The sequence below is a fragment of the Spiroplasma endosymbiont of Anurida maritima genome, from assembly GCF_042465095.1.
Taxonomy (GTDB): domain Bacteria; phylum Bacillota_I; class Bacilli_A; order Mycoplasmatales; family Mycoplasmataceae.
On sequence record NZ_CP102059.1, the window covers coordinates 120344 to 178014 of the forward strand.

Annotated in this window: 51 protein-coding genes and 6 tRNA genes (2 of these 57 running past the window's edge); 7 read left to right on the plus strand and 50 right to left on the minus strand. The window is 26.9% G+C overall.

Features of this window, described 5'->3' with window-relative positions:
* The 8 genes from infB to NPX79_RS00710 form a co-directional block, all read right to left on the minus strand.
* Positions 1-864: the 5' end (the start) of a translation initiation factor IF-2 gene (infB, locus tag NPX79_RS00675; RefSeq protein ID WP_381415212.1), read on the minus strand. It extends 1008 nt beyond the left edge of the window; 864 of the gene's 1872 nt are visible here — the first part of the coding sequence; the start codon lies at positions 862-864; the stop codon falls past the left edge of the window.
* Positions 854-1186: a L7Ae/L30e/S12e/Gadd45 family ribosomal protein gene (locus NPX79_RS00680; protein WP_381415213.1), complete on the minus strand. Its 333-nt coding sequence runs from the start codon at positions 1184-1186 to the stop codon at positions 854-856. The genes infB and NPX79_RS00680 overlap by 11 nt, the downstream gene beginning before the upstream one ends.
* Positions 1170-1382 carry a DUF448 domain-containing protein gene (locus NPX79_RS00685; RefSeq protein ID WP_381415214.1) on the minus strand — a complete coding sequence of 71 codons (213 nt, stop codon included), beginning with the start codon at positions 1380-1382 and terminating at the stop codon, positions 1170-1172. The genes NPX79_RS00680 and NPX79_RS00685 overlap by 17 nt, the downstream gene beginning before the upstream one ends.
* Positions 1383-1385: 3 nt before the next feature.
* The gene (gene nusA / locus NPX79_RS00690; protein WP_381415215.1) at positions 1386-2540 is read right to left on the minus strand and encodes a transcription termination factor NusA; all 1155 of its coding nucleotides are present in this window, start codon (positions 2538-2540) and stop codon (positions 1386-1388) included.
* A 10-nt stretch (positions 2541-2550) separates the two neighbouring features.
* Entirely contained in the window at positions 2551-3042 is a 492-nt protein-coding gene (gene rimP, locus NPX79_RS00695) for a ribosome maturation factor RimP (RefSeq protein WP_381415216.1), read from the minus strand.
* A 94-nt stretch (positions 3043-3136) separates the two neighbouring features.
* Positions 3137-3940 (minus strand): NAD(+)/NADH kinase, encoded by an 804-nt coding sequence (locus tag NPX79_RS00700; protein ID WP_381415217.1) that lies wholly within the window; start codon positions 3938-3940, stop codon positions 3137-3139.
* A 15-nt stretch (positions 3941-3955) separates the two neighbouring features.
* Positions 3956-5359, minus strand: coding sequence for a glycoside hydrolase family 1 protein (locus NPX79_RS00705; RefSeq protein ID WP_381415218.1), 1404 nt, complete (start codon positions 5357-5359; stop codon positions 3956-3958).
* 11 nt (positions 5360-5370) lie between these two features.
* Positions 5371-6879 (minus strand): glycoside hydrolase family 1 protein, encoded by a 1509-nt coding sequence (locus tag NPX79_RS00710; protein WP_381415219.1) that lies wholly within the window; start codon positions 6877-6879, stop codon positions 5371-5373.
* A 73-nt stretch (positions 6880-6952) separates the two neighbouring features.
* Between NPX79_RS00710 and NPX79_RS00715 the strand changes: the two genes are divergently transcribed.
* Positions 6953-7156: a hypothetical protein gene (locus tag NPX79_RS00715; RefSeq protein ID WP_381415220.1), complete on the plus strand. Its 204-nt coding sequence runs from the start codon at positions 6953-6955 to the stop codon at positions 7154-7156.
* Between the two features lie 82 nt (positions 7157-7238).
* On the opposite strand, the gene NPX79_RS00720 is transcribed toward NPX79_RS00715, so the two are convergent.
* The 20 genes from NPX79_RS00720 to NPX79_RS00815 form a co-directional block, all read right to left on the minus strand.
* On the minus strand, positions 7239-9278 hold the full coding sequence (locus NPX79_RS00720) for a PTS sugar transporter subunit IIC (RefSeq protein ID WP_381415221.1): 2040 nt from the start codon (positions 9276-9278) through the stop codon (positions 7239-7241).
* A 96-nt stretch (positions 9279-9374) separates the two neighbouring features.
* Positions 9375-9686: a PTS sugar transporter subunit IIB gene (locus NPX79_RS00725; RefSeq protein ID WP_381415222.1), complete on the minus strand. Its 312-nt coding sequence runs from the start codon at positions 9684-9686 to the stop codon at positions 9375-9377.
* Between the two features lie 394 nt (positions 9687-10080).
* On the minus strand, positions 10081-11139 hold the full coding sequence (locus NPX79_RS00730; protein ID WP_381415223.1) for an alanine/ornithine racemase family PLP-dependent enzyme: 1059 nt from the start codon (positions 11137-11139) through the stop codon (positions 10081-10083).
* 62 nt (positions 11140-11201) lie between these two features.
* Complete coding sequence (locus NPX79_RS00735; protein ID WP_381415224.1) at positions 11202-11840, minus strand: DUF3284 domain-containing protein; 639 nt, start codon at positions 11838-11840, stop codon at positions 11202-11204.
* 31 nt (positions 11841-11871) lie between these two features.
* Positions 11872-12987, minus strand: a complete 1116-nt coding sequence (locus NPX79_RS00740) for a MupG family TIM beta-alpha barrel fold protein (protein ID WP_381415225.1) — start codon at positions 12985-12987, stop codon at positions 11872-11874.
* Entirely contained in the window at positions 12977-13330 is a 354-nt protein-coding gene (locus tag NPX79_RS00745) for a PTS lactose/cellobiose transporter subunit IIA (protein WP_381415226.1), read from the minus strand. Before NPX79_RS00745 ends, NPX79_RS00740 begins: the two co-directional genes overlap by 11 nt.
* A 38-nt stretch (positions 13331-13368) precedes the next feature.
* Positions 13369-14319, minus strand: a complete 951-nt coding sequence (locus NPX79_RS00750; RefSeq protein WP_381415227.1) for an ROK family protein — start codon at positions 14317-14319, stop codon at positions 13369-13371.
* A gap of 8 nt (positions 14320-14327) precedes the next feature.
* The gene (gene leuS, locus NPX79_RS00755) at positions 14328-16742 is read right to left on the minus strand and encodes a leucine--tRNA ligase (protein WP_381415228.1); all 2415 of its coding nucleotides are present in this window, start codon (positions 16740-16742) and stop codon (positions 14328-14330) included.
* 119 nt (positions 16743-16861) lie between these two features.
* Complete coding sequence (trxA, locus tag NPX79_RS00760; RefSeq protein WP_381415229.1) at positions 16862-17194, minus strand: thioredoxin; 333 nt, start codon at positions 17192-17194, stop codon at positions 16862-16864.
* Between the two features lie 81 nt (positions 17195-17275).
* Complete coding sequence (locus tag NPX79_RS00765; protein WP_381415230.1) at positions 17276-18088, minus strand: HAD family hydrolase; 813 nt, start codon at positions 18086-18088, stop codon at positions 17276-17278.
* A 100-nt stretch (positions 18089-18188) separates the two neighbouring features.
* Positions 18189-18274, minus strand: a tRNA-Leu gene (locus NPX79_RS00770).
* A 4-nt stretch (positions 18275-18278) separates the two neighbouring features.
* Positions 18279-18354 (minus strand) — tRNA-Lys (locus NPX79_RS00775).
* A 3-nt stretch (positions 18355-18357) separates the two neighbouring features.
* Positions 18358-18433, minus strand: a tRNA-Thr gene (locus NPX79_RS00780).
* 18 nt (positions 18434-18451) lie between these two features.
* Positions 18452-18527 (minus strand) — tRNA-Val (locus tag NPX79_RS00785).
* A gap of 12 nt (positions 18528-18539) precedes the next feature.
* Positions 18540-18615, minus strand: a tRNA-Glu gene (locus NPX79_RS00790).
* A 24-nt stretch (positions 18616-18639) separates the two neighbouring features.
* Positions 18640-18717, minus strand: a tRNA-Asn gene (locus NPX79_RS00795).
* 69 nt (positions 18718-18786) lie between these two features.
* Positions 18787-19434 carry a hypothetical protein gene (locus NPX79_RS00800; RefSeq protein ID WP_381415231.1) on the minus strand — a complete coding sequence of 216 codons (648 nt, stop codon included), beginning with the start codon at positions 19432-19434 and terminating at the stop codon, positions 18787-18789.
* 12 nt (positions 19435-19446) lie between these two features.
* On the minus strand, positions 19447-20181 hold the full coding sequence (rnc, locus tag NPX79_RS00805) for a ribonuclease III (RefSeq protein ID WP_381415232.1): 735 nt from the start codon (positions 20179-20181) through the stop codon (positions 19447-19449).
* Entirely contained in the window at positions 20174-21172 is a 999-nt protein-coding gene (plsX, locus tag NPX79_RS00810; protein ID WP_381415233.1) for a phosphate acyltransferase PlsX, read from the minus strand. The genes rnc and plsX overlap by 8 nt, the downstream gene beginning before the upstream one ends.
* A gap of 8 nt (positions 21173-21180) precedes the next feature.
* A complete protein-coding gene (locus NPX79_RS00815) occupies positions 21181-23253 on the minus strand; it encodes a polyribonucleotide nucleotidyltransferase (protein ID WP_381415234.1) in 2073 nt (690 codons plus the stop codon).
* 108 nt (positions 23254-23361) lie between these two features.
* Between NPX79_RS00815 and NPX79_RS00820 the strand changes: the two genes are divergently transcribed.
* Entirely contained in the window at positions 23362-23670 is a 309-nt protein-coding gene (locus NPX79_RS00820) for a rhodanese-like domain-containing protein (RefSeq protein ID WP_381415235.1), read from the plus strand.
* 49 nt (positions 23671-23719) lie between these two features.
* Here the strand turns inward: NPX79_RS00820 and dnaJ are convergent, their stop codons facing one another.
* From dnaJ to NPX79_RS00845, 5 genes are all read right to left on the minus strand, one after another.
* Complete coding sequence (gene dnaJ, locus NPX79_RS00825) at positions 23720-24853, minus strand: molecular chaperone DnaJ (RefSeq protein WP_381415236.1); 1134 nt, start codon at positions 24851-24853, stop codon at positions 23720-23722.
* A gap of 47 nt (positions 24854-24900) precedes the next feature.
* Positions 24901-26727 carry a molecular chaperone DnaK gene (dnaK, locus tag NPX79_RS00830; RefSeq protein ID WP_381415237.1) on the minus strand — a complete coding sequence of 609 codons (1827 nt, stop codon included), beginning with the start codon at positions 26725-26727 and terminating at the stop codon, positions 24901-24903.
* 24 nt (positions 26728-26751) lie between these two features.
* Positions 26752-27333, minus strand: a complete 582-nt coding sequence (locus NPX79_RS00835; protein WP_381415238.1) for a nucleotide exchange factor GrpE — start codon at positions 27331-27333, stop codon at positions 26752-26754.
* Complete coding sequence (hrcA, locus tag NPX79_RS00840; protein WP_381415239.1) at positions 27326-28369, minus strand: heat-inducible transcriptional repressor HrcA; 1044 nt, start codon at positions 28367-28369, stop codon at positions 27326-27328. Before hrcA ends, NPX79_RS00835 begins: the two co-directional genes overlap by 8 nt.
* A 74-nt stretch (positions 28370-28443) precedes the next feature.
* Positions 28444-30585 carry an ATP-dependent Clp protease ATP-binding subunit gene (locus NPX79_RS00845; protein WP_381415240.1) on the minus strand — a complete coding sequence of 714 codons (2142 nt, stop codon included), beginning with the start codon at positions 30583-30585 and terminating at the stop codon, positions 28444-28446.
* A gap of 178 nt (positions 30586-30763) precedes the next feature.
* Between NPX79_RS00845 and NPX79_RS00850 the strand changes: the two genes are divergently transcribed.
* The gene (locus tag NPX79_RS00850; protein WP_381415241.1) at positions 30764-31639 is read left to right on the plus strand and encodes a Cof-type HAD-IIB family hydrolase; all 876 of its coding nucleotides are present in this window, start codon (positions 30764-30766) and stop codon (positions 31637-31639) included.
* A 289-nt stretch (positions 31640-31928) separates the two neighbouring features.
* Here NPX79_RS00850 and NPX79_RS00855 read toward each other — a convergent pair whose 3' ends face one another.
* The 3 genes from NPX79_RS00855 to pepF form a co-directional block, all read right to left on the minus strand.
* Entirely contained in the window at positions 31929-32768 is an 840-nt protein-coding gene (locus tag NPX79_RS00855) for a hypothetical protein (RefSeq protein ID WP_381415242.1), read from the minus strand.
* Between the two features lie 82 nt (positions 32769-32850).
* Positions 32851-33534: a copper homeostasis protein CutC gene (locus tag NPX79_RS00860; protein ID WP_381415243.1), complete on the minus strand. Its 684-nt coding sequence runs from the start codon at positions 33532-33534 to the stop codon at positions 32851-32853.
* 1 nt (position 33535) lies between these two features.
* Entirely contained in the window at positions 33536-35335 is a 1800-nt protein-coding gene (pepF, locus tag NPX79_RS00865; RefSeq protein ID WP_381415244.1) for an oligoendopeptidase F, read from the minus strand.
* Between the two features lie 89 nt (positions 35336-35424).
* Between pepF and NPX79_RS00870 the strand changes: the two genes are divergently transcribed.
* Positions 35425-36783: a M17 family metallopeptidase gene (locus tag NPX79_RS00870; protein WP_381415245.1), complete on the plus strand. Its 1359-nt coding sequence runs from the start codon at positions 35425-35427 to the stop codon at positions 36781-36783.
* A gap of 46 nt (positions 36784-36829) precedes the next feature.
* Here the strand turns inward: NPX79_RS00870 and NPX79_RS00875 are convergent, their stop codons facing one another.
* The 9 genes from NPX79_RS00875 to NPX79_RS00915 form a co-directional block, all read right to left on the minus strand.
* Positions 36830-37495, minus strand: coding sequence for a hypothetical protein (locus NPX79_RS00875; protein WP_381415246.1), 666 nt, complete (start codon positions 37493-37495; stop codon positions 36830-36832).
* A gap of 59 nt (positions 37496-37554) precedes the next feature.
* Positions 37555-38157, minus strand: coding sequence for a hypothetical protein (locus tag NPX79_RS00880; protein WP_381415247.1), 603 nt, complete (start codon positions 38155-38157; stop codon positions 37555-37557).
* Between the two features lie 62 nt (positions 38158-38219).
* A complete protein-coding gene (atpE, locus tag NPX79_RS00885; RefSeq protein ID WP_381415469.1) occupies positions 38220-38480 on the minus strand; it encodes an ATP synthase F0 subunit C in 261 nt (86 codons plus the stop codon).
* Positions 38481-39490: 1010 nt separating this feature from the next.
* Positions 39491-40846 carry a signal recognition particle protein gene (gene ffh, locus NPX79_RS00890; RefSeq protein ID WP_381415248.1) on the minus strand — a complete coding sequence of 452 codons (1356 nt, stop codon included), beginning with the start codon at positions 40844-40846 and terminating at the stop codon, positions 39491-39493.
* Between the two features lie 41 nt (positions 40847-40887).
* A complete protein-coding gene (locus NPX79_RS00895; protein ID WP_381415249.1) occupies positions 40888-42099 on the minus strand; it encodes a replication-associated recombination protein A in 1212 nt (403 codons plus the stop codon).
* Positions 42100-42456, minus strand: a complete 357-nt coding sequence (locus NPX79_RS00900; protein WP_381415250.1) for a hypothetical protein — start codon at positions 42454-42456, stop codon at positions 42100-42102.
* Between the two features lie 240 nt (positions 42457-42696).
* Entirely contained in the window at positions 42697-43569 is an 873-nt protein-coding gene (locus NPX79_RS00905) for a prolipoprotein diacylglyceryl transferase family protein (protein WP_381415251.1), read from the minus strand.
* Between the two features lie 97 nt (positions 43570-43666).
* Positions 43667-47722, minus strand: a complete 4056-nt coding sequence (locus NPX79_RS00910; protein WP_381415252.1) for an ABC transporter permease — start codon at positions 47720-47722, stop codon at positions 43667-43669.
* Positions 47723-47848: 126 nt separating this feature from the next.
* Positions 47849-48598: a hypothetical protein gene (locus NPX79_RS00915; RefSeq protein ID WP_381415253.1), complete on the minus strand. Its 750-nt coding sequence runs from the start codon at positions 48596-48598 to the stop codon at positions 47849-47851.
* Between the two features lie 110 nt (positions 48599-48708).
* Between NPX79_RS00915 and NPX79_RS00920 the strand changes: the two genes are divergently transcribed.
* The 3 genes from NPX79_RS00920 to yihA are packed head-to-tail and all read left to right on the plus strand — an operon-like array spanning position 48709 to position 50783.
* Positions 48709-49407: a hypothetical protein gene (locus NPX79_RS00920; protein ID WP_381415254.1), complete on the plus strand. Its 699-nt coding sequence runs from the start codon at positions 48709-48711 to the stop codon at positions 49405-49407.
* Positions 49400-50194: a TrmH family RNA methyltransferase gene (locus NPX79_RS00925; protein WP_381415255.1), complete on the plus strand. Its 795-nt coding sequence runs from the start codon at positions 49400-49402 to the stop codon at positions 50192-50194. The genes NPX79_RS00920 and NPX79_RS00925 overlap by 8 nt, the downstream gene beginning before the upstream one ends.
* Positions 50187-50783 (plus strand): ribosome biogenesis GTP-binding protein YihA/YsxC, encoded by a 597-nt coding sequence (yihA, locus tag NPX79_RS00930; protein WP_381415256.1) that lies wholly within the window; start codon positions 50187-50189, stop codon positions 50781-50783. The genes NPX79_RS00925 and yihA overlap by 8 nt, the downstream gene beginning before the upstream one ends.
* Here yihA and hemW read toward each other — a convergent pair.
* From hemW to rsmB, 5 genes are all read right to left on the minus strand, one after another.
* Positions 50770-51873 (minus strand): radical SAM family heme chaperone HemW, encoded by a 1104-nt coding sequence (gene hemW, locus NPX79_RS00935; RefSeq protein WP_381415257.1) that lies wholly within the window; start codon positions 51871-51873, stop codon positions 50770-50772. The two genes, yihA and hemW, sit on opposite strands and share 14 nt — an antisense overlap.
* Positions 51874-51908: 35 nt before the next feature.
* A complete protein-coding gene (locus tag NPX79_RS00940) occupies positions 51909-53534 on the minus strand; it encodes an MSC_0882 family membrane protein (protein ID WP_381415258.1) in 1626 nt (541 codons plus the stop codon).
* 21 nt (positions 53535-53555) lie between these two features.
* Positions 53556-53798 (minus strand): TIGR04561 family membrane protein, encoded by a 243-nt coding sequence (locus tag NPX79_RS00945; protein WP_381415259.1) that lies wholly within the window; start codon positions 53796-53798, stop codon positions 53556-53558.
* Positions 53799-55393: 1595 nt separating this feature from the next.
* Positions 55394-57070: an arginine--tRNA ligase gene (gene argS / locus NPX79_RS00950; RefSeq protein ID WP_381415260.1), complete on the minus strand. Its 1677-nt coding sequence runs from the start codon at positions 57068-57070 to the stop codon at positions 55394-55396.
* A 114-nt stretch (positions 57071-57184) separates the two neighbouring features.
* Positions 57185-57671: the final stretch of a 16S rRNA (cytosine(967)-C(5))-methyltransferase RsmB gene (gene rsmB, locus NPX79_RS00955; protein WP_381415261.1), read on the minus strand. Its footprint extends 800 nt past the window's final position; 487 of the gene's 1287 nt are visible here — the last part of the coding sequence; the start codon falls outside the window, past its right edge; it ends in the stop codon at positions 57185-57187.

The window sequence follows — 57671 nt, forward strand, 5'->3', positions numbered from 1 at the left end:
AGCTAGTAATAAAATAGTTTCAAGTAGCGTATCTATTCCCTTGTTATCTTTTGCACTTCCCTTAACGTAAGGAACAGTTCCACCCCATTCTTCTGGAGGTAACTCATGTGTAGCCATTTGCGCCATAACATTATCAGGGTTTGCTCCAACTTTGTCCATTTTGTTAACAAAAACAATTATTGGCACATTTGCAGCCTTAGCATGATCAATTGCTTCGATTGTTTGTGGCATAACACCATCATCTGCAGCCACAACAATAATAACTATATCTGTAACAGCACTTCCACGAGCACGCATTTGAGTAAATGCTTCATGGCCTGGAGTATCCACAAATGTTATTTTTTCTTTATCTTTTGTTACTACTTGATAAGCTCCGATATGTTGAGTAATTCCACCATGTTCTCCACCAACAACATTAGCATTTCTAATAGTATCTAATAGTGTTGTTTTACCATGATCAACATGTCCCATAATTGTTACAATTGGCGGTCTTTTTGATAATGATTTTTCTTCATCTTTAATAATAATATCTTCAATAATATTTTCGTGAGTAATTGATTTTTCTTTTTTAAAATCTAATCCAAATTCTAAACAAAGTTCTCCTAAACGTTCTTCATCAAGAATAACATTTAGGTTAATCATCATACCTTTATCAAAAAAATATTTTACAATTTCAGCAGGTTTTTTATTGATTTTTTCAGCAAAATCTCCTACAGACAGTGGTTCTGAGTAAATAAAAACACCATTATCAACATGCGCTGTAACAGTTTTTAATTGTGATTTTATTGTTTTATTTTGATTATTGTTACGTTTTTTAGTATTTGCTTTTGCATTCTTATTGCTTTTTACATTTTTATTGTTCATATAGACCCACCTCTTGTAATATTTCTAATATTTTTTTTGATAATTGATTTTTTTTAAATCCTAATGCATTAACATTAAACATTCCAGTTGCTTTGTCCAAATCAATGTTTTCATCAACTGAATATAAAGGAATATTGTAGTGAAAACATTTTTGTGAAATCATTTTGAAAAAATTAGCTGACGCACTTTTTTTTATTATAACAAAAAACACTCTTTCTTCTCTAATCATTTTGATTAAACTTTCACCAAAATAAATGTTATTTGCTTTTTTGGAAATCCCAGTTAAGTTTTGTAGTTTTTGATAATTATCTATTTTTACCATCCGTAACCTTTAGATTCCTTTTTGCAATTTTTAATGTTTTTTCATCAATTTTATGATTTGGACAATAATAAATTCCTCGACATTTTGTTAAGCGATTATCTTCAATAACTTCATTTTTATTTTTATCAAAAATTAATCGTGTTAACTTACTTCGATCATTTTTTTGGCGACAAATAAAACACTTTCTTATTGTCATAAATTATTCCTTATTTATATGATTTTTATATGTAGTCTTTTTGTGTAATTCTTCAATAAAACTGTCATATTCATTTTCTTTAATAGCACCATTTCAATGTATCGGAATATTTCTTTCCTCAGCTTCTGTTTTATTTATAATATTCATTCTTCAACCAGTTAAAAATACAACAAGTTTAGCTGTCATTCCTCTTTTACCAATTGATAATGAAAGTTGTTCATCAGGAACAACTACGTCCACTTCTTTATCTTCTTCGTTTACAATATTAACACTCAATACTTTTACTGGGGAAAATGAATTTACAATAAACTTGATTGGATCTTCATCGTATAATGAAATATCAATTTTTTCTCCATTTAATTTTTCACTTACACTAGCAATTCTTTGCCCATTTTTCCCAACACATGCTCCAATTGGATCAATGTTTTCATCATTTGAAGAAATAGCAATTTTACTTCTTTTTCCAGGATCTCTAGAAATAGCGTGAACTGTAACGATTTTTTCAAAAATTTCTGGAATTTCTGTTTGTAGAACATGTAATAAAAAGTCATTACTTGCCCTAGAACCAGTGATTTGTCCAGCATTTTTATCGTTACTAATATCTTCGGCAATAAATTGAATTTGATCACCTTCTTGAAACTTATCTCCATACATTAAGTTTGAAGATGGTATATATGCAAAAGTTCTTTCAAACTCTACTAATAAATATTTTTGTTCAGCGTGAGTAACAATTCCGTGCATCATTGATTCTTTACGATCTTTTAACTCTTCATAAATAGATTCTTTTTCTGCTTGTTTAATTTGTTGTTTAATAATTTGACCAACTTGAATAATTGCTAATCTAGAAAAATTACTTTCATCAATTCTTTCTAAAATAACATCATCAACTTCTTTATCAACTCCATATTTTTCCTTTGCTTCTTCAACAGTTACTTCCAGTAGATCATCTTCAACTTCATCTACAACATATATTTCTTTATGACAAGTAATTGTTCCAGCTTCTTCATTTACATCTACATGGATAATAGCTTCTGGGTCAAAGTGTTTTTCATAAGCTTTTTTAAAACCATCTTCAATAGCTGTAATAATAACTTCTCTTTCAATTTGTTTTTCTTTAACAATATCGTTAATTGCTTCTAATAATTGTTTTGTGTTCATTTTTTACCTCTTAAAACTTTATTGCTTTACGCATAAATTTAATATTACTTTTGTTAAATGATATACTTTTTTTAATATTTTTAATTAAGTAAGACATATTAATGTTTCCATCATCATCAATACTTAATAATGTTCCTTGAACTTTTTTTAAAGACCCTACTTTATTTTTAAAATCAACATAGATTTCTTTTTCCACATTTTCAGATAATTCTTTAATGTTTCTAATTTCTCTTTCAGCTCCCGGAGTTGTTACCTCTAAATAATAGTTTTCAGAAATTAAATGTTCTTTTTCTATTTTTTCATCAATAATTGGGTTAATAACATTTGAAATTTTGGTAATTATATCTAAATCTAAAGGTTCATTGTTATCATCAATGTTAACCTGTAGTATATTAATCCCATCTTCTTTAAAATAGATTATATTATAGATTTTTAAATTAAAATCTGAAATTGCTTTATTTAAATCTTCAATTAATAAATCTTCATATTTGTTTTCGCGCATAAAATTCCTCTTTACAACAAATAAAGAGCACGTCGTGCTCTTTATACATATTTATAATAACATATTTGAATAATATATAAAGTTTTAATATTGTCTATTTAAAACTATTATTATTATTTAATACTTTTTGATTTACTATTTGCACAAAAGAATTTTTAGAACAATGTTTATTTGTTACTAATCGAAGCTTGCTAGTACTTGGAGCAATTGTTAATGATGATTGATCCAATGAATAAGTTTGTGCATCAATAACTAAGTTCACATTATTGTGATTAATATTTTTTAATTCTAATTTGTGCTGGTAACTAAATATTAAAGGCGAGTTTAATGTTGAAAAAAGCTTATTATTTATTGGAGCCATTTCTACAATTTGTCATAAATTATTAATTTCATCCAAAATAATGGCCCCACCCAATGACTTGTTAACACCTGTACTTCCTCAACTAGTTGAAACAGAAATTCCTGTTCCACGGAAATTTTGTAAAAATTGTCCATTAATATTCATTGAAAAACTAATTGGTCTTTCATTATTAATAACTTTAATTTCATTTAAGCAATATAATGTTTCTTTATGTGGGACATTCACTTCCAATAAAGAGATTTTTTTTGTTTCATAATTTCCAGCAAGCACATCATCAACAGCTGTAATATAATTATCATCGTTAAATAATGAAAAAATTCCTAAGTTACCACCGTTAATTGTAATAACTTTTACTTTATCTATAATATCTCTTAAAGATTGGATTGCTTTTAGTAATGTACCATCACCGCCAACAATAAATAAATAATCCGGTTCTATTTCATCGTGTATTCATCCAGCATCAGATAATCTTTCAAAAATATCGTTTGCAATTTCGATTGAAATATTGTTTTCATTATTAAATACAGAAAATAACATATTTTACTCCTTTAATTATTTTTTAAACTCAAAATCAAATTCTCCAGATTTAGCAACTTTAGCTATAAATTCTCCAGATTTTTTAATTTTTCTTTCTTGTGTAGGTAGATCTAATTCAATATACCCATATCTATTTTTATAGGCGTTAAGTCAACTTCAGTTATCTACTAATGTTCATAGGTGATAACCCTTACAATTTGCACCTTCATCAATTGCTTTTGCTAAATAATAAAGATGTTCTTTTATAAAATCAATTCGATAATCATCTTCGATGAAACCTTGTTCATTTCTAAAGCGAGCTTCATTTTCAACACCCATTCCATTTTCTGAAATAAATCATTCAATGTTTCCATAATTATCTTTTAAGTTTAATGCAATATCATAAATTGCATCCGGGAATATTTCTCATCCACGATATATATTCATTCTAGCATTTGGCATTTGGTAACTTTCAAATCAGAAACTTAAATCAGTTGGTTTATCCATTTTTTTGCTAGGAGCTTTAGCTCTTGATGGCGCATAGTAGTTTACACCAACAATAGTAATTTTATTCTCTTTAATTAACGCTAAGTCTTCTTTAGTATATTCTGGTAATAAATTATATTTTGTTAATTCATCAACCAAAAGTTTTGGGAAAGTCCCTTTTATTGTTGAATCTAATCAAAATTTATTGAAGATTGCATCACAAAACTTACTTGCTTCAATATCTTCTTTTGAATCAGATGCTGGATATGTTGGTGTTAAGTTTAAAATAATTCCAATTTGTTTATTTTTATCCTTTTTAAATACTTTTTTAAACTCAGCTACAGCTCTTGTGTGAGCCACAATAGTATTGAATCCTACTGTTATTGCTCTTTTTAAATCATTTACTTGAGGCAAATGATAATCAGCTAAATAACCCGCATGAACTGTAACAACTGGCTCGTTAAATGTAAATCATTTATCTGCATATTCTCCAAATTGCTCAAAACAAATTTTAGCAAATTTTGCATATAAATCTATTACTTTTTTATTTTCAAATCCACCTATTTTTTGTAATTCATATGGCATATCAAAATGAAATAAATTTATAAATAACTCTATGTTGTTGTCTTTTAATTCTTGAAAGTATCTTTTATAAAAGTTGATTCCTTCTTGATTAATAGATGATGTTTCTAAATCATCAATAATTCTTGTTCATTGAATAGATGTACGTATACTATTTAAGTTTAATTTTTTCATTAAAGCAATATCAGTTGGGTACTTTTCATAAACATTGCTAGTTAACTCTGGTCCGACTTGATTAAAAAATCTTTCTGGCTCTTCTTTAAATCAGTGATCTCAATTGCTATCATTTGGTTTATTATAAAATCCTTCTGATTGTGGTCCAGATGTTGCTGTTCCTCAATAGAACTTTTTATTAAATTTTACTTTTTTCATACTTCTCCTTTTTATTGATATCAAATATCTCAAGTTTTAATAATTTGTTTTAAATCTTTTTCAGATTCATCAAGATTATTATAATCTAAAAACTCTCCTCTGGTTGAAATAACTTTTTTGTATCATGCATATGATAATTTTGGCCAACGACTTCTATTTGGATTATTAAAATCTACACTTACAAGTCCATAGTCTTTTCGATATCCTCCACTTGGTGAATATATGTCACAATATGTTCATAAAGAATAACCTATAAAGTTAACTCCTAAGTCAATCGCTTTNNTCTTTACTTCTGCTATATGGCTTCCTAAATATTTTATACGGTCAATATCTTTAATAATTAANNTGTTACTTTTATCATCAAAGTCACCCATACCATTTTCTATAATCATTAAAGGAACATTATATTTTTCTTGTAAAACTTGTGAACCAGTGACCAACATTGAAGGGTCAATTAACCAATTTCATTTTGTATAGTTTGCAGATTTAGGTCAAATTTGTTTAAAATCCGCATTAAGAAATCTTTCAGGTTTTCTTTGGTGTTCAATTTTACTTTCATCAAAATCTTTTTCTACAATGTATGTTGGGCGATAATAATTTCAACCTATAAGATCAAATTTATATTTTTTTAAGTAATCTTCTTGTTCTTTTGTAATATTAAATTTTAAATTATGACTTTCAATAAATTTGTAAAAACTTTTAGGGAATTTACCTGTAAAGTTTGGGTCTAAGTATAAATCTAAAAATCATTCATTATAATNTTTCAATAGCTTTTTTTCTTTATCTGTTTTTTCAAATGGTATTGGTGGATTTCAATCATGCACAATACCTAGTAAAGCATCTTTAGCCACAGTATTATTTTTTTTAGCAATCTCAAACTCTTCTTTTGCAACAGCAAAAGAGAGAGAAAGATTTTTTAAGGCAGTAACAAAACATTGCTTACATTTTTTTTGAGGAGGTAAATAATCATCTAAATATCCAGCTAATGAAAAAGTTGAGTTTTCATCGTTGACATATCAAATGTTTGTATATTTTCCTAAATATTTAAAAACAACTTTACAATAACTTCTAAATCAATCAATAAATTTATCAGAAGTTAATCCCCCTTTAATTTCTGCTCATAATGGTGTATCTCAGTGATATAAAATAGGAATAATTTTTACGTTGTTTTCTTGCATTGTTTTAAACATATCATCATAAAATTTAATACCTTCAGGATTTATATAGTCTTCATTTTTAGGAAAAATTCTATTTCAATCCATGTTATAAACAAAACCATTTAAACCTAATTTTTTCATAATTCTAGCATCTGTTTTATACTTTGTATAAAAATCAGATGCTTTTTCAATCGAATTAATTTCTCTTTCGGCTGCACCTTGTTTTGGAATGTGATAATTTCTTTTAGTAAATTCATCTCAAATTGAATCTGTTCTACCCCCAAGGTTTCTTCCACCTTCAACTTGAAAAGCACAAGTTGAAGCACAAAATAGAAAGTCTTTTGGGAATGTTTTATTTTTCATAATTTGCTCCTTTTTCCTTTGTAGTTGTATAATATAATTATAAATTATTTATAGAGTTGGAGTTATACAATATATGGATATATCAACATTACAGTTAACGTTAATAATTATTGCTGTTGTTTTATTTTGTTTACCGTTCTTTTTATGAGCTATTTCAAAATTCATGATAGCAGTGTTAAGAATTTCTAAACCATTATTAAGTTTTTTAGTTAAACTATTAATGCCTATTTTAATTATTGCAGCATTAATATTAATAGTGGTTGCAATATTTGTTTAAATATTTAAAACTTAAATAAAAACACGACAAGAGTATTTATAGCTCTAATGTCGTGTTTTTTTATGTTAATAAATAATATTTATTATGCAGCTCTAGCTTCTTTAGCTGCTTTTTTTGCTTCTTTTTCTTGAAGTCTTTTAGCTTTTTCTTTTTCTGCTCTTTCTTTTGCTTTTTCTTTAGCTACTCTATTTTCTTCTTTTAATGTAGCTTTAACACCATTACGATATTCTTTATCGTTTCTGTATTTCATTTCCTCAGCATATGCTTCTGGATCAGTTTTTTTCAAGTTTTTGTAATACAATACGTTGTCCAAAATAATGAAAGGAACTCATACAGCCGTCGCCATTCCGAATGCAATTAATGCAACCAAGATAGCTAGTGGTGATGATGTTGCTAAGAATGCTGATAAGAAGAATGGTGTAGTTCATGGTACAGCAATATATGGAACATTAATTATGGCTAATGGTCCAGTAGCAATATACCCTACTAACATACCAGCAACTGGTGCAAGTAAGAATGGTATAAAGAATTTACCATTTAAGATAATTGGGTACCCAAATAAACAAGGTTCGTTTACGTTAAATACTCCTGATGGTAAAGCAAATTTAGCAACTTCTCTTAACTCTCTTCTTCGAGAAATAATTAAAGTCATGATTAATAATCCTAAAGTTGCTCCTGTACCTCCGATATACATGTAGATATCGAAGAATGGTCTAGAGAATACCCCTAAGTCTGGGTTATCCCCAACGTTTGCTGGTAATCCAGCTGTAATTAATGTAGCGTTAATTCCTAATAACATTAATCAAATTGGTTCAAAGATAGCTGCCATAACATTTGATCCGTGAATCCCGAAGAATCAGAATATTGAAACAAATAATGTATAAACGATAGCTAATCCTAATCCACCACTACCAGTAGCGAATCCAATAAATCATGATGTAAAGAACTTAAAGATAGCAGCTGAGAACCCAAATTGTTGAGACCCAATTGTTACTTCTTCTCATCTTTGAATTAAGATAACAAGAACTTGTCCATTTTCATCAATTGATACGTTGTGTCTAAATCATGTTTGACCAATATCAGTTAAGTTACTAAAGACATCTCCTTCAGCTCCTGTTAAACTGTTAAAAGCAAATTGACCAAATAAATTGTATGCTCTTTCGTCTTTAAAGATGTTTTGTAATGATTCAAAGAATTCATTAACACCTTGAACTGTTGTAGCATCTCCTCATGTATCAAATAATGCTTTTGCTTCAGCTTCTGTTCCATTAATAACATCTGCTAAGTTTAAACCATTAGCTGTTAAGTATGCTTTAAATGCATCAAAATCTAATGTTTTAGTTCAAAGATCACTTTGTGATGATACATTTGATTTAAATGTGTTAACACTTCAATTTGTTGAAGCGATAGCTGGTGCTAAAAATATTAAGTTTAGCATTGCAACTGATCCTAAAGTAAATAACATCGGTAAAAATACTGAGAAAGATTTACTTACAGCTGGTGGAACACTTGCTGGTAATTTGATTGTTAATCTTTTCATTTTACTAAAGTATACAAATATTTCGGAACATAATATCCCAATAATAAGTGCTGAAATTAATCCTTTAGCATCCATGAAAAATGTGATTTGTCCCATTGAAGCTACGATAACACCAGCAAGTGATGCTAATCCCGCCATTAATGGAAAGTCGAATCCCCTTGAACTAGCAAGAAAATACCCTAATAGGAATGTGAAATATAATGACATTGTTCCTATTGTTGCGACACTTATGTACCCGAAGGCAAGTCCCGCGATTGTTGATGCATCTGCTCATTCCGCTGTCGGTCAAGCAAATGTAGTTGCATCTCAGTCCCATGCTGGGTTAGCTAGTTTTGCAATTAGCGCTAATAAAGAAATTTTATTAGAACCAGCTCCCCCAAATATGATTGTTTGAATTAACAAACCAATTGAACCAGAAATAATTAAAGGCAACATTGTTGCAAAAGCATCCCTAATAGATGATAGGTGTCGTTGGTTACCAACTTTTCCCATAAACGGAACTGCTTTTGTATTTCAAAAGGCTTTTAATTTTTCTTTTCCGGACTGTTGTTTTGTACCTGAAAATTTGTTTTCTTCAGACATACAATCCCCCTTAAAAAAATAAAATAAATAGTTTTTACAATTTAATTAAAAACTTAATTAAAAAAATGTTAATATTCTGTCTAACTAAGTTTATACTTATTTGTTTAATACTTTTTCTGCAAATTCAATAACTGCAGGCCCTTTTGCAAGAGCATAAATATTTGGCGGAATAACATCCACGGGTTTATCTGTAATAGATTTAAATTGACTTAACATATAACTTACTTGTGGTCCAAGAAGTATAATATCAAAATCTTGTTTTTTATTTTCAATTAAAATTTTTGCTTCTCCCGATGGGACAGCTATAACTTTGTAATCTAATTTGTTATCTTCGATATGTTCATTCATACTTTTTTCTAAAAGTGAAGTAGACATACCAGCAGAACAAGCCAATACTATTGTTTTCATTGATTTATCCTTTCTATTAGCTAACGCTAATTAGATTATAATATTTTTTTCTATAAATTGCACTACATATTGGAATAATTTTATAACTTATTTCTTTTAAGCAGTATGGGTGTATAATTAATATTGTTATAATTATTTAATTAATAAAGGAGGAACAAAATGATTACAGATTTTATATATTGAGGTTTTGTGCCTTTTGTTTTATTTTTTAGTGTATATACAGTGTATAATATTTTGGAAAAAACAATGGGTAGATACTATGTAACAAAGTTTCGTGTATTAGTTACTTTGGGAACAATATGCACAATCGCATTTATAATTGTATTTATTCTTTCCTTTTTTATAGGTGAACCACTATAGAAATAAAAAAAACAATCATTATAGATTGTTTTTTTTATTTCTCAATATATTTTTTATGTACAAATTCACTTGTTATAGAACAAAGAACACCTAAATACTCTAAGTCAAAACTAATAATATCTCCTATTTTATAATTCTCTCTACAATCTGTAATATCTAAAATTGTATGATCACTACTTTGTCCCAATATTTTAATATCTTTGTTTAAAGGAGTTAGTTCTTCAAAAGGACAATCTTGTCTTCCAAGAGCTATAATAACTTTCTTTCTAACCCCAATATCTTTGAATTCTTTTTCTTTTCCAAAAGCATCTAATCCTTTTTTGCCTCAACTGGCACTAGGTTTATATTGCAATTCAATAATTTCGGCATTTAATTTAAAAGTTCCCATTTTAACAAAAGGAATAGGTTCATTATTTAAACCAAAACCCATTAAAATAGCTGACCCACATCTTATTTGATTTATATCTTTTGGCATTTTTTTATCATCTCAAATTGATATATGTGAAGAATTACCCGCACTTATTATTGGAATATTAATCCCGAACCTTTCTTCTATTTTCTTTTTTAAGACAGACATTTCTTGCATTTTAGTAATTGTAGGAACTGTAGCTCCAAAACAAGCAAAGTTAGTCCCGATTCCAGTAAGTTTTATATTTTTAAGTTTTAAGATTTGTTGAACTGTGTCAAAAATGACTTTGTTTCCTCATAAACCTTCTCTTATGTCCCCAGTTTCAATCATCAAGATAACTTCAATAACTGATTTTGTTTGCTTATCAATTTCTTTTATAACTTCTATTTCCGAAACTAAACATACATCTACAAATTTAACTAATTCTTTAATTTCGCTCATCATTGGGATTCTTAAAAGCATTTTTTTAGCATTAATGTTTTGGAGTTTTTTTAAATTAAATACACGAGAATCAGCAATTGTTTTTATACCAGCGTCTATTAGTGTTTGCGCAACCTTTACATCTCCTGCTACTAGTTTTTCAACAGCAACTAAATCCATATTTCTTTTATCACATTCTTTAATTACTGAAATAGCATTTGATTTAATTAGTTCTAAATTAATACTTAATTGTGGATAAACCATATATATAACCTCTTTATAATTTTATAATAAAAAACAGCTCAAAATAAGCCGTTTTTATTATTTTATTTATGATAAAGTCTAATCTTAGAAATTTTGATTTTTATTGAATTAACGATAATATCAAAATTTTTAACTTTTTTATCTGATAATAAATTTAGATCTTTTTTTATTTTTAACATTGTTAACTTAAAATTTAAAAATTCTGATTTTAAATAATTATTTCTTAAAACTTGTTCAAACATATTAGCTTTAGCTTTGTTACCCTTAACTGTTTGCACATAAGTAACTAATGTTTTTTCACCTCTTTTTGCAATTTGAATTGTTTTAGTAAAGTGAGCTTCAGATGAAAATCACTCTATTGAAAATTCTTCATTCGGTTTATATGATGTAACACGAATAAACTTTTTACCAGCAGCTTTTGAAGAACGATAAAAATTATCCTCGCTTAAATCCTCGGTTGTAATATTAGGATTTATTTCACTTAATATTTGCTTCATTAAAGCTGTTCAGACTAATTCTAAATCGCAATTTAATTTTTGTTTAATTAATAACTTAATGATCCTTGAAGACTCACTAAAACGTGAGTTATACAATTCTTTATTGATGTTTTCTAGTTTTAAATCAAACTCCTCACGGAGTTCTTGGGTGTCTTCCGGTTCAAATGTTTTTTTGTCAGATGTTTTTTGTATTTTATTTGTCATTTTTTTTCCTTTAAATAATTATTTATATTTTTTATTTAATAAACTTGAATGTTTGTCCAGGTTGTAACAATTCCATAATTTTATATTCATTTTCATTAATTGTTCCAACAAGGTTTCTAATGTTACCGTTGTTTTTAAGTTCTTTTAAAATAATGTGTAATTCACCTTTGTAATTTAAACCATTATTATTTAAAACTACAACATCTCCAGGTTTGAAAATATCTTTATCAGTTCCTGTTGGCTTGATGTCTGTATTTTTATATTTAATTCTTGTTAAAGAACTTCTGTTAATATACTCTGCTAAGTCAGGTCTTAAAAAATGTATTTCTTTGTCAAAAATAATTTCTAATTCATTTTTTGAAACTTTTTTATTTAAGTCAATCTTCATAGATACATTTGTTAAATCAATATTATTAATAATATTAAACTCTTCATCATTAACATACTGTGTTGAAACAAAAATATCTTTCACTCCCATTGCAACCATATGGCGGATTTGGAAATCTAATGGAGCTGATCTATGCATTTCAAGTGATGGTAAGTTGTCATTATAAGCTCAAGGACCTTTAACATCATCTCTTTGTAAAGCAACAAATGCTTGAAAATCAATGTTATGTTTTTTATATTTAGCTAAATTTTGTTGAAAAAATTCTAAACTTGGCCCTGTATACATTTGTGGATAGTAATTATATCCACCAATAATATTTGAAATATCTGCCCCTTTAGACATTACATATTCTAAATATTTAAATGGTGAAGATGCATTTAAAATAATTTTAAAATCAAAATCATTTTTTGAACACTTAGCTTCTAAAGAACCATCTAATTCTAAATCGAATCTAATACCAGATAACATTATTTCTTCTTTAAAAAATCTTAAAATATCATTAATGTTGGTTTTATCAATTCCAAAAGCTTCAATTGATTTATCATCAATATCTCCATATACACTTATTCCATATTTTTTAGATAATCTTGTAATTTCTTTAATTCTGTTTCAACCTTCAACATCAGATTTTTCCATGTGAATTAAATTTGTAAATAAAATTTTAACATTATTTTCACTACATTTTTTTATATAAGGTTCTAATTCTTTTATATCTTTTACCAAGTTTTGATATATCGATACACCAATTCTACTTGCCATTTCTTAACTCCTTGTATACATCAATAAATTCATTAGCCATTTGAACAACTATTTGTGTTGTCATCATTTGATCTTCTGCATGCATAAACAATACAGAAAATGGATGCTTAACATCTCTTGCTTCTTGAAAAATAACATCTCCATGTTGTTTTGCAGCTTCAGCTAATTCAAATTCTGCATCTTTTATTAAAGTGTGTGCTTCTTCAAAATCACTTGTTTTAGCTTTCATTATAGCTTCAGTCGCTTTTGATTTAGCTACTCCTGAATGCGTTATTATTTGAAATGATATTTGAACAAAATCAATTTCTTTGTTTCTATCATCGTTTTTTATATTTTTTTCCATTTTAAATACCTCTTGTTGTTATTTTAACAAAATTTTTATTAATTACTATTAGAAAGTGTGTTTAAAGCAAGTTGGATAGTTCCAAACATTCCAGCTTTTTCTTGTAACTCTGAAATATAAATTTTTACACTGTCTCGAACAAAATTTGGGACATTTTCAAACACAAGACTAATTAGCAATTTTAAATATTCTTCTCCTAATAATGTAAGGCCACCCGATAACACAACACTATCTGGATTTAAAGAATATATAAGAGTTTGCATATGACTTGCAAGTGGTTTTAAAGAATATTTTATCAGATCCACAATAACAGGATGACCCATAACATTTTTTAAATTTTCCAATTTTATTTCTTCTGCTGTCTTAAAAATTTTGTTTTCTAATAATATTTTTTTATTTTCTAACAATAATTTTAAAAGTCCCCTTGCTGATGATAGTGCTTCCATACAATTTGCTAATCCACAATTACAACTGTATTTAGTTTGAAAGTGACCACCATGGCCAAATTCTCCAGCAAACCCATTTGTTCCTCTGAAAAGTTTAGAATTAATAATGATCCCTCCACCAACTCCAGTTCCAAGAGTATACATTAACAAGTTTTTTGTGTTTATTTTTTTTTCTTTTTTTAAAAAAACATATTCCCCAAAAGCAGCAGCGTTTGCGTCATTTTCAATNNAATTACATTTTTTTTTAAAAATTTTTAAAGACTCTTCTTTAATATTAAAGTTCTTTCAATTTAAATTGGCAGCTAAATTTACTATCCCTTTTTCTGCCTCTAAAAATCCTGGCATCGCAAAACTTATTAGATCAATGTCATTTCAAGTTAAACTTTCGTTAAGTAAAACATTATCAATTTCTATTTTTAAATTTTGTAGAATATTAGTTTTAGAAGTTTTAATTTTAAAATTACAAACTGTTTTTTGTTTTTCTAATGAATAAAGAGCACACTTTGAAGATGTCCCTCCTAAATCAATGGCAATTATATACATATTTCTCCTTATAAAACAAAATTAATTATTTTGTTTTTTATAAATATAATTTTTTTAGCGTTTTTATAATCAATATTAAGTTTATTAAAACGATCTTCATTTGATAAAATTTCTAACAATTTTTCTTGTGATAGTTCTTTTTCTAATTCAATTGCTAACTTTAATTTACCATTTACTTGAATAACATATTTTGTTGTATTTTCATTTAAAATATTTTCGTCAAAAGCTGGTCAAGTTTCAAACATAACTAGTTTTTCAGTTTCATATTTACTATATAATTCATGAGCTAAATGAGGAGCAAAGACACTCAACAATGTTGCAAACCCTTTTAGTAAATTAACACTTATGTCTTTATTGTTTTTATAAACAACATTTACAAAAATCATTAATTGTGAAATAGCTGTATTAAATTGTAAGTTTTCAAGCATTTTAGTTACGTTTTTTATCATTAAACTGTACGCTTTTATAACATCAACATTTACTAAGTTTTCTTTTATTATATTAGCGTCATTATACATTCTAAACACACGGTCTAATCATTTTCTAGAAGAATCTAATCCATTAAAACTTCAAGGCAGTGAAGCTTCAATTGGCCCCATAAACATTTCATACAATCTTAATGTATCCGCTCCATGGGAATTAACAATATCATCAGGACTTTCAACATTACCTTTTGATTTACTCATTTTTGTGCCATCTTCTCCCAAAATCATTCCTTGATTGATCAATTTTATAAAGGGTTCTTTTGTTGGCACCATGTTTAGTTTATATAAAAATTTATGTCAAAATCTTGCATAAAGTAAATGTAAAACAGCATGCTCTTGTCCACCAACATATAAATCAACTGGTAATCATTTAGCTAATCTAGTTTGTGCTTCTTTGCTTGTAATGTCCAAATATGTTCCATCTCCATTATTTAAAATATATCCTAAATAATATCAACAAGAACCAGCTCATTGCGGCATTGTATTTGTTTCTCTTGTGCCTAGAACTCCGTTCACCTTTACCTTTAATCAATCTGTTGCAAGAGATAATGGTGATTCTCCTGTGTTTGATGAAGTAATGTTTTTTAATTTAGGTAATTCTAATGGTAAGTTTTTTTCTAAAACAATATCACCATTTTCTAAATGAATTATTGGGAATGGCTCTCCTCAATATCTTTGTCTTGAAAATAATCAATCCCTTAATTTAAAGTGAACTTGTTTTTCAATTACCTTATTAAACTTTGTTTCTAAAATTTCTTTTGCATCATAAATATTTAATCCATTTATTATCTCAGAGTTAATGTGTTTACCATCTTCAAGAACAACACTATTATTATCGTTATTCTCTATTATATAAGTTATTGGTAAATTATACTTTTTAGCAAACATAAAATCTCTTTTATCGTGTCCCGGAACACCCATAACAGCTCCATTAGCAAAAGAGTTTAAAACATAATCTGCAATGTAAATTGGTACTTCTTGATTGTTTATTGGATTAATAGCATATGCTCCAATAAATAAGCCATTTTTTTCAATTGAAGCATCTTGTCGTTCTAGATCAGTTTTACTTTTTGTTATATTAATAAAATCGTCAATTTTTTTAATTAACTTTTTATCACAAATCTCTTTTACAATTTTGTTTTCTGGAGAGATCGCAATATAAGAAACACCATAAATTGTGTCCAATCTTGTTGTAAAAACCTTTAGTTTAGAATTATTATTTTTAACTACAAAGTTTACATTATGCCCTTGTGATTTACCAATTCAGTTTTTTTGTAAATTTTTAACTGAATCTGGTCATTCTAAATCATCAAGACCTTCTAATAATTCATCGGCAAATTTTGTTATTTTTAAAACCCATTGTTTCATAGGTTTTTTTATAACAGGAAAGCCACCTCTTTCAGAAACCATTTGTCCATTGACTGTTTCGATTTCTTCATTAGCCAACACTGTCCCTAATCCCTCACATCAATTAACATCAACATCTTTTAGCTCTGCATATCCATGTTCAAAAAGTTTAGAAAAAATTCATTGTGTTGTTCGATAATAGTTTTTATCTGTTGTATTTACTTCAATTTCATAATTATAGTAATAACCTAATGATTTTAACTGACGACGAAAATTATCGATATTTTTGTTTGTAAAAACAGCTGGGTCATTCCCAGTTTGTAATGCATATTGTTCAGCTGGTAGTCCAAAAGCATCTCATCCAATTGGGTGCATTACATCATAGCCATTCAGTAACTTAAATCTTGCGATAGCATCAGTTGCTGTATATCCTTTTGGGTGACCAACATGTAAACCAGAACCAGATGGATATGGGAACATATCTAATACATATGATTTTTTTAACTCNNCATTTGTTTTTAGTTTAAAAACATTTTTTTCTTCTCAAATTTTTTGTCATTTTTTTTCAATTGCTTTATGTGAAAATTCCATTTTTTTTCCTTTAACTAATAATTACTAATTTCATAATATAATTATATATTTTTTTGTGATAAAAAAGGTTAATAATTTAGCAAAAAAAAACAAACATTTTGTTTGTTTTTTAAAATCAATTATTTTACTGTATCATTAATAAATTGTTCGATATTTTGTTGTGTCATGAAACCAACTTTTTTTTTCACCAACAATTTNNTTCCATTTTGGAAAATTGCAGTTGTCGGAATTGATGTTATTTGATATTTTTGAGCAATATCTCCAACGTTATCAACATTTAATTTTAGGAAATTAATTTTTGCATTATAATTTGCATCGTTTGCAACATTTGTAAATAATGGTTCCATCATTTTACAAGGACCACATCAATCTGCGTAAAAGTCCACTAATGTTGGTTTGTCAGAATTAATTGCTTCATTAAATTCTGCTGAGTTTTTTGGGTTTATAATCATATATTTTCCTCCGTTACTTTTGATACACGTTTGTAATTATATAATAAAAAATTAAAATTGCTATTAATTAAGATTTATATTTTAGATAATTTCTTTTAAAAACTTTGCTACTCCGTCTTCATCATTTGATCCGACAATTTTTTTAGCTTTTACTAATACATCCTCAATTGCATTAGTAACAGCAATCCCATTCCCAGCAACTTCAATCATTTCTAAATCGTTGTAAGAATCACCAAAAGAAAATGTATCTTTAACATAAACGTTTAGATGGTGCGATAAAAATAATAAAGCAGTTCCCTTAGATATATTTTTACATGAAATATCAAATACACGATTGCTATATTGCTTAATATCTAAAAATGGAAACTTTAATCTAAAATCAGCAATAACTTTATTTGCTTCTGCTTTTGTTAAATCTTTGTAAGATAATAAAACACCATTATATACATTATCAGTAATATTATTATGTGAACTACTAATATTATAATTTGCATTCATTACTTTAGCTCAATATAGTGAATTTTTTCCTTTTTTATTAACATACACTGTTTTTTGACCAAATAAATTAAGTTTAAAATCTTGTCCCGCAAATTCATATAAATTTTTAACTTCTTGATTTGTAAAATGCATTTCTCATAAAAATTTATTATCTCTAAATGAATATAATGCAGCTCCATTATTACCAATAACAAATCCTTTATGCTTATCTAAACCAAGTTGTTTAGCTTGACTAATTGCATCCCCAATCAAACGACCAGTTGTAACAACAAAATAATGCCCATTTTTTTGAATATTATCAACCATTTCTTTTGTGTAATCGCTAAATTGGTGTGTATTGTTTAAAAGAGTTCCATCTAAATCTGAAAAAAATGCTAATTTATTGTTTTTATTCATGTTACACTCCTTTTATTATTTATGTATTGCGCAAATTATACATTAATTAATAACAAAAGTCTAACAAAAATAAAAAAAACCACATTGTGGTAAATATTAATGGTCCGGGCTAAGGGAGTCGAACCCCCACGAGTTACCTCGCCAGATCCTAAGTCTGGTGCGTCTGCCAANTTCCGCCAAACCCGGGGAATGGTCTCCTGTGTAGGACTTGAACCTACGACCCACTGGTTAAAAGCCAGTTGCTCTACCAACTGAGCTAACAAGAGAAATGGTGCTGGCGAGAGGACTTGAACCCCCAACCTACTGATTACAAGTCAGTTGCTCTACCAATTGAGCCACGCCAGCGTATAAAAATTAAAAAAATGGTCGAGTGTGAGGGACTTGAACCCCCGACCGCCTGCTTGTAAGGCAGATGCTCTCCCAACTGAGCTAACACTCGAAAATAAANNTATGGTGACCTGTACGGGGTTTGAACCCGTGAATGCATGCGTGAAAGGCATGTGTGTTGACCGCTTCACCAACAGGCCGTAATAATATGTTTAAAAAATNAATGGCGCCTAGTACAGGACTCGAACCTGTGACCATTCGGTTAACAGCCGAGCGCTCTACCAANNCTGAGCTAACTAGGCATTATTTATAAGCACAATTTTTATTATATATAATAAGTTTTAAAAGTGCAAGAATATTTTAATATTTTTTTAAAAAAAACCATTAAATGTTACTGATAAGCATACAGCATTCAAGTACTTATTAATCATACCAGCAATTTTAATTCCGTAAACCTCTTCTGCAAAAGATTTAACTTCAACTCTAAACCTTTCTAAACTATATATTCAAATTGCCAAAGAAATTAATAGCAAAAAAAGATATATAGAAGCAAAAGTATCAAAAAAGACATCCACATATTGGTTTTCAACCACAAATGAAATTGAGTATAAAATTAACATTGTTATAAATGAAATTAACGCAATTGTATTAATAATTTTTCCCGCTTTTAAAGTTCGATGACTATTACTCATCTTATTTTTAGCTTGAACAGCCTTAAATGTTGTTAAAATCGTATTAAAAATGTGACTTATTGATGTTTTATCTGTAAATCACTTCTTATTTAAAACTAGAATATTTGTTTTTGATTTAAATATTCCAAAAGAACCAACACGGTTTTGATAACCAACATTTATGTCGTTACATTGAAAATAATCTAGAACAGTTGTTAATAATTCTTGATTTTGATTTTTAATACTTGCTTTACGATAATATAACCTTACAAATCCTGCAATAATGGTTGTAGTTAATCATAAACTAAACAATGTAATTGCAATGAAAGCTAATAGATGTTTTTCCATATATAAGTCTTTCTATATTAATTTAAGCTTTTTTAAAGCATTTTGAGCTGCTTGTTGTTCAGCTTCTTTAATACTATTAGCAGAACCAACACCGTATATTAAATTATCAATGTTAGCTGTAACTTTATAAATAGTTTTTTTTGATGTTGGATCAATTGTTTCTTTAGCTACAACATAGTTCAAAGTACGTTTGTTATCAGCTTGTAAATATTCTTGTAACTCGGTTTTGTGGTCTTTAATTTCATTTACAATATCATTTTCATCACAATACTTAATTAATGTTTCTTCAACAAATTTATGCACAACACTTTCATCATTGTCTAAGTAAATTGCTGCTAATAGAGATTCATAAACATCTGATAAAATGCTTGTTTTTTCAATTCCCCCAGTTTTTAATTCACCTTTTCCCAATAATACTAAACGACCTAAGTCTAAATGAATTGCAATTGAAGCAAGTGTTGCATCTCGAACAATTTTACTTCTTAAAGAAGTGATTTCTCCTTCTTTTTTATCAGAATACTTTTTATACAAATACAATGAAATTGTTTGTTGTAAAATAGCATCTCCCAAAAACTCTAAACGTTGATAATTAAAATCTAAATTATATTCATTAGCATAAGAGTTATGTGTTAAAGCATTATAATATGTGTCCACGTTTTTAATTTCAATGTTAAATTTATCAAAAAATGTTTTTAATCGATACTTTAAGTTTCCTCATGTTGCATTGTCAATATTTTTATTACTCATTTGTTAAACCATCCTTAATTCTATTTGATACATCTTGTTCTACAGCTTTTTTNNTAGATAAGCGCAATGCACTTAATCATGATATTTCATCACTGCTTCCATGTGTTTTAATAGCAATTTTATTTAATCCTAAAACAATTGCTGATGCATTATTTCGATAATCGAAAGTTTCTTTCATTCCTTTAAAAGCTTTTCTTAAACTTAAAGCTTTTAATTTTCTTCAAAGATTTTTCTTTAATTCTTTTTTTAGAACCATCATTAAATTTTGAGCCATTCCTTCAATTGCTTTTAATGCTAAATTACCAGAATACCCATCACAAACTATTATATCTGAACTATTGATAACAATGTCGCGTGATTCAATATTCCCTACAAAGTTTAATGATTTATCTTGCTCAAGAACTTTGTAAGCTTCTTTATGAAAATCTAACCCTTTTGTTGATTCTTCTCCAATGTTCAATAAACCAATTCTTGGGTTTTCTAAATCTAACACTTTTTCAACATATATTTTTGCCATTAATGCAAAATTATGTAGATCCTTAGCTGTGTTTTCCACCGATGCTCCAACATCTAACATATTTACATATTTACCTTTTTTAACTGTTGGAATAAAAGGCATAAAAGCTGGTCGCATATCATTAATAGAACCAATCATTATTTGACAACCAGCCAAGAAAGCCGGGGTTGAACCACCAGAAATAAAAGCGCTAACTTCATCATTTTTTAATAAGTTCAATCCTTGAGTTAAAGAACTGTCTTTTTTTCTTCTAAAAGACATTATCCCCTCTCCTGGTTCAATAAATTCTGAAGTATTAAATATTTCATATTTATCGCTTCTTAACTTTACTTTATCGGCGATTATTTTTATTTCTGATTCATTACCCACAAGCACATATTTTACATCATCATTAGTTTTTGTAAAAGTTTTTATCGCTTTTATTATTGGTTCAATTCCTTTATCAGTACCCATTACATCGATTGCAATTTTCATAATATCTCCTATATCTTTTTAGTTAGTTCTAATTTTATACGATTTTTATTATCTATTTCTATTATATTAGTCTTAATTTTTTGTTCAAGTTTAAAGTAATCTTCAATATTAATATTATCAAGATTTGAAGCTTTAAATATTTTTGATTTGTGTAAAAGCGCTTCTATGTTGTTATCAATTTTAACAAATATTCCAAAGTCTACAATTTTTTTTACAACTCCATTAATAGAATCACCGATTTTATATGTTTTTATTACTTTTTGAATATCTTCAATTGCTTGTTTAATTGTTTCTAAATTTTGGTGATAAATTATAACCTTACCGCTTTCATTTATATCTATTTTAACATCATCATTGTTTTTAATGATATTTGTTATTGTTTTTCCACCAGTTCCGATTAATACTTTGATCATATTATTTGGTATTGTTAAAATCATGTGTTTTGAAACATTTTCCGCTAATTTAATGCGGGGAGTTTTAATTGTTTTTTTAATAACATCAATAACTTTTTTTAAGCTTTTTCCTGTTCTTTGTAAAATATCTTCAAATAATTCTAAAGTTATTCCAGGGATTTTTAAATCCATTTGAATTCCAAAGATACCATCATTTGATCTAGCAATTTTAAAATCCATATCTCCTAAGTGATCTTCCATACCGGAAATATCTGTTAATATTTCATATTTGCTTTCATTATCATAAATTAAACCAAAAGCTAATCCTGAAACNNAATTTTTTTTTATTGGAACACCACCAGCCATCAACGCTAGAATGCTTGCACAAATAGCAGCTTGCGATGTTGAACCATCAGATGCCAACACTTCAGAAACTAATCTAATTGTATAAGGAAATTCATCAACTGAAGGTAAAACTTTTACTAAAACATTTTCTCCAAATAAACCATGTCCAATTTCTCTTCTAGAAACACCATTGTATTTACCAACTGCTCCAATAGAAAATGGTGCAAAGTTATAGTGATGCATAAATTTTTTATTATCAACATCGGTTATACCATCAATAATCTGGTTCTCATCTAAAGCTCCAAGTGTTAATAAACTTAAAACTTGTGTCTTACCTCTATTAAAAAGACCACTCCCATGTACTAAGGGAATATTATCAATTTCAGCTGCTAATTCTCTTATTTCAGTTAATTTTCTATTATCTAACCTTATTTTATTTTTTAAAATATTTTCACGATAAAGAATTTTAAATTCATTAAGTAAAATGTTCCTTAAAGCTTCTATGTTCACTTGATTATTTGTTATAGAAAAATTATTAATAGTTTTTGTGATTAAATTTAAAACACTTTGTTGTTTATCATTATTTTTTTTACTTAAAATTATTTCGTTGACACTTTTTATAAATTCTTGTTTAACATCGCTAAAATCATTTTGAACTACATTACTTTTTATTTGTAATGATTCTTTTTGTACATCATTACCTTTGCAAATTTCATTTATAAAATTTATTATTGTTTTGTTAAAACTAAATGCATTTTTAACAATATGTAAAAAGTCTTTTTCTTTTAATTCATTAACAAACGCTTCTATCATAACAATTTTATCATTAGTAGTTACGATAAATATATCGTTTGAATTTACATCACAATCTGATGTATTATTATTTTTTGAAGAAGAATAAAACATGCTAGCAGTGCTTAATAAATTTATTTTTGATAAAGATAAAACAACCATAGCTCCAATAAAAGCCGCAAACCTTGCATCTGTTTTATTTTCAACTGACAAAGCACTTAAGTTAATTTGCACTTCGTTATTATAACCCTTAGGAAACAAAGGTCTAATTGCTCGATCTATTAATCTACCTGTAGCAATTGCAAATTCTGATGGCTTTCCTTCTCTTTTTTGAAAACTTCCCGGTATTTTTCCAACAGAATATAACTTTTCTTGAAATATTACTGTTAAAGGTAAAAAATCTACACCATTTGTTGGTTGTGTATTTAAAGTTGCTAAAACAGTTGTATTACCATAACGAATCATACAACTATTTTCAGATTGTAAAGCATACTTATTTAATTCCACAGTTAAAAGCTTATCATTTAATTGAATTTCAAAATTTTTTCTCATGTTTATATATTACCACTTATCCTATGGCTTTTTTAGAATATTATAAATGGTATAATAATTTAGTAGACAGCTAAGTTAATAAGGGCAAACTACAAAGGAGATTTATATATGAAAGATTTATATATTGAAAAAGAAGAACTAAAAACATTAATCGATAGTAGTGATGTTGATTTAATTGATGTTAGAACTGAAGAAGAGTTTAACTCGTTAAAAAAAGTTCCAAATACAAAAAACATTCCAATGAAATTGATTTTGAAAGACCCTGAAAAATATTTATCTTCTAAAGATCGTCATTCAGTTATCATCTGTAATGCTGGAAACAGAAGTACTGATGTAGCAAAAGAATTACGTAATTTAGGTTACAACGCTCAATCTTTAAGAGGTGGAGCTTTCGGATATCACAGAGAAGAAAAATAAATAATTATAATAAAAAAACCATCAAGTTGATGGTTTTTTTCTTTTAAATTTATAGATTATCTAAATAATCGTCAGCAATTTTGTCTTTACTTTGTTTTTTTAATTTTTGTAAAAGAGATTTTTCTTCTGTTGATAGTTTTTTAGGCATTTTAGCAATTAAATTAACAAACATATCCCCACGTCTATTAATAAAACCTTTAAAGAATCCATGATTGGCAATTTTAAGGTTTGTATTATTTTTAGTATTTGGTGCTACTTTAACTTTAACGATTCCATCAAAAGTTGGAATTTCTAAATCAGTACCTAAAATTAAATCTAAGTATGGAACTTCTAGATCTAATAATAAATCGTGCTCATGACGTTCGAAGTATTTACTTTCTTGTACTCGTACTTCTAAATAAATATCTCCCCTTGGCCCTTTATTAAAACCATGGTGACCTTTATTACGTAAACGAATTTGTTGGTTAGGTAAAATAGTTTTTGGAATTTGAAATTCAATTTCTTCTGTTATCAATTTACGTGCAGACCCTTTACAGTCAGTACACTTAACTTTAATAATTTTTCCACGACCTTTACAATGGTGACATTTAACTTGTTGTTGAACTATTCCAAATAGACTTCGTTTTTGCTCAATAACAAATCCTTGTCCTTTACATTCACTACAAGTTTCAACATCACTAGCTGATTTAGCTCCAATTCCATCACAAGTATCACAAACACTATCAATCTTGATTTCAATAGACTTATCAACACCAAACATCATTTCTTTTAATGTAATATCAATTACAGCTCCAATGTCAGCTCCTTTTGTAGGATAACCATTTGTCGATTTTTGACCGCCTCCGCGACGAGAACCGCCAAAGAAGTTGTCAAAAATATCTCCAAATCCCCCACTAAAAATGTCTTCAAAGCCACCAAAGCCAGAAAATCCTTCAAAGCCACCAAAGCCACCTTGACCGTTCATTCCAGCATGACCAAACTTATCATAAGCGCTACGCTTTTCTTCGTTCGATAAAACTTCATAAGCTTCATTTATTTCTTTAAATTTATCTTCAGCATTTTCTTCTTTAGAAATATCTGGATGATATTTTTTAGCAAGGGTTCTAAAAGCTGCTTTTATTTCAGCTTGCGTGGCACTCTTACTTATTCCTAAAACTTCATAATAATCTCTTTTATTGCTCATTTTTTATTCTCCCATTAAAAGAAATAAACAGTTTCCTGTTTATTTTCTTAGTTTTTACTTTTTTTATCGTCTTTTTTCTTACTTTTAGCTTTTACATCTTTTGGTTGTGAAGGATCTTCTGTTGGTGCATCTCCATTCGCAGCTTCACCATTAGCTTGGCTCATGTGTTGTGCTGCTTGTTGCATTGCAGCTTCCAATTCACCCATTTTTGTTCTTAAAGTTTCATAGTCTTCTTTTTCTAATAACTCTTTGAACTCTTTAACTAATTCTTCACTTTGTTTTTTCTGATCTTCTGTTGCTTCTTTGTTATCTTTTAAACTATTTTCAATTGTTGAAATATATTGTTCTGCTTGGTTTTTAGTTTCAATATTTTTCAATTTAATTTCATCTTTTTCTTGATTTGCTTCAGCTTCTTCAATCATTTTTTTGATATCTTCATCAGTCAATCCATCATTATTAGTAATTGTAATTGATTGTTCTTGTTTTGTTTCTAAATCTTTTGCACCAACAGATACAATTCCGTTAGCATCAATTGAGAAAGTCACTTCAATTTGTGGTACACCTTTTGGCGCTTGTTTAATTCCACTTAATTGGAAACGTCCTAATGTTTTATTGTCAGCAGCCATTTTTCTTTCACCTTGTAACACGTGAATATCTACAGCTGGTTGATTATCCATTGCAGTTGAGAAAACTTGAGTTTTCTTAGTTGGGATTGTTGTATTTCTTGGAATAAGGTTTGTACAAATTCCTCCTAATGTTTCAATTCCTAATGATAATGGTGTTACGTCTAATAATAAAACATCATTAACGTCTCCACTTAATACTCCACCTTGAATTGCAGCTCCAATTGCCACAACTTCATCCGGGTTAATTGTACGGTTAGCTTCTTTTTTTAATTCATTTTTAATAACTTCTTGTACAGCTGGAATTCTTGTTGAACCACCAACTAATAATATTTGATCCAATTCACTTGGAGATAATTTTGCTTCTTTTAAAGCATCTTTAACTGGTTTAATTGTTCTTTCAACTAAATCACGTGTCATTTCTTCAAATTTTGCTCTTGTTAAAGATAAACTTAAGTGTAATGGCACTCCATCTTGTGCTGTAATAAATGGTGCTGAAATTTCAGTTTGCATTTGTGATGATAAATTTTTCTTAGCTTTTTCTGCTTCTTCTTTTAAACGTTGCATTGCCATTTTATCTTTTTGCAAATCAACACCTTGATCTTTTTTAAATTCTTGAACCATTCAGTTCATAACTTTAATATCAAAGTCATCTCCACCTAAATGATTATCCCCAGATGTTGACAATACTTCGAAAGTACCACCAGCTAACTCAAGAATAGAAACGTCAAATGTTCCCCCTCCTAAGTCAAATACTAAGATTTTTTGTTCTTTATCTGTTTTATCAATTCCATAAGCTAAAGCAGCTGCTGTTGGTTCGTTAACAATTCTTTCAACATCTAATCCAGCAATTTTACCAGCATTTTTAGTAGCTTGTCTTTGAGCATCGTTAAAGTAAGCTGGAACAGTAATAACAGCTTTTGTTACTTTTTGTCCTAATTTTTTTTCAGCAAAACCTTTCATATAACGTAAAATTTCTGCTGATATTTGTTCTGGTGTATATTCTTTACCATTGATTGTTTCTTTTTCACTAGTTCCCATTTTTCTTTTAATTGAGCTAATAGTGTTAGGGTTTGTTACAGCTTGTCTTTTAGCTGCATCCCCAATAATGATATCTTCATTTTTAAATGATACAACAGATGGTGTTGTTCTTAACCCTTCTGGATTTTCTAATACCTTTGGATCTTTACCATCCATAATTGCTACACAAGAGTTTGTAGTTCCTAAATCTATTCCTATAATTTTTGACATATTTAATTACCTATCCTTTCGCCTTTATTTTTTTATGTTTACAAGCGCATGTTTAATAACGCGATCTTTTAACATATAACCTTTGCTTAATACTTTTGTTATAATTGGTTCTTTAGTACTTTCTTTGTTTTCGCTTTCTTCCACATTTACAGCTTCTTGTAAATCGGGATTGAAAGTTTCTTGTTCTTTGGGGTCAATTATTGTTACCCCTTGATTTTGTAATGCTTGAACTATATTGTTAAAAATCATTTCAAATCCGATTAAAAAGTTTTTAGCTCCATCCGGTAAATTTTTAACTTTTAATGCTCCTTCAAAAGGAGTTAAAATTGTTACAATTTCTTCAGCCAACTTTTGTCCTTCATATTTTCTAATATTACGAATTTCTTCATTAACCATATGTTTATGATTTTCTTTATCAGCTAAAGCTACTAAACGATCATTTTTTAAATTTTCAATTTCTTTTTTTTGATCATTTAATATATTAATGATATTTTCAAAATCAGTTGTAAGTGTTTTGTTTTCAATTATTAAATTTTTAAAATTTTCAATAATCTGTTCACTTGTAGGTTGTTGTTTTTCAACTTTTTCTGTGTTTTTTTTACTCATTTTCATCTCCCTGATTATTATTTGACATTCCTTGAATTTTTTCGTTTAACCATTCTAAAATGTTATAAATTCTATCATATTCAATTCTTTTAGGTCCTAAAACTACTAAGCTTTTTTCTGAACCATCTTTTTCTTGATATGAAGTTGTTATTAAAGAAACATTATTGTTTTCAAATCCACCTTCTTCACCAATTTTTACATCTATAAATGATTTGCCATTTTTATTGTTTTGTGATTTTTTAAAAAACTCAAATGGTGAAACCGTTTCAATAAAGGTAATGATTTCTTTAATTTTTTCTGGAGTATTATATTCAGGATTTGTTAACATGTAATGTACTCCATGTTTAGAATGAGATGGCGCATTAATGCTTGTTAAAGCATTAACGAACTGTTTGAAAATTAACTCATAATTTTTTACTTGTTGTTGTAAGATTGGTCTTATTGCCTCAAACTTTTCTAGAATATTTTCTAGAGTAGTTTGTGATAAACGTTCATTAATAATTTCAATTGATCTTTTTAAATCATCAATTTTATTTTCTTCATTAAAAACAAATGTTTTATTTTCAACGTGACCACTAGATAATACAAATATTACAACGGCACTAGTATTTGATATTTTAAGCATTTCTATTTTTCTAATATAATTTGTTAAGTTGTTTTTATCAACAACAACAGTTGCTAAATTAGTCATTTCACTAAGGATTTCTCCTGTTTGATTTAAAATGTCATCAATCGTTAAACTTCTATCTTCAAAGATTGTTTCAATACGAACTTTTAAATCATCAACATTTTTTTTATCCATCAGATAATCAACATAATATCGATACCCTTTTGTTGATGGAATTCTACCAGAAGATGTATGCTCTTTTTCCAAATAACCTTCTTTTCCTAAAGTTACACATTCATTTCTAATAGTGGCAGAACTTGCATCTAATAAATTAGATTCTAAAATTGTCTTACTACCAACAGGTTGAGCTGTTCTTGTATATTCTTCAATAATTATTTTTAAGATATTTCTCTGTCTTGTAGATAACATTTATTCTCCTTAGCAGAATATTTATTTAACTGCTAATAAATTAATTATAAATTAACAATCAGATTATTCAAGTGCTAATTTAATTTATTTGCTGATGTTAAAGTAAAACTATCATTATTGAAAGAAATTAAATTATTAGAATCTTCTTTTACAAGCCCTTCAACTATTTTTTGGGCAATGAATGTTTCAATATTTGAACTAATATAACGTTTAATTGGACGAGCTCCAAATTCTTTATCGTAAGCTTCATCTAAGATTTTTTTATATACTTCCTCTGAAAAAGTAAATTTCATATTTTTTAACTTCACGATTCTTTCTGTTAAATCACTTAGTTCTTTGATTATTATTTCTTTTATTATTGTTTTTGATAAAGCATTGAAAACAATAATGTTATCAATTCTGTTTAAAATTTCTGGTTTAAATACTTTAGATAATTCTTTTTTGATTTTAACTCCTAAACCATCATTATATTCTGATAATAATAGTTCAGATCCTACATTTGAAGTCATAATAATAACAGTGTTTTTAAAATCAATTTTTTTACCTAACCCATCAGTTATGTGCCCATCATCTAATATTTGTAATAAAACATTTATTACATCTGGATGTGCTTTTTCAATTTCATCAAATAAAATAATTGAATATGGACGTCTTCTTATAGCTTCTGTTAATTGACCACCTTGTTCATATCCAACATATCCAGGAGGTGCTCCAATTAATTTGCTAACAGAATGTTTTTCCATGTATTCTGACATATCAACTCTAACAATATTTTTGTTTGAATTAAACATAATATCAGCTAAACTACGAGCAACATGTGTTTTACCAACACCAGTGGGCCCTAAAAATAAGAAACTCCCAATTGGTTTTGAAGGATCTTTAATTCCACTTCTACTTCTAATTAATGCATCTCCAATTGCTTCAACAGCTTCGGGTTGTCCCTTAACTAAATGTCTTAATTTATTTTTTAAATTCATTAGTTTTTCTTTTTCATCAGAAACTAATTTGTTTAATGGAATACCAGTTCAAATTGAAATAATATTAGCAATTTCAATATCTGTTACCTCTTCACTAACCATTTTATTTTTAGGTAATGATGATAATTTTTCTGTTAACTCTTTTTCTAATTTTGGAATTACTGAATATGTAATTTCCCCAGCTCTACTAAAATTACCATTTGTTTGAGCTTGTTCTAATTCATTTTTAGTTTTTTCAATTTTTTCTTTTAAAGCTTTTATTTCATTAACATCATTTCGTTCTTTTGTTCATTGTTTTGATAATTTATCTTGAGTTGGTTTTAACTCATTTAATTTATTATTAACTTCTTGCAACCTATTAAACGAAACTTTGTCTTTTTCTTTTGAAAGAGCTGCTTTTTCAATTTCTAATTGCATTATCTTTCTGTTAACATTATCTAATTCTGTTGGTACAGATGTTATTTCAGTTTTAACGTTAGCACAAGCTTCATCAATTAAATCTATCGCTTTATCTGGTAAGAATCTATCCGTTATATATCTAGATGATAAATTAACTGAAGCCACAATTGCTTTATCGCTAATTCTTACACCATGGAAATTTTCAAACCTTTCTTTTAATCCTCTTAAAATTGAAATACTTTCTTCTGGTGTTGATTCGTTAATATAAACTTTTTGAAACCTTCTTTCTAAAGCTTGATCTTTTTCAATGTAGTTTCTGTGTTCGTCTAATGTTGTTGCACCAATACAATGTAATTCTCCTCTTGCTAACATTGGCTTTAATAAATTACTTGCATCCATTGCTCCTTGAGTTTTTCCGGTTCCAACAATTAAATGAAGTTCATCAATAAATAAGATTATATTTCCGTGAGAATCTTTCACTTGTTTAATGACAGATTTTAATCTTTCTTCAAATTCTCCTTGAAATTTGGCTCCAGCAATCAATAAACCTAAGTCTAACTCGTAAATTATTTTATTTTCTAAGTGTGTTGGAATATCTTTTTTAATAATTCTTTGAGCTATTCCTTCAACAATTGCAGTTTTACCTACCCCTGGTTCACCAATTAATACTGGGTTGTTTTTAGTTCTTCTTGATAAAATTCTTATAGCACGGTTAATTTCTTCTTGTCTACCAATTATAGGGTCTAGTTTGTTGTCTAGCGCTAACTGGTTAAGGTTTTTACCATACTTTTCTAATGGTTTTCTGTTATCAGAAGGACCTGCTGTTTGTGTAAAATTCATGAAATACCTCCTTAGCAATTAATATGTTTGTTTGCTAATAATATAATAACAAATTTGTTAGCAAAGTCAACTTTTAATTGCTAATTTTATATTCAAAACAGATCTCATTTGTTATAACCCCCTTATATGTTATAGAATATTATTGTAATGATGCCTATTTTTAGGTATGGAGGATTTAATGAGATTAGATGATTTAAATAAAAAAAGACTAATATTAATTGATTTGGATGGTACAACATTAAGAAATGATGGTAAAACGATTCACCCCAAAACAAAAGAAGCTTTGATTAAAGCTTCAAAAAACGGACATTATGTTTGTATAATTACAGCCAGACCAAACAGAGCTAGTATTCAGTATTATAGAGAATTAGGTTTAAACACTTTATTGAACAACTTTGATGGTGGACATATTCACGATCCAGGTAGTGAAGAATTTAAAAGAATATTATTTCCTTTATCTAATGATATTATTAAATCTATTTTAAACGAAAAACCTATAAAAGATTTACACGAAAACATACTAATTGAATATTATAATAAGTCTATTTGTTCAAAGAAAGATTATGACGTAGAGACTTTCTTTCATTTAGAATATGGTGAAGAAGAATTAGAAGATGATAATTATTTTATAGGCGACCCCTTTAGTTGAACGGGTCCCTCATGTAATATTTCTTTGGTTTTTAATAATTCTAGCAAAGATTTAGATAATGTTTATCGTGTATTTGAAAAGTACCACAATTCTATAAGTTTAACATCTGTTGGTTTTGGAAAAAACAAAGATAAAACCTTGATAAATATTACAAGTAAGTTAGTTGATAAAGGACATACAGCTATGTTATTAGCTCAATATTATAATGTAGACATTAGAGATGTAATTGCCTTTGGTGATGAAATGAATGATATTAACATGATTAAAAACGTTGGATATGGAATTGCTATGAAAAACGGTAATCGTATATTAAAAACATTTTGTCGAGGAATTACTCACTTAGATAACAATAATGGTGGTGTCGGCGATTATTTAGAAAAATTATTAGCTGGGAAAGAAGTATAATCTTTAACTTAAATTTATAAAAAAAATCGTGTAAAATAAGTCATTTAATACTTTTTTGATTGTTTGGCGTTAACAACCAATAAGCAAAGGCTTCAGCAAACAATTCTTCATATTGATGTTTTGTGTTATATTCTAATCTTCCATATGCTGAAGGAACAATCATTCAGGCTAAAAGTTTTTTGGTTCTATTGTTTGTTCCATTATAATTTAATGTTTTGGATATATAATTTACTAAAATATGAGAAATTGGTGTTGTATTAAGNNATAGTTTGATAAACTAGTTTTAGCTTTAGTTTTTTTTTGTTGTATTTATTTCATAAAATTTTGTAAAATTATTAATATTATTTTTATACTTTGTTTTTACATTTAGATAGTTAGAAATAGCGTGCCCTACTTCATGAAATAAAATTGAAGAAATATTTCCTGTAGAGTAAAAACCTTTTAAAAAGTTTTTGTAAATTATAAAAATGTTTAATGCTTTTTTTGTTAAATTTATATCAATAAATCTAAAAAAATTATTGTTGATAATTTTGGTTTTTGTATAAGTTTGAGCTAAAACATTTTTTGTTCTATTTTCCTCATTAATCGTTAATTTACCGATAATCTTAAATAAATGATCTTTGCCAAATAGTTGTTCAATAATATAGTTAAGTGATAATAAATTATGAAAAAATTCAAATCAAAACTTTGGGTGAATATATTTTTTGAATAAAGATAATTTTAACCTTGAATCATTAATAAAAGAAAACATATTTTGTTTTTTATAATTTAAAAAATTTTTATTATCTTTATAAACACTTTTATTGTTAACAATGGTTTTGGATAAATTTTTTTCACATGATTTTATAAAATTTATTTCTTTCTTATTTAAATTTCCTATTATTTTTTGGTATTTTTCGTTGTAGTCTTTAGAAAAATATTGGTTTAAAAACTTTCCGTTGTTGTTCCTTACAGAAGCTAATTTTTCATTTGTTTTATTCTCTGGATAAGGATTGCAATCAATATCTGAATAGTTAGTAAGTGAGCTAAAAGCATAGATTTTGGCATGTTTAGTAAGTAAAAGACACCCAATAAATATTAGTAATAAAATAAAAAATATTTTTATACAAAATTTTATTTTTTTATTCATAAGAACCCCAAATTATAGAGTAAATAATATCATTAAAAATATTTTAGATAAAAAAAATATGCCTTATAAGCATATTTTTTTATTACTTCAATGTTTTTATTATTTTGTTTAATAATTCATTTGAAATTGGTTTGTTTCATGAACTATCTTCACGAATCAAACTTCCGATGTGAATAGACTTTGCAAACTTTTTAACACTTTCTATGTTTTCAAAATTTACACCCCCACCAACTAATAGTTTTATTTGAAAATTATTCTTTACTCGATTGTCTTCTAATTCATTTAAAAGCTTTAAATTATTTGAAACTCCAGTTGGCGTTCCTGAAGTTAAAATTGAATCAACTTTAACTTCATTCAAGTAATTCATTTCTTCATTTTTATTAGTTAAAGCAATGTTGTCAAAAGCTCGATGAAATGTTACTTTTAATTTTTTTGTCTGTTTCATTATCTTGTTCATTCTTGTTCTAGAAACTAATTTGTTTTTAGATAATGCTCCAATTACAATTCCATTAATGTCTGTCTTTGAAATTTTTTTAATAGTTTTTAACATTTTTTTAAATTCTCAAAAACCATAATATTCTTNTTCAGAATATCTAACAATAACATTTACAGGAATTTTAGAAATGCTTGCTGCTTGCTTTATATCTTTAAGTAATGGTGTATATCCACCTTTTTCTAAATTAATACAATATTCAATGCGGTCAATATTATAACTATTTAAAAATTTAATATCATTTATGTCTTTAGCAATAATTTCAATAAACATATTATGCTCCTAATAATTTTTCTAGATCTTTGATTAATGTTTTAAGTTCGTTTAGTAATGGTTCATAAACTTTTTTGTCTGTGTAATCAATCCCAATACTTTTTAATATTTCTAATGGTTCTTTTCTACCACCTTGTTTTAAAAACTCAATTAAAGTTTCTGGTTTATTATTTTGCACATCTTCATATAATTTAAATGAAGCTACAATACAAGTTGCATATTTATAAACATAAAATGGTGAGTGGAAAAAGTGTGAAATTCTTGGTCAACCATATGTTGGTTTCTTTTTATCATCATCAAATACACTGTACCCAAAATCATTAGCAATGTCTTTAAATAAGTTTCCTAAAATATCAGAATCAATATGTTCTTTGTTCTCAATTTTTTTAAATGCTTGATACTCAAATTTTGCAAAATGAATTTGTCTAAAGAATGTTGCCATGATATCTTCAATACGATTTTGAATTAAATATATTTTTTCTTCTTTAGTTTCAACTTTTTTAATTAAATAGTCAAACATTAAATGTTCATTAACAGTTGATGCAACTTCAGCTAATATGATTGGGTAATTCGCTAAAGGCCCTTTATTGTACTTATCAGCATACATAGTATGTACAGAGTGACCAACTTCATGCGCTAAGGTATTAACTGATTGAATAGTATAATCTCAATTCATTAAAATGATCGGATCCACAGTTCCCCCACCAGTTGAGTAAGCCCCAGATCTTTTATTTGTATCTTCAAAATAATCAATACGGTTTTTTTGTCATGCAATATCTAAATAACTTAAATATTCATTTCCTAAAGGTTTTAATGCTTCTTTAATTATTTTTTTAGCATCTTCAATTTCAAATTTCTTACCTAAAAATCCTTTAATATTTTGTGTTAGTTTTAAAGAACGATCTGTTGAATAGAACTTTTTAAATTTAAAATGTTTTTTAACAATTTCATTAAATTTAACAAATAAATCACTATTTTTTTGTCCAGCATCAATTAATGATTCTAAAATATCATTTGATACTTCATCACTTTCTAAAAAGTAATTAACAATGTCATTATATCCACGTAATTTTTGATCTTCTAAAGCTGAAACAATAATGTTTTTATAAATTTCGGCAAAAGTATGTTTGTGACTTGTATATTGTTTAGAAAATAAGCTTGCAGCTTTCTTTCTTAACTCTTGATCTTTAATTGGATCACTGTTTTCCATTATTTTTTTATATAAAGTTATTGTTAATTCTTCTTCTTTGCCATCAATTTCAATCATAACTTTTTTATTATCAGCATATGCTAATGTGTCATAAAGACTATCATTTGCAGATAAAGTTCTTGATAACTTTGAAATTAATAGTTCAGCTTTTTCACTCAAAACATGTTTTGTTCTTTTAAAGAATGAACGATAAGGATACTCTAAATGGCTAATCTCTTTATTGTTCTTAATAAAACTCATAATTTTATCTTTACCAACTTCTTTAAGTTCAGATTGTGTAAAAGATAATGATGTTAAAACATCATTAATTTTATTTGTATATATTGAAAATAGTTTTTGATACTCTAAATTTGTTGTATCAATATCACTCATTCTTGTATATACTGCAATTTTTTCTAATTTTTCTTCTGCTTCCTTATTTAATAGACAATACTTAATAAAGATTTCTTCTTTGTGTAAATTTCCTTTTAAATCAGCAATTTTTTTAAATATTTCTACAACTGCATCTACATCCTTTTCTCACTCTGCGTGATTTTTATATAAATGAGAAAAGTCTCATTTATATTCTGGTTTAGCGTTATTTCTTTTCATGTTTCCCCTTATAAAATTACATATCAGTTATTAATGTTATAATTTTACTATAACTATTCAAAAATTAGAGTATTAAGAGAGGAAATTACATGATAACTTTAAATAAAAAAAATGATTATATTAATTTTAAAATAATCAAAGAAAAAGATATTAAAAATGAATTTATTAATAGACGAGAAAAAAACATCACTTTTATTAGTGAAGAAAAAACAGTTTACTGTGTTTTAAATGGAAAACTACCTTGAATTGAAATGAAGGACCTTATATTAGGATTTGTTAAAGCAAATAAATATAATATAAACTTTGACTTACAAAATATAATAGACCACTTAGAATATGGTTGTGCAATTCAAGCAATTACTGAAGGTGTCTACTTTGCATCTCATAAGCAATTTTCATTAAAAGAAAAAAGTTGTCCATATAGTGCAAAATTTAACATTAATTGTAACTGTGCTACATGTGACCAAAAACATTGTGAAGAAGTTTTAAATGATAAAATAACTGTAATGGAAGCAATTAACTTTGCAAGAGATTTACAAGATGCTCCTCCTAACTTAATGACACCAGAAATTTTTGCAGAAAAAATTAAAGAACAAGCTAAGGGAATTAAAAATTTAACAGTTAAAATTTTAGATAAAAAAGAAATTGAACAAGAAAAAATGGGATTATTACTAGCGGTTAATGCTGGAAGTTATAACGATCCTAGAGTTGTTGTTTTAGAATATAATGGAAATACTAAATCTAAAGAAAAAACAGCATATGTTGGTAAAGGAATTACTTTTGATAGTGGTGGTTATAATTTAAAACCTTCAAACTTTTTAAGAGGAATGAAATTTGATATGTCAGGAGCTGCAATTGTAGCTGGGGCTGTTATTGCAATTGCAAAACTTGGATTAAAACAAAATATTTCAAGTGTAAGTTGTTTAACAGAAAACAGAATTGGTGGAAAAGCTATTTTAACTGAATCTGTTGTTAAAACAATGAATGGTAAAACAGTACAAATTGATAATACAGATGCTGAAGGTAGACTAGTATTAGCTGATGGATTAACATATTCTGTTAGAAATTTAAAAGCTACAAAATTAGTTGATGCAGCAACATTAACTGGAGCAATCGTTGTTGCTTTAGGAAATAACTATACTGGAGTTTTCTCAACAAATGATGAGTATTATGATGTGTTTGCTAAAGCTGCTAAAAATGCTAAAGAAGAAATTTGAAGAATGCCAATTCACAAAATTCATTTTGAATCTGTTAGAAGTACACCAATAGCTGATTTATCAAATATTGGTAAATTAGATCGTGAGGCCGGAAGTTCAACAGCTGCTGCTTTCTTAACAGAATTTGCTGAAGGAGTACCTTTTGTACATTTAGATATTGCTGGAAGCGCAACAAACAAAGAACGTGGAACTGGTGTAATGTTAAAAACACTTGTGGAATTAGCAAAATAAATTTTATATAAAACATAAAAAACGAGTTATAACTCGTTTTTTTTATTTATAAATTTGCAGGGATTTCGCTATCTATCCCGTTATTTTCTAAAATTAATTTTGTATAATCTATTGTTAATTTAGCTTGTTTTCCAAGCATTTCTAAATAACCTTTACTTAATAAATTTGTGTGAAATATATTGTAGTGCTTAATAAATTCTTTTTCAATATCTATTATTTTTTCACTTTTATTAACTTTATAATTTCACTTATTTATAAAAGGTTTTATTTCTTCATTTAACATTTGTAAAATTATTGCGTTACTTTTAAAAGCTGTTGGATAGCTTTGAACTGTATTTTTAATTTTTAGATGTGAACTATTTAAACTATTTAAAGTTTCTTTAATATCTCCATATTTATTATCAAATTTATTTCCCATAACAGTTGTAATGATTTCTACCAAAACAGTTCACGAAACTATTCTATCTGTATTATTTTTTCTAATAGATAAACCACCAAAACTTAGTTCTGCGTTGAACTTATTCATCTCTTTATTTTTTATTTGTACTAATTTTTCAAACTTTTGATTTTCTTTACGATTTTTTATTTTATTAAAAATAAAACCAATAAGAAATATTATAATCGTAATCAAAATTGGTGTAATAATAATAAATATTACAAATAAATTAAAATACGTATTTACAAAGTTAGCTAATTGATCAATTCATTTCATGTTTTACCCCACATAAGTTAAGATACCTTAATTATAATCAAAAAATCATAACACAATATTTACTTTACTTTTTTAAATATATAATTTTGTGCTTTTTTGTTATATTTTGGTCCTTGCATAGTTTTTAATACATTTTCACGATTAATTGCTTCATTGTTTTTACGTGTAAAATACGAGTCTAAATTGTTTGTTTCAATATTGGTGTTCATAACTCCAATTAATTCATAGTCACTATCTAAAAAAGCTAGCGTTGCATCCCCATGACTATCATTTGCAAAAAGTATTCCCCCAACTTTTAATAAATGTTTTGTGTCTTGGCCTACAAATCCAGCATACTGTGAAATTATTAAATCAACTTTTTCTGTATGATTTAGATTTTTATAATTTTCGCCAATAAATGATACTTTTACAGTATCTTGATATTCTTTATTTTCTTCAACATAGTTTATTATCTTATCAATGTTTTTGAAAAACTTAATTGTTCCCTTAAAATTATCAACATAAGTAACATTAGGAATAATAAATGATGGTGAAATATCTATATGACTTCCTGGATAAATTGCTGTTTTAATATTATATTTATCAACAACTTTTTCATAAATACTTTTACGATCGCCAATTTTACTAGCGTATTCTTGATATTCTTTTACAACTTCTTGCATTATAATCTCCAATTCTTTAATTGATAAAAAAAAGAACCATAGTGGTTCTTTTTTATTATGTATTAAACAACAAACGCTAAAATAATAGCAATAACAAGAGCATAAATAGCTCCAGATTCTGTAATGGCATTGGCAATAATGAACATTGTTCTAATTTTACCTTCTACCTCTGGATTTCTACCTAAAGCTTCAACAGCTTTTCCCCCAGTATATCCTTGTCCAATACCTGTACCTGCAACACCAACTGCTGCTAACCCGGCTCCAATATGACTTAATTTACCACTAACTTCAACGGCAAAAAAAGTAAATGCTCCTAGGTTCATTAAAAATAAATCTAACACAAAAATGCTCCTTCCAATTTAATATTAATTACATCTTCTATACTATTATACAATTAATATAAACGAGTGTAAATAATAAATTATGTTAAAAGGAAAAACATTTAATATTTATATAAAGATACCAAATCGATCAATGATAGTTCTACTTTTTCGTTCTAAAATAATAAATAAAACTGATGTTAAAATAAATTTTACAAAGAATATTCCAAAAAATATTCCTAAGAAAATAAATATGTTTTTAGTTGAAGCGAATAACTCTCCGCTTAACCCACCTTCCTCATGTTGTATTTCACTAAATACAGCGTGAACATGATCGTGTGTATCACCTAATAAAATATATGCCATTCCTAGCTCCGCTAATGATTCAATCATTGCAGCTAACGGCACAATTATTATAAAAGCAATAATTTTCTTTTTATAAGAAACGTTTGAAATTTCATGGTGGTGATTATGAATTTCTTNTTTATTTTTATGAATATCCGTTGATGAGGATTCAACTTTTACATAAGCACTAAATACAATGTAATAAATAAATCAAACTAATAATACTATTAGAATATTTGAAAACATATAAAATACCATTTGAATTGGTGAGTGTGCCCCATCTATTGCTTGGTGAACTCACGGAACACCCACTGCTAATCCTAATGAAAACGGTAGCCCCACTAATGCAATTGAATAAATTAAAAATATTGAATCAAATAATCTAAGACTAAAAAATGTCCCTCAAGGCATCGGAATTTTGATAGCTTCTATTAAACTTAACCCCGTGATTAAAGCTAATAAAACTCCTGTTATTACTATTTTAAAAATGATATTTCTTTTATCATAATTTTCTTTTTTTGCTAAGTTGTGTTTAATTCTAAACCCAATTGACGAAACTTGCTTATCATCATTTTGTGGTTTATCATTATTTGTTGTGCAATCTGCCATAATTAAAACTCCTTTTATTTATAAAAATTATAAATAAAAGGAGTTAAAAAGTCAAGGTTTTAGAAGCCTAAACCACCAATATTTCCCATTCCTGGAATATTTGGCATACGACCTGATTTAATTTGTTTTGCTATTTGATCAACTTGTTTTTTAGTTTTTTCATATTGTGATATTAATTCATTATATTCTTTGTCATTTCGCCCAGAACCTTTAACAATTCTTTTTCGACGATTTAATTGCTTAATTAATCTTGGTTCTCTTCGCTCTTTAATAGTCATTGAGTTTAAAATAATTTCAGCAATACGTAGTTTTTCTTCAGCTTTTACAATACGATCTTCTGAAACATTTGGCATTCCTGGCATCATTTTCATAATTCCACCCATTTTACCCATGCTTGATATTTGTTTCATTTGATTTAATAAGTCTTGTAAATCAAATTGACCAGCCATCATACGGTTCATTGTTTTTTTCATGTCACGTTCTGAAATATTTTCTTGAGCTTTTTCAAATAAAGTTTGAACATCACCCATCCCCAATATTCTATCTGCCATACGATCTGGGTAAAATATTTGCAAGTTACTTAATCCTTCACCAGTACCAACAAAAGCAATAGGTAATTTTGTTAAATATCTAATAGAAAATACTGCCCCACCTCGAGCATCTCCGTCTAATTTTGTAACAATAACACCAGTTATTTTTAATAAATCATTAAAAGAATTTGTAACATTAATAATATCTTGTCCCGTCATTCCATCAACAACAATAAAAATTTCATCTGGTTTAACTTCTGTTTTTATGTTTTTTAACTCTTGCATTAAATCTTCATCAATATGCAATCTACCAGCTGTATCGATGATAATTAAGTCATGTCCATTTTCATTAGCATATTGAATGGCCTGTTTTGATGTTAAAACTGGATCTTGTTTTCCTTTTTCAAAAACTGTAATCCCAAGTGTTTTTCCAATTACTTGTAATTGTTCAATCGCTGCTGGTCTGTAAATATCAGCTCCCACCAATAAGGGGTTTTTAGCTTTTTTCTTACGTAAAAAATTAGCAATCTTACCAGTTGATGTTGTTTTACCAGAACCTTGTAACCCGACCATCATAATAATTGATGGTTTCGAAGTTAAAGCTACATCATATGGTTTTTGCCCTAAAATTGTTGTAATTTCTTCATGAACAATTTTGATCATCATTTGATCTGGTCTTAAACCTTCTTGAATATACTCGTATTTAGCTTTTTCTTTAACATTTTCAATAAAAATTTTAACAACTTCGTTGTTAACATCAGCTTCTAATAATGCTAATCTAATTTCTTTTAAAGCTAATGCAATTGTTTCTTCACTTAGTGTAGATTTCTTAATATTTTTATTAATACTTTTTTTTAACCTATTTGCTAAAAATTCTCCAAACATATTATTACCTCTTTTTTAATCTTTTTTATTATAACTTAAAATTATTTTTGTTTAAATCCCTTATAAATATTCTTTAATAAATTTTCGTATTTATTATTTTGAAACTCAAAATAATTATCATTTTTTATTTTATTTGGTAAGTATTGTTGTTCAACATAATTATTCGTAAAATCATGTGGTAATTTATAACCAATACCTCGCTTTAATTTTTGAGCCCCACTATAGTGGTTGTCTTGAATGTGTTTAGGTATTTCTAAATTATCATTGTTGACAATAGCAGCTTTTGCTTTACTTATAGCTTTTGTCGCAGAATTTGATTTATGACTTAAAGCCATTTCAATAATAACTGTTCCCAACGGCAACACACCTTCAGGTAAGCCAACTTCAGTAAAAATATCACAAGCGGTTTTTACTCGTGATGGGATTGCCGGGTTAGCTAAACCAATGTCTTCGTAAGCTATTATTTTCATTCGACGCATTAAGGTTAAATAATCCCCGTTATTTAATAAACGATGCATATAGTGTAACGCTGCATTTACATCACTACCTCTAATTGATTTTTGAAAGGCTGATAATAAGTCATAGTGCATGTCCCCTTGTTTATCAGCTAAAATATTTGAGGCAAATCCAATTTGTTCATATATTGTTTTGTCTACCAAAATATCTTTATATAACTTAGCAATTATTTCTATTTTATTTAAACAAGTTCTTAAATCGCCATTGCTATCATTGATAATTAAATCAATTGTTTCAGAACTTACTTGCAAGTTATTATTATCTATAACTTTTTTTAATCCCAACTTTAATTCTTCTTTATCAATAGAGTTAAGTTGCAATATGTTACAACGACTCCTTAAAGCTTGATTAATTGTAAAAAATGGATTTTCTGTTGTAATTAAAAAAATATTTTTTTTACCATGTTCGATATATTCTAATAACAAATCTTGTAAATTTTTATTCATACGATGAATATCTTCAATTATTATTGTTGAATTATTATTGTTTAAAAGTTTTGTTAAATCACTTTTTGTTTGTAAAGCAGCATTAAAAACATCATAATCAATTTTTAACTCTGCACATAAAGTTGTTGCTAAAGTAGTTTTACCAACACCGGCCGGTCCATAAAAAATTAAACTAGTTATAACTTGTTCTTGAATCATTTTAAAAATAATCCCGTTGTTATGGAGCAAATGTTTTTGGCCAATGATATCTTTAATGGTTGAAACCCTTTGGCTGTTTGCAAAATTGTTCATTTATCCCTTTTTATTTATTTCAAAAATATATTTGTTTGTAAAAATTTCATTACTTAATGAAGATATAGTTACACGATGAAAACGTTTAAAATCTTTAATTGTGACTTTAATATTGTCACTTGCAATTTTATTATTTTCAATATAATCAGCTACTTTATCGCTAATTAAACTTTCAGTAATTTTATCTTCTTTCATAACATTTAATTCAAAATACTTTTTGAATCTTCACTCTTCAATATTAAATAAATTTACATATGGTTTTTCATATGTAAAACCAACTGTTCTAAATTTTTTAGCAAAGACATATTGACATAATATACATAATGAAATTCCTACTAAAATGAATAATCAAAGCATTATATAATCAGCTACACGATTGTTTTGAATTCACAGATCTTTATCATCTCTTTGTAACTCTAAAATAAAACGAATAAAGTTTCATCCAGCAAAATAAGCTCCAGATTGAACTCCGACTTTTGTAAGATTATATTTGTTTTTATTATTAATCTTTTCTAAATTACGACTATCATTTTTAAATCAAGTTTTAACTCTAGAACTGTATTTTTCNNGTTTAAATCTGTAATTGTTAAAGTTGATTTAGCTTTTTAATAATTCATCAAAATTTACACTACTATATTCATAGTTTTTCTCTCAAGCTTCTTTGAAAGACATTTTATTTTCCTCATGATATTTTTTATTAAAAAATCTTTTAACACTATAACCAAAAGATGGTTTTATTTTGCTGTTTTTTCATGGTTTTCTTCCAAAATATTTTATATTTGGTAATCCAAAAGTAATAGAAACTCATAGCACAAAGCTAAAAAAAGATTCATATAAAAATATTGGATGACGATAAACAATTTCTCCACCGATCATTTCTGGTGATGACCCAATCATTTCAAAAGCGTTATCTCTTATAATTGCTGGCAATCATCTTAAAGAATCATAATCCACAACAGCCCCTAGTACTTCATGGTTGAAAAAGTTTCCTCATCTCCCAATAACTTGTCCTAATAAAATATTTGGTATTATACAATCCATATAAACTCATAATGATACTTTTGTTTTTTTAGATACAAAATAAAATATTAAACATCCAACTAAAACACCCACAATAACACCACCGTGAATGCTTAATCCAGCTTCTCAAAATGCAAATAGTGAAAAGAATTCAATTTTTCCAATTTCTGAAACTCACGGATGACCGACAATTCCATTAAATTTACCAAAAAAGCTCGCTCCAAATAAAGCTGCTGGAATTATCGGAATAACAGATCATGCTAAATATTCTGTTTCAACTTTTTTAGCTTTCATTCTTAAATAAGAACCAAAAACGGATGCAACCATTCCAACTGTCATAAAAATTGGATACATTGCAACTCAACCAAAATATACACCTTTAATATTGTGAGGAGCATATTCATAAGTTGAAGTAATAATATTTAAAATATCAAATGATTGATTAAACATAAATAATACACACCTTTCATACATATACTAAATTATTATAACTTATTTGCTCTCACATTAAACGAAAAAAACACATTTTATAAATGTGTTTTAGAAGTTAATTACTATATCTTAAAGCATTAACTGGTTTAATTTTTTGCATTGATTTTCAACTAATAAAGTATGTACTTGTATATATTAATCCAATGATTAAGAATACAACAACAGGTATTCATCACGTAAATATAAATGGTAAGACTCATGAAGTTTGAATAGCCAATAAATCAATTACTCATTTAATTGCAAAGAATCCAAATACCATACCAGCCATAAACATTGCAATAATAACCGGAATATACATACCAATTACATATAATGTAACCTCGTTATCCTTGTATCCTAACAACTTGATTGTTGCAATAACTTTTCGATACTCATAAATAATTAAGTTTGAAGTTAACATAATAATTAAGAAAGAAATTATTGAAGCAAAGATAATAAATTGAATCATAATAATGTTAATTATTGATGTTAATTTACCTAATATTTCTTTACTTACTGATAATGGTGCTATGAAATTAGTAGTTCCAACTCCATTCCTATTATAGTCAACACCTTCAAAAACTCCTCCATCAAGCCCAAATTTACTATAATCACTAAACGAGTTAGTTGTTGATAATGAGTTTCTAATATCGTAAATTCTACTTGACTCTGACATTTTAAAATTAAATAAAGGATATTGATTTTCAAAAACTTTATTTATAATTTGTAAGTTTGTATTATCTTTAGTAGCTGTTTCAAAATCAGCATATGTCTCAAAATCTTGCAATATATTAAAATCAAATTTTTCATTTGTTACTGGTAATGTTTGCACACCTTTAAATTCTCATTCTTTTTTGAATAACTCAAAATGCATTTCTCTAGATATGTCTCATTTTAAAATTTCTTCCGCTTTTGTTTTATTAACATAAGCTTTTGGTTCACCATAAGAATCGGTTACACCTAAAATTTGTAATTCTTCATGAGAATTATTTGATAATTTAATAACTTCAGCCTTTTTAACGGCTTGTGTATATTCAGAAGCATTAGAACCTACATTATCCATTGATTTACCATCAACTTCAATTTTTCCTTTAGGCATTGAAACGTTTTGGATAAGTTCTGGAGCTCCTCCATCAAGTTCGTCAAAAATTATATCTGATTTTTGTACAGTTTCGTAATTATCTCGTTCAATATTTGATTGTAGTTCAAAGTTTAATGCTTCAAAACTGATGCTATCACCCTTACCCAAACCAAGCTGTTTTGCGATGGTTTGATTTATGATAATTCCATCTTGGTTTTGATATAAATCTCTATTTAATGATTTCTTTTTGTAATCATAAAGTTGAATTAATGATTTTTTTTGTAATTCACTTTCTTTTTCTAAACCAAATATTTTGAAATTATAATTATTTTGTTTAGCATTAAAGTAAGTACCTAATTCGTCATATGTATTGTCAAAAGGAATAACATTAAACCCAACATTGAACTCTTCTTCGTTGATTATTGAAGCAGTTATTTGTTCTTTAATGAAATTAGGAGATTTTGAAAATACTCCCATTGTTACCGATTGCCCCATACGACCGTGATATAGTAGCGCGAAATGAATTAGAGTTTTCATAATTCAATCATCTCTAAATTTATCGCTATAACCAGGAGTTCCTGGGTTAATATTTAAAAATTCTTTTTCATCTTTTAAACGAATACGATATTTAGCATTTTCATTTTCAAAAAAATTACTCATATTTTCATTTCAAATTTCATTAATAAATTCGTCATAACGATCTTTATATTCTGTTTTATATGTTCCTATTGGTCCAAGCAATGAATTAAACACTCTTGTCACTTCTTCTATGTTTATGTTTGAAGGGTCTTGAGAACTTTTTTCTTGATCAATTAAATACTTGCTATTTACATTAGCAAATTGGGCAATTCTCACTTCGTTATAATATTTTTTTAAAGCCACATAACCTTCATCAGTAAACACTTTACTTATATCTTTTTTAGAATAGTAATCATTATAAACAATTGCTCCAGAGTCTCAAGATAAACTGTTGACGATGGGATAAAAGAATCCTCCATCTAATGTTTCTAAAGAACTTAAAAATGCTTTTGTAAACATTTTACCATTTAAGGCCGTTAATTGTTCTTGTGCAATTTGCAGAACAGCTGTATCACTATTTTTAAATTGTGGTGATGTTGGAGCGTAGTATTCTTGATTTATTGAATTATTATATAAATCTTGTAAAATTTTTGTTGATAAAAATGCCCCTTGTTCATTTTGGTATCCGTAATATTTTTCAGAATTCGGGTCTGTTTCATTTATATCTCAACCAAAACGATTTGCATGTACATATTTTTGTCCTTCTTCTTGAATTTTAATGTACTCTCATGGTTTTTGTGTTGGGTTATATGTTTGAAAATGTGTGTATGGAGAATTATAAACAGGTTGTTCATATTCAATTAAATGATCATAATTCATTCCTTCAAATGATTTACTTTGATTATCACGCATGATCTTTGGTCCAATAACAGCTCCAGCCATTAATGTTGTTCCCATAAACATTGTTAAAGCAACTGTAATTATTTTACTAATAGAACTTGAGAAAATTGCTAAACGAAATCTTGTTGAAAAACTTCTATGCTTTCCTCAAGCACTAACCATCATTGAAAATCTTGAAACACTCTTAATCCCTTCTGATTTTAATAATTCTAATGGTTTAGCTTTAATTGCAATGTATGTTGTTATCATTGATACAATTCCTAAAAATCCAAAAATAATTAAGAAACCATATAAGAATGATGCAAAATCAAATGTATATCCACCAAATGGTAAATTAAAGTATTTTAAAAATAACCCAACAATTAGTATTTGAAAAATTGCTGCTGGTATAAATGCCAGAACAGAACCAATTAATGATGAAATAATAGGATATGACATTGAAGTCATAGTTATGGCCCCATTTGAATAACCTAAAGATTTGAAAACTCCTAATTGTGCTTTGTTTTTATCAATGTTTTTCTTTGTAATTAAAGTTACTGTTGTAACACTAACAACAATGATTATTAACAATAATGAATACATTAAGTATTGATACCCAATAATTGTTGATAAAATAGCTGATGTTCTATTGCTGTATTTGTAATCATTATCCCCTAAAGCATAAAACAATTTAGAACTTACGTTTGAATTATTCAAAAACTCTTTTTTAAGTTCTGTATCCATATTGTTAATAGCTGATTGATCGTTTTTTAAATCAGCATTATTATATTTTCCATAATAAACAACTTCTCTATCATATTCTGATGTAACAACAAGTTTATCTTGTGATGTATCATAATCTCAAATTGAGTTTTCAGAAGTTGGTGAACGTGTTTTATTTAATCCAAAAACAGAGGCATCAATGTAAAAAATACCTTCATTAACTTTATCTGGAACTATTGTTGTTTCATTTATTATAGGCATCATCATATCACTTGATGAACCAAATCCCACAACTTTAAATCAATTAAACAAACTGTACTCGGGATTTAAAGCATCAAATGGTGTCAATATTGAATCACCCATTTGGTCAGCTTGAACTCTGATTGAACTACCAATATTAATATTGTTATTATCAGCAAACTCTTTGTTTACAATAATTTGCTTGCTTAAAGGTATGCCTTTTTTTAGTAATTCATCTGAGCCTAATGTGTGACCTTCTTGAATTATTAGCTTATTAATCCTTTGATCAAAATTTTTCTCATTGTCTTTTGTTTTATATGACGCTAATTTTAAAGTTTTTTTACTGTCATTGTTATTTAGTGAGAAAGTTCTATACTCTGTTCTTTCTCAATAAAATGAATGCTTTGAAGAATCTTGGGCAATATTCTCAATTGACATACTTTCTTCTTTTTGTCTTGTGTACTCAGTTTCAGGAGTAACGCTTCTTGTATTTGATAAATCAATAACAAAGTCATGAACATTTGATTCTCTAATTGTATATTCATATTGAGATTCTAACTTTGTTAAACCAACCCTTAACAGGGAGAAAATTGTTGCTGATAATATTACTAATAAAACCAGACTTATAAGTTGAATTTTGTTTCTAAAACTCTGTTTAATAGCATTTTTAAAAATGTAATAATTTTTCATAAAATAATATCTCCTTTCAATTAATAAAGAAGTATTTTTTAATTATTAAGTACTAAAATATATCCATTTCTAATATTTTTTAGTGAATATTTATTTGTTCAACTCGCAAACTTTCTTTCCCCTATTTTATTTTTTTGATAAAGGTATTAAAAAATCTTTATCTACTGTTTCTACCTCTATTTCAATAGAATCAGATTTTAAAAACTCTAATAAATGTTGTATTTCTTTTTGAGAAAAAAGATTGTCATTTTTTTCATAGTTTATTATTATTGCTTTTGCTAAACTTTTTCTTAAAAATTTAACTGTAGTATTATTTAAAATTTTATATTTTTTGAAAAACTTTATTTTCAAAATATTTTTTCTAATATTATGCTCTAGTTTAAAAACTATTTTTAAATAATAAACATGGAATAAAATAAATACCAATAAATTAAATAAAAATAATACAAAATTTTCATTATAAACATTTATAAAAAATGTAAACATGTTTATTAAATTAAAGAAAATTATAATTCAAATAAATGATAAAAGTGAATAAACTCTAAATAAATTAAAAGCTTTATTTCCTTCAAACATGAATGAAAATGCATATAAAAGAACAATTGTAAAAATTAAATAGTTATTTACATCAACTATTAAATAAGTCCCTTCTAAATTTAGGAAAAAACTTTTGAAAAATAAAACAAACATAATAATTACACTTAAAAAAGTTAAAAGTTTGTTTTTTAATAAAGATTTATTTTTATAATCTATTTTGAAAAAACTATAAAAATTATTTAAATATTTATATGATAAAACTAAAAAAAACAAAGTAATTACATAAATATTTAAATTATATAAAATACTATTTAGTATTAATTCAATGTTATGCATCATTTTCTTCCTCAATATTACTATTTTAATATTATAACACTTAAAATTTTATTTTAAATTATATGAATTATTAAATACTATTTAAAATAATGTAAAATAATGTTGAGGTACAAATGGACAGAAATATAATTATAAGAAAAAAAATGATGAACTTAAGAACTAAAAAGCTTAAGGGGATAATTGAAGAAGAATTTAAAAAGGCAATTATTGATAAATACGAAGAAAATGTAATTAAGCTAGAAAAAGACTTTATTTTATTAAAATTTGGAAAATTTGGATTCGAAATAGTCAAAAGTTTAGCAGATAATAAATATTGAATTAATTCAATCATTTTTATAGAACCATTTGATCCAAAAAGTCCTAAATTTAAACAAAATTGAATTGGTAATTCTGTATTATCTTATGGATTTGAAAAAGTTGAAGAAGTTTTAGATAAATTGGAAAATCTGGTTATGTTTGGCGGGCCAAGCACACCAGAAAGAGATTATATGTTCAATTGAATTGAAGAAAAACACAGAATAATTTTAGATTGAGAACCAGAAAAAATGACATATACTGAATATGATAATTTTAGAAAATGGTTTGAAAAAAATCGTATAAGAATAATGACAAAACAAAAAGATGTTAAAGATAGCGAAGATTATAATAGTGCAAAAAGAACAGCTTTTACAATTATCATGTCTAAAATTAAAGAAAAACCAAAAAGACCAAATTCAATGAGTGTAAAAATATTTAAAGACCCAGAGCTTGTGGATAAATTAGATTACACTAAATGAAAATATATTGTGGGATTTTTATTTACTGATGACTAATATACAGTACATTAATTCAACATCTAATTTACAGATTAAAGAATGGGTTAAGATTCAAAATAAAAAGTCTCACAGAGACAAATCTGGGTTATTTTTTATTGAAGGATTTAATATTGTGTTATTAGCTATTCAAAAAAATAATTTAGAATCGTTAATAACAACTCAAGAAATATTTGATGGGCTAAACAGTAAATATGATTTAACAAACATAAAAAAAATATTTATTATAAATAGAATTGTGGCTGAAAAAATATCTTTAACTAAAACAAGCCAAATGATTTATGGTTTTTCACATATTCAAGAAAGTAATTATAATAAGGATTATTCTAGTATTATTTTGGATGGAGTTCAAGAACCAGGGAATATGGGCACAATTATTAGAACAGCTATAGCTTTTGGTTTCAAAAACATTTTTTTAGCAAATAACTGCGTTGATCCTTATAACGATAAAGTTATTAGATCGACTCAAGGAGCTATTTTTGATGTTAATATTATATTTGACAATGACTTAGAACATTGTAGAAAAATAAAAGAAGAAAATCCAAGCAAACTTTTTATTAGTACATATCTTAATACGGAGTTTGAATCATTAGAAGATTTAAACTTAAATAATATAAAAAAAGAAAATGTATTTTTAGGTTTTGGAAACGAAGGAAATGGAATGGATTTAAAATTCAAAGATTTATTTCATAAAAACATTAATATTGTTATAGAAAATATTGAATCATTAAATGTTTCGCAAGCTGCAACAATTGTTATGTATAAAGTAAAGGAAAAATATGTATAGATATAAAAATGCTAAATTTATAACATCAGCTGCTGCTAAAAAAGGTTGAATTGAAGATGAAATGCCGGAAATTTGTTTTATAGGTAAAAGTAATGTTGGTAAATCAACATTACTAAATGCTTTGACTAACCAAAAAAAACTTGCAAAAACATCACAACAACCCGGGAAAACTCGTTTGCTTAATTTTTTTGAAATAAATAATGGTGAGCTTAGATTTGTAGATGCCCCAGGTTATGGTTATGCATCAATAAATAACGAGATGAAAGATTCTTTTAAAGTAATGATGGATGAGTATATCAACGGAAGAGATAATTTAAAATTAATATGTCTTTTAATTGATATGAGACATACACCCACAAAAGATGATGTTCAAATGTATGAGTATTTAAAATATTATAAATTACCGGTTTTATTAATTGGTACAAAATTAGACAAATTAAAAAAGAATGATATTAAGAAAAATGCAAAAATCATTCAAGAAAAATTAAAACTACATAAAGAAGATGATTTTATTCAAACTTCAAGTAGTAAAAAAACAAATATAGAAAACTTATGAAATATTTTAGGAGAAAAACTTAATCTAACATAATATCAACTAAGACACTATTGATAATTTCATAACCTCTTGTAGTACACTTTAGTGTACTATTTTTTAATTCTAATAAGCCAAGGTCAACTTGTTTCATTATATTTGCTTTATAAAGTTCAAAAGCTTTTTCTCCATCTTTAACTTCTTTTAAGTTAATACCTTCAACCATTCTTAATCCCATCATAAATATTTGAAAATAATAATCTTTAACTTCAACTGGTAAAATCTTTGTACTTCAGTTTGCATAACTTCGAGAATTTTCAATTAAAAATACATTGGTAATGTCAAAATTATTAAACCCAGTTGCTCCAGGTCCGATTGGAAAAAAGGCCTTATTAGATCAATAACAAATATTATGTTTTGATCTTTTTTTNNTATTATCTAATACATAATTTGAAACTTCATATCTTTTGTAATTTAACTTTTGTAAAAAAGCATTAATCTTTTCATCATAATGAACATCGTTTCCAGGTAATTTTACTTTTGTTTTTCCTCATACAGAGTTCTCTTTAAGAACTAATGAATATCAACTAATATGATCTGGATTTAATTGCTTAACCATTTTTAAATCATTATCAATATGATGATCTTCTTGGCCATATAAATTATAAATTAAGTCAAAAGAAATATTATCAAAACCAACTTTTCTCGCTAATTTATATCCCTCTTCCACTTGATTAACTGTGTGCTTACGATTTAATTTTTTTAAAAGCTCATCATCAAATGTTTGTACACCAATTGATAAACGATTAATACTGTTATCTTTTAATATTAATAATTGGCTTTCAGTAATTCTTTCTGGATTTAACTCAATTGTGTACTCTTCTAGGTTGGTTAAATCGAAATTATTTTTAATTAACTGTAATACAAGGTTCAGTTCGCTATCTTTTAAACAGTTTGGTGTTCCCCCACCAATGTAAATTGTTTTTAAATTAAATTTTTGATTTTGTTTGGCTTCTAGTACAGATTTTTCAAAATCTACTAAAAACTCTTCTACCATTTCCCCTTTTGTTTTTTTAATTTTAAAAAAATCGCAATAAAAACAAATGTTATCACAAAAAGGAATATGGATGTATAAATGTTCGTACATATGTCTCCCAAAATAAAAGATAAAAACTTATGTTTTTATCTTGAAAATAATCTTCCTAAAACCGGAATTCCTTTTCCACTTCTTCTTCTTCTAATAATTAATCAAGGAATAGTAATTAGTAAAGTTACAATAATTATAAAACAAATAAAAACAATTAAACAAGTTTTATTTGTACGTTTTCTTAAAGCATCTAATTCTTGTTGGTCAACAATTTGATAACCATAATAGCCAATAATATTTGCTTTTCTTTTTTTTGTTACAACAATGTTTCCGATGTGAGCTGCCAACATTGAAATTAAAATTATAATATTAACTGTTATTGCTGTTGTTAACTCCGCAACAGTTCCTAAGTTTCAAAATCCAATGTAGAAATCAACACCAGCAAAAGCGTTCAATCCATATAACAGACCTAACACTACCAATCCAAATCCATAAACTGTAAATGAAATTCAATTCATAACAACTTGGCGTTTTACCATTTTTTTGTAGTTATTAATTAAAAAATAAGGAATTGTGTGTTGACCTAAAGTTAAGTTAAACACATACTTTTTAGCCTCTGCTCTTATTCTTTTTAGTTCAAAGGTTCCAATTAGGAATATAGCTAAAAANNAGATAATTAAACCAATAATTGTTAAAAATGCATTCGGAATATAGCCAACACTTATCCCAATAATCATAGTGGCACTTGTTTCTTTAGCATAAAAGAATAAAGCGATAAACATAATCATAATTGCTGATAATACACTCCCCATAAATATCATTAATGAAGCACGTAGTTTTTCCGCTTTTATTTCTTTAGCAATAGCTCTCGGAATTCTTTCTCCCGACATTTCACTCATATATCTTTTACCGAATTTGTCGTTAAATTTATATCGCTCTTGTTTTTGTTGATTTACAAGTGATGTATTAGAAAATCCTTGATTTTGAACTTCACCATAACCACTAACAATTGGTTGTGCTGGGACATTATATGGTTGTGGGACATTGCCATTAATATTTTGTTGATTAACAATATTATTATTCATTGGTTGTTGGTAATTTTGATTAAATTGATTGCTTATCATTGGGTTTTGCATTTGTTGTTGGTAATTTGGTGGATTTATACCATTGTTATTAATTGATTGTTGAAACCCTTGATTTTGGTAATCCATATTATTATTATTCATTGGTTGTTGGTAGTTTTGATTAAATTGATTGCTTATCATTGGGTTTTGCATTTGTTGTTGGTAATTAGGTTGACCATTTTCATTAAACTCATGGCGAAACCCTTTAAAATCATTAAAGTTTGGTCTTTGGTAATTATTGTTTTGTGAATAATTATATCCATTATCATGGTTGTAATATGATTGTTGATTATTGTTGTTATTAAAATTATTTTGTGGCGGTACTTGGTTTTTATATAATTCATTTTCTACATTTCATTGATTAGAGTTACTTGGATTGTTAACAAAACTATTTCCTTTATTTTTATCATAAAAATCATCAATGCTTTTAAATTGATTTTGTTTATAATCATTATTTGGTTTAATTAAGCCTTGATTATTTGCATTATTAGAATTAGTGTTTTGATTACCACCATTAGCAGTATTATTTTGATTTTGTTGGTTATTATTTTGTTCTTTATCCATTGCAATGTTTTTTAAGCTATCTAATATCCCCATAATTACCCCCAGATTTTAATATTATTTGTTACTGCTTCTAACTAGTTCGATTTCCTTTTCAATCTCCATAATTAGTTCATTAAATTCATTCTTATCTTTTATTGATCTTGCTTGTTTAATTATACTTACCTTATTTTTATTAATTTTAATAAAAGAAAAAGTAAGTAAAAAATATAACAATAACAAAACAATAGCTACTGCTAAAAAAATTCCTAAAATAAAAATTAAAGGAATATTTAAATCTAAAATTTCAATATTAAACATTAGCAATACACTTCCCTTTATTTTAGATATTATATTTCTTATTATACCATATTTAGAAATAATATTTTAGGGGTAAGATTAGCTACTCTTTTACAACAATTTTGGACTTTACTTTTTTCAAGAATGAATTTTTTAAGACATTATTAATTTTTGGTAACATTTCTTTGTGATAATTTAAGTATTCAGCAACAACATAAGTTCCCAAATAAAATCAAATAACAGCAGCACTTAATGTAACAATAAACGCAACTAACATTAAGATTGAAAAAACATCGTATAAAGTATGAATGATTGATAAATTTTCACTGTAGTTAACTGTGGCATCCTTAAACCTAAAAATTCCCACTCCACGATATTCCATTAACATTGTGACAATTTTAAATATTGCTTGTGTACCATATATTACAATTAACAATAAATTAAACACTGGTTTTTTATGACCTGCTCTTATTTGTCAATCCAAACAAAGTGCTATAATTCCTGAGATACATAATGTAAATCCACAAGTGGCTAAAAATTGTACTAAAAAGAAAACATACTTATTATCAATCATAGCTCCAATTGCAAAAGCAAACATTGCTATTACAAGGCCTGAACCAAATGTGTATTTAACACCTATTTTTTTAAAAAGTCAGGTACAAGCAAAAAATGATAAGAATATTTCCGGAATAATAAACAAGAATGAATTAAAGCGCAAAATTTGATCAATAAATAAACCGTTTTGATTATCATTATAGAAAAATTGTCCAATATAAAATTGCATAAAATTAGATTGCATAATTTCTTTAAATAAAACAACTAAAACAGCTAGAACATACATAATAATAACTTTTTTTCAGCTAAATTTTTCTAACACACTTAATTCAGCTTCTTCAAAATCATCATGAGTGTCTTCTTGTGAACCATAAAATATATATAAACCAAAAGAACAAAGTAGCACTATTAAGGCAAATAATAAAATAATAAAATTTTGTCATTCCACAGGAATATTAATAGAAGCTTCCTTAATAACATTTAAACTAGTAATTGATGAAAAAATAGCTAATGATATTAAAGGCGCTATAAAAGCCACAGTTCTAAATGGATATAACTGCTTTGTATAATTCTTATTGAAATATAAATAATTGTTACTTCTTAATGAAATACCTGCTCCAATTAAAATAATCATAATAATAGCAATGCTCATGTGAGCAATGAACATTCCTAAAATAACAATAAAAATCAATGTTGCATATATAACCATGTTAGTTATTTTTAGACCCTTATTAGTTCTTAAAAACTTAATAGATTGTAGTGGTAAAAAAACCAAAGCACAATAAAGCGTTCCTGTTGTTAAAAAGATTATTGTGGATGTTTGCACGATTGTAAAATNTATATTTTTCAAAAATCCCATTACCCCAAAATTTGTGTCACTCATAAATGTTAATGCAAATCATAATAAAAATATTTGCAATAAATTAGTAAGTAATCCTCTTTTTTTGGTAACTAAATTAGATTTCTTAATCAAAAAATAATAGCCTACCAGTAAGGCTATCACTATTAATGGATATAATATATAAACATCTCATGTATTTTTCATTTAATTCCTTTTGTTGTTACATTTTATCGGCAACAGCAATTCCGAGTAATTTAAATGCATTTTTTAACACTTGATAAATAGCTGAAATTAAAGTAACTCTGCTAGCAGAAACTTCAATATTTTTGCNATCTAAAATTTTAGTCTCATTATAATATGAGTGTAAATTTCTTGCTAAATTTTGTACATACTCACACATAATGTGTGGGTGACGATTGTCCCCCGCCGCTTTAATATAACTTGCAAATAAATCTAACTCATTTATGATTGCAAGTTCTTTTTCAGTTTTTAAATTTTTAAAATCTTTCTTTTTAACATCAATTCCAAAGTTTTTAGCATTGTTTAAAATTTGTGAACATCTAGCTGTCGCATATTTTGCATAAAATACTGGATTTTTTGCTGATTGGTTTTCGAATAAATCCACATCTATTTCCATATGGCTTTGTGGTGATTTTGAAATTAACATATAGCGAATAGGATCAGCACCGTAGTCTTCAATTAAATCTTGAAGTCAAACTGCAGTTCCTTTACGTTTACTCATTTTAAATTCTGCCCCATCTTTAATTAAACGCACCATTTGAATCATTACAACCTCTAAATCAGTTTTATCAATACCAATTTTCTTTAAAGAACCAGAAATTCTTAAAATATAACTGTGGTGATCTGCGCCGAAAAAATTAACCATGTGATCTGGTTTAGTTCTTTCGTATCTTACACTGTGCCCAGCAATATCTGGTAGTAAATATGTGTATGAACCATCAGATTTAACTAAAACACGGTCTTTATCATCACCAAACTCTGTAGTTTTTAATCAAAGAGCATTGTCTTTTTCATAAGTTGCATCATTTTCAGCTAGTTTCTTTAAAACATTATCAATAACTTTGTTTGTATACATTGCTTTTTCTGATGAATAGTGATCAATTGGTACATTAAAATCTTTTAATTGTTGGCTTATTTCTTTTAAGAAATGTTTAACAGAAATCTCTCTAAAAAATTCATGAGTTTTTTCATCTGACAATTTATTGCTTTCAGTTACTGAAAGACCTTTAAATTTATCTCCATGTTCTTTAATAATTGTTTTTGCAAAATCATTATACATAACACCAGCATAAGACTCTTCTAAACTAAACTTCTCTAAACCTAACTCTTCTAAATATGCATTATAAACAGAAATAGCTAAAATGTTTATTTGATTCCCAGCATCATTAACATAATATTCATATTCTACATCATGACCTAATGCTTTAAAAATTTCCCCAACGCTGTTAGCAACAGCCGCATTTCTTGCGTGCCCCACGTGTAAGAACCCAGTTGGATTTGCTGAAACTAACTCCAAATTGTATTTTAAATTTGTTTTTGGAAAATTCCCATATTTATCTGCTAATTTAAAAATTTGATTTAATACATTATCTAANNTGCTTTTTTTTGTTAAAAGAAAATTTAAAAATCCTGGCCCAGCAATCTCTATTTCTTTAATTATTTTATCTTTATCATTTTTAAGAACAAAATCTTTAATTTCTTGTGCTAATTCTCTTGGGTTTTTCTTCAATAATTTTGCTAAAATCATTGCAACATTTGTCGTTAAATGAGCATTAACTTTTGCATTTGGTTTTTCTAAAATAACTTCTTCTGATAAATTATTTTTAGTTAAAAATTTTTGAATAATTTCCTTAATTATTATAATATTATGATTCATCTTTACCTCTTATTAAAATATACTTTTATATTATTATACAAAAATAAATTAATCTTTTCACATATAATTAGAAAAAATAAAAAAATCCTTAATTACTTAGGATTTTTTTTAAGTTTATGTAGTCTTTTTTAGTTTCGCAATATAAAATCCATCTGTATTATCTTCAAAACCAAATTTTTGTTCTTCAAATAATAATTCAAAATCTTTATTTTCCGCTAAAAACTTAGTTATAATATCATGGTTTTCTAACTTGTTTATAGTACAAGTCGAATAAACAATTATGCCATCTTTTGCTAATAGCTTTTTAGCATTATTTAATAAATCTATTTGAATAATGCTTAAAAGTTTTTTATCTGATATATTTCCAATATTGTATTTTATTTCTGGTTTTCTTTTAATAACACCATAACCAGAGCACGGAGCATCAATCAAAATTTTGTTGTATTTAACATCACTAACAATTTTAGCACTATCAGCCACATTTAATTTTGCATTTTTAATGCCTAACTTTTTGAAATTTTCTTCAACTAAAAATGATCTTGATGTTGAAATATCATAACAAGTTAAGTTTCCGTTATCGTTTAATAATTGGGCGATATAA